The 57284-nt window shown below is 59.9% G+C and carries 55 protein-coding genes, 1 tRNA gene and 2 pseudogenes (1 of these 58 running past the window's edge); 19 read left to right on the top strand and 39 right to left on the bottom strand.

Going from position 1 to position 57284, the window contains the following annotated elements:
* Together K5845_RS19180 and K5845_RS19175 are read right to left on the bottom strand one after the other, a co-directional pair.
* On the bottom strand, positions 1 to 25 hold the start of the coding sequence (locus tag K5845_RS19180; RefSeq protein WP_046478582.1) for a DUF6639 family protein. The gene continues 677 nt to the left of window position 1, outside the view; the window shows 25 of its 702 coding nt (coding positions 1-25); the start codon lies at positions 23 to 25; its stop codon lies beyond the left edge, outside the window.
* A gap of 299 nt (positions 26 to 324) precedes the next feature.
* Complete coding sequence (locus tag K5845_RS19175; RefSeq protein ID WP_046478581.1) at positions 325 to 1860, bottom strand: leucyl aminopeptidase; 1536 nt, start codon at positions 1858 to 1860, stop codon at positions 325 to 327.
* 431 nt (positions 1861 to 2291) lie between these two features.
* Between K5845_RS19175 and lptF the strand changes: the two genes are divergently transcribed.
* The 6 genes from lptF to rsmA all read left to right on the top strand — a co-directional run bounded on the left by lptF (position 2292) and on the right by rsmA (position 10696).
* Entirely contained in the window at positions 2292 to 3524 is a 1233-nt protein-coding gene (lptF, locus tag K5845_RS19170; RefSeq protein WP_046478580.1) for an LPS export ABC transporter permease LptF, read from the top strand.
* Positions 3525 to 3529: 5 nt separating this feature from the next.
* Positions 3530 to 4627 carry an LPS export ABC transporter permease LptG gene (gene lptG, locus K5845_RS19165; protein ID WP_244464919.1) on the top strand — a complete coding sequence of 366 codons (1098 nt, stop codon included), beginning with the start codon at positions 3530 to 3532 and terminating at the stop codon, positions 4625 to 4627.
* A gap of 3 nt (positions 4628 to 4630) precedes the next feature.
* Positions 4631 to 7174, top strand: a complete 2544-nt coding sequence (locus K5845_RS19160) for an LPS-assembly protein LptD (protein ID WP_090230648.1) — start codon at positions 4631 to 4633, stop codon at positions 7172 to 7174.
* A 364-nt stretch (positions 7175 to 7538) separates the two neighbouring features.
* Positions 7539 to 8681, top strand: a complete 1143-nt coding sequence (locus K5845_RS19155) for a SurA N-terminal domain-containing protein (protein WP_160298716.1) — start codon at positions 7539 to 7541, stop codon at positions 8679 to 8681.
* A complete protein-coding gene (gene pdxA / locus K5845_RS19150; RefSeq protein WP_353736558.1) occupies positions 8682 to 9779 on the top strand; it encodes a 4-hydroxythreonine-4-phosphate dehydrogenase PdxA in 1098 nt (365 codons plus the stop codon). It abuts the gene before it with no gap.
* A gap of 38 nt (positions 9780 to 9817) precedes the next feature.
* Complete coding sequence (gene rsmA / locus K5845_RS19145) at positions 9818 to 10696, top strand: 16S rRNA (adenine(1518)-N(6)/adenine(1519)-N(6))-dimethyltransferase RsmA (protein WP_090230652.1); 879 nt, start codon at positions 9818 to 9820, stop codon at positions 10694 to 10696.
* Between the two features lie 34 nt (positions 10697 to 10730).
* Here the strand turns inward: rsmA and gmk are convergent, their stop codons facing one another.
* From gmk to fabD, 7 genes are all read right to left on the bottom strand, one after another.
* Positions 10731 to 11405, bottom strand: coding sequence for a guanylate kinase (gene gmk, locus K5845_RS19140; protein WP_046478575.1), 675 nt, complete (start codon positions 11403 to 11405; stop codon positions 10731 to 10733).
* Positions 11398 to 12285 carry a YicC/YloC family endoribonuclease gene (locus K5845_RS19135; RefSeq protein ID WP_046478574.1) on the bottom strand — a complete coding sequence of 296 codons (888 nt, stop codon included), beginning with the start codon at positions 12283 to 12285 and terminating at the stop codon, positions 11398 to 11400. Before K5845_RS19135 ends, gmk begins: the two co-directional genes overlap by 8 nt.
* 178 nt (positions 12286 to 12463) lie before the next feature.
* Positions 12464 to 13777: an endolytic transglycosylase MltG gene (mltG, locus tag K5845_RS19130; protein WP_287959703.1), complete on the bottom strand. Its 1314-nt coding sequence runs from the start codon at positions 13775 to 13777 to the stop codon at positions 12464 to 12466.
* 267 nt (positions 13778 to 14044) lie between these two features.
* Positions 14045 to 15307, bottom strand: a complete 1263-nt coding sequence (gene fabF / locus K5845_RS19125; protein WP_090230658.1) for a beta-ketoacyl-ACP synthase II — start codon at positions 15305 to 15307, stop codon at positions 14045 to 14047.
* Between the two features lie 236 nt (positions 15308 to 15543).
* Entirely contained in the window at positions 15544 to 15786 is a 243-nt protein-coding gene (locus K5845_RS19120) for an acyl carrier protein (protein ID WP_046478571.1), read from the bottom strand.
* A gap of 333 nt (positions 15787 to 16119) precedes the next feature.
* The gene (fabG, locus tag K5845_RS19115; RefSeq protein WP_090230661.1) at positions 16120 to 16863 is read right to left on the bottom strand and encodes a 3-oxoacyl-[acyl-carrier-protein] reductase; all 744 of its coding nucleotides are present in this window, start codon (positions 16861 to 16863) and stop codon (positions 16120 to 16122) included.
* Positions 16864 to 16920: 57 nt separating this feature from the next.
* Entirely contained in the window at positions 16921 to 17868 is a 948-nt protein-coding gene (fabD, locus tag K5845_RS19110) for an ACP S-malonyltransferase (RefSeq protein ID WP_090230663.1), read from the bottom strand.
* Positions 17869 to 18287: 419 nt separating this feature from the next.
* On the opposite strand from fabD, the gene rpsF reads away from it, so the two are divergent.
* The 12 genes and pseudogenes from rpsF (at position 18288) to K5845_RS19050 (ending at position 29174) form a co-directional block, all read left to right on the top strand.
* Entirely contained in the window at positions 18288 to 18782 is a 495-nt protein-coding gene (rpsF, locus tag K5845_RS19105) for a 30S ribosomal protein S6 (RefSeq protein ID WP_046478568.1), read from the top strand.
* 3 nt (positions 18783 to 18785) lie between these two features.
* Complete coding sequence (gene rpsR / locus K5845_RS19100; protein ID WP_046478567.1) at positions 18786 to 19025, top strand: 30S ribosomal protein S18; 240 nt, start codon at positions 18786 to 18788, stop codon at positions 19023 to 19025.
* Between the two features lie 128 nt (positions 19026 to 19153).
* A complete protein-coding gene (locus K5845_RS19095; RefSeq protein WP_287959702.1) occupies positions 19154 to 20179 on the top strand; it encodes a DUF2232 domain-containing protein in 1026 nt (341 codons plus the stop codon).
* 63 nt (positions 20180 to 20242) lie between these two features.
* Entirely contained in the window at positions 20243 to 20830 is a 588-nt protein-coding gene (gene rplI, locus K5845_RS19090; RefSeq protein WP_046478566.1) for a 50S ribosomal protein L9, read from the top strand.
* A 349-nt stretch (positions 20831 to 21179) separates the two neighbouring features.
* Positions 21180 to 21602 (top strand): VOC family protein, encoded by a 423-nt coding sequence (locus K5845_RS19085; RefSeq protein WP_287959701.1) that lies wholly within the window; start codon positions 21180 to 21182, stop codon positions 21600 to 21602.
* Between the two features lie 140 nt (positions 21603 to 21742).
* Positions 21743 to 21838: pseudogene (locus K5845_RS19080) on the top strand (IS5/IS1182 family transposase); the annotation flags it as partial.
* Between the two features lie 102 nt (positions 21839 to 21940).
* Complete coding sequence (locus K5845_RS19075) at positions 21941 to 23461, top strand: replicative DNA helicase (RefSeq protein ID WP_076605327.1); 1521 nt, start codon at positions 21941 to 21943, stop codon at positions 23459 to 23461.
* Positions 23458 to 24636: an alanine racemase gene (gene alr, locus K5845_RS19070; protein WP_287959700.1), complete on the top strand. Its 1179-nt coding sequence runs from the start codon at positions 23458 to 23460 to the stop codon at positions 24634 to 24636. The genes K5845_RS19075 and alr overlap by 4 nt, the downstream gene beginning before the upstream one ends.
* Positions 24637 to 24642: 6 nt before the next feature.
* The gene (gene radA / locus K5845_RS19065; protein WP_046478564.1) at positions 24643 to 26019 is read left to right on the top strand and encodes a DNA repair protein RadA; all 1377 of its coding nucleotides are present in this window, start codon (positions 24643 to 24645) and stop codon (positions 26017 to 26019) included.
* 61 nt (positions 26020 to 26080) lie between these two features.
* Positions 26081 to 26680: a CvpA family protein gene (locus K5845_RS19060; RefSeq protein ID WP_287959699.1), complete on the top strand. Its 600-nt coding sequence runs from the start codon at positions 26081 to 26083 to the stop codon at positions 26678 to 26680.
* 166 nt (positions 26681 to 26846) lie between these two features.
* Positions 26847 to 28343 (top strand): amidophosphoribosyltransferase, encoded by a 1497-nt coding sequence (gene purF / locus K5845_RS19055; protein ID WP_046478562.1) that lies wholly within the window; start codon positions 26847 to 26849, stop codon positions 28341 to 28343.
* A gap of 60 nt (positions 28344 to 28403) precedes the next feature.
* Complete coding sequence (locus K5845_RS19050) at positions 28404 to 29174, top strand: SDR family NAD(P)-dependent oxidoreductase (RefSeq protein ID WP_287959698.1); 771 nt, start codon at positions 28404 to 28406, stop codon at positions 29172 to 29174.
* Here the strand turns inward: K5845_RS19050 and K5845_RS19045 are convergent.
* The 7 genes from K5845_RS19045 to K5845_RS21250 all read right to left on the bottom strand — a co-directional run bounded on the left by K5845_RS19045 (position 29166) and on the right by K5845_RS21250 (position 36337).
* Entirely contained in the window at positions 29166 to 29966 is an 801-nt protein-coding gene (locus tag K5845_RS19045) for an MBL fold metallo-hydrolase (protein WP_046478560.1), read from the bottom strand. The genes K5845_RS19050 and K5845_RS19045 overlap by 9 nt on opposite strands.
* Complete coding sequence (locus K5845_RS19040; RefSeq protein WP_090230752.1) at positions 29963 to 30784, bottom strand: TatD family hydrolase; 822 nt, start codon at positions 30782 to 30784, stop codon at positions 29963 to 29965. Before K5845_RS19040 ends, K5845_RS19045 begins: the two co-directional genes overlap by 4 nt.
* A 16-nt stretch (positions 30785 to 30800) precedes the next feature.
* A complete protein-coding gene (metG, locus tag K5845_RS19035) occupies positions 30801 to 32420 on the bottom strand; it encodes a methionine--tRNA ligase (RefSeq protein ID WP_287959697.1) in 1620 nt (539 codons plus the stop codon).
* A gap of 83 nt (positions 32421 to 32503) precedes the next feature.
* The gene (locus tag K5845_RS19030; RefSeq protein WP_046478559.1) at positions 32504 to 33616 is read right to left on the bottom strand and encodes a DNA polymerase III subunit delta'; all 1113 of its coding nucleotides are present in this window, start codon (positions 33614 to 33616) and stop codon (positions 32504 to 32506) included.
* Positions 33617 to 33620: 4 nt separating this feature from the next.
* A complete protein-coding gene (tmk, locus tag K5845_RS19025) occupies positions 33621 to 34250 on the bottom strand; it encodes a dTMP kinase (RefSeq protein WP_046478558.1) in 630 nt (209 codons plus the stop codon).
* A gap of 40 nt (positions 34251 to 34290) precedes the next feature.
* Positions 34291 to 35553 carry a D-alanyl-D-alanine carboxypeptidase family protein gene (locus K5845_RS19020; RefSeq protein ID WP_082101155.1) on the bottom strand — a complete coding sequence of 421 codons (1263 nt, stop codon included), beginning with the start codon at positions 35551 to 35553 and terminating at the stop codon, positions 34291 to 34293.
* A gap of 121 nt (positions 35554 to 35674) precedes the next feature.
* Entirely contained in the window at positions 35675 to 36337 is a 663-nt protein-coding gene (locus tag K5845_RS21250) for a septal ring lytic transglycosylase RlpA family protein (protein ID WP_052743963.1), read from the bottom strand.
* 397 nt (positions 36338 to 36734) lie between these two features.
* Between K5845_RS21250 and K5845_RS19010 the strand changes: the two genes are divergently transcribed.
* Positions 36735 to 36824, top strand: a tRNA-Ser gene (locus K5845_RS19010).
* Here K5845_RS19010 and K5845_RS19005 read toward each other — a convergent pair.
* The 23 genes and pseudogenes from K5845_RS19005 to K5845_RS18895 all read right to left on the bottom strand — a co-directional run.
* The gene (locus K5845_RS19005) at positions 36786 to 38441 is read right to left on the bottom strand and encodes a recombinase family protein (RefSeq protein ID WP_287959696.1); all 1656 of its coding nucleotides are present in this window, start codon (positions 38439 to 38441) and stop codon (positions 36786 to 36788) included. The two genes, K5845_RS19010 and K5845_RS19005, sit on opposite strands and share 39 nt — an antisense overlap.
* On the bottom strand, positions 38438 to 38827 hold the full coding sequence (locus K5845_RS19000) for an HVO_A0114 family putative DNA-binding protein (protein ID WP_242221581.1): 390 nt from the start codon (positions 38825 to 38827) through the stop codon (positions 38438 to 38440). Before K5845_RS19000 ends, K5845_RS19005 begins: the two co-directional genes overlap by 4 nt.
* On the bottom strand, positions 38815 to 39177 hold the full coding sequence (locus K5845_RS18995) for a toxin-antitoxin system TumE family protein (protein ID WP_242221579.1): 363 nt from the start codon (positions 39175 to 39177) through the stop codon (positions 38815 to 38817). Before K5845_RS18995 ends, K5845_RS19000 begins: the two co-directional genes overlap by 13 nt.
* Complete coding sequence (locus tag K5845_RS18990; RefSeq protein WP_029074222.1) at positions 39174 to 39494, bottom strand: hypothetical protein; 321 nt, start codon at positions 39492 to 39494, stop codon at positions 39174 to 39176. The genes K5845_RS18995 and K5845_RS18990 overlap by 4 nt, the downstream gene beginning before the upstream one ends.
* Before the next feature lie 135 nt (positions 39495 to 39629).
* The gene (locus K5845_RS18985; RefSeq protein WP_029074221.1) at positions 39630 to 39851 is read right to left on the bottom strand and encodes a DUF2274 domain-containing protein; all 222 of its coding nucleotides are present in this window, start codon (positions 39849 to 39851) and stop codon (positions 39630 to 39632) included.
* A gap of 2 nt (positions 39852 to 39853) precedes the next feature.
* On the bottom strand, positions 39854 to 40990 hold the full coding sequence (locus K5845_RS18980) for a TraB/TrbI/VirB10 family type IV secretion system protein (RefSeq protein WP_029074220.1): 1137 nt from the start codon (positions 40988 to 40990) through the stop codon (positions 39854 to 39856).
* On the bottom strand, positions 40987 to 41988 hold the full coding sequence (trbG, locus tag K5845_RS18975; protein ID WP_029074219.1) for a P-type conjugative transfer protein TrbG: 1002 nt from the start codon (positions 41986 to 41988) through the stop codon (positions 40987 to 40989). Before trbG ends, K5845_RS18980 begins: the two co-directional genes overlap by 4 nt.
* The gene (gene trbF, locus K5845_RS18970) at positions 41985 to 42674 is read right to left on the bottom strand and encodes a conjugal transfer protein TrbF (RefSeq protein ID WP_029074218.1); all 690 of its coding nucleotides are present in this window, start codon (positions 42672 to 42674) and stop codon (positions 41985 to 41987) included. Before trbF ends, trbG begins: the two co-directional genes overlap by 4 nt.
* A complete protein-coding gene (gene trbL / locus K5845_RS18965) occupies positions 42671 to 44032 on the bottom strand; it encodes a P-type conjugative transfer protein TrbL (RefSeq protein ID WP_029074217.1) in 1362 nt (453 codons plus the stop codon). The genes trbF and trbL overlap by 4 nt, the downstream gene beginning before the upstream one ends.
* Positions 44033 to 44034: 2 nt before the next feature.
* Positions 44035 to 44301 (bottom strand): putative entry exclusion protein TrbK-alt, encoded by a 267-nt coding sequence (gene trbK-alt, locus K5845_RS18960; protein ID WP_029074216.1) that lies wholly within the window; start codon positions 44299 to 44301, stop codon positions 44035 to 44037.
* Between the two features lie 14 nt (positions 44302 to 44315).
* The gene (trbJ, locus tag K5845_RS18955; RefSeq protein ID WP_029074215.1) at positions 44316 to 45092 is read right to left on the bottom strand and encodes a P-type conjugative transfer protein TrbJ; all 777 of its coding nucleotides are present in this window, start codon (positions 45090 to 45092) and stop codon (positions 44316 to 44318) included.
* Positions 45089 to 47581, bottom strand: coding sequence for a conjugal transfer protein TrbE (gene trbE, locus K5845_RS18950; protein ID WP_029074214.1), 2493 nt, complete (start codon positions 47579 to 47581; stop codon positions 45089 to 45091). Before trbE ends, trbJ begins: the two co-directional genes overlap by 4 nt.
* Positions 47582 to 47594: 13 nt before the next feature.
* Positions 47595 to 47876, bottom strand: a complete 282-nt coding sequence (locus K5845_RS18945; protein ID WP_029074213.1) for a VirB3 family type IV secretion system protein — start codon at positions 47874 to 47876, stop codon at positions 47595 to 47597.
* Positions 47876 to 48208: a TrbC/VirB2 family type IV secretion system protein gene (locus K5845_RS18940; protein ID WP_029074212.1), complete on the bottom strand. Its 333-nt coding sequence runs from the start codon at positions 48206 to 48208 to the stop codon at positions 47876 to 47878. The genes K5845_RS18945 and K5845_RS18940 overlap by 1 nt, the downstream gene beginning before the upstream one ends.
* Positions 48205 to 49200 carry a P-type conjugative transfer ATPase TrbB gene (gene trbB, locus K5845_RS18935; RefSeq protein ID WP_029074211.1) on the bottom strand — a complete coding sequence of 332 codons (996 nt, stop codon included), beginning with the start codon at positions 49198 to 49200 and terminating at the stop codon, positions 48205 to 48207. The genes K5845_RS18940 and trbB overlap by 4 nt, the downstream gene beginning before the upstream one ends.
* Positions 49201 to 49346: 146 nt before the next feature.
* Positions 49347 to 49826: a hypothetical protein gene (locus tag K5845_RS18930; RefSeq protein ID WP_029074210.1), complete on the bottom strand. Its 480-nt coding sequence runs from the start codon at positions 49824 to 49826 to the stop codon at positions 49347 to 49349.
* Positions 49827 to 49836: 10 nt separating this feature from the next.
* Complete coding sequence (locus K5845_RS18925; protein ID WP_029074209.1) at positions 49837 to 51825, bottom strand: conjugal transfer protein TraG; 1989 nt, start codon at positions 51823 to 51825, stop codon at positions 49837 to 49839.
* A gap of 131 nt (positions 51826 to 51956) precedes the next feature.
* Positions 51957 to 52940, bottom strand: a complete 984-nt coding sequence (locus K5845_RS18920; protein WP_051231116.1) for a LysR family transcriptional regulator — start codon at positions 52938 to 52940, stop codon at positions 51957 to 51959.
* A 27-nt stretch (positions 52941 to 52967) separates the two neighbouring features.
* Positions 52968 to 54182 carry a chloramphenicol/florfenicol efflux MFS transporter FloR gene (gene floR / locus K5845_RS18915; RefSeq protein ID WP_029074208.1) on the bottom strand — a complete coding sequence of 405 codons (1215 nt, stop codon included), beginning with the start codon at positions 54180 to 54182 and terminating at the stop codon, positions 52968 to 52970.
* 315 nt (positions 54183 to 54497) lie between these two features.
* A complete protein-coding gene (locus K5845_RS18910; RefSeq protein WP_029074207.1) occupies positions 54498 to 55460 on the bottom strand; it encodes a LysR family transcriptional regulator in 963 nt (320 codons plus the stop codon).
* 12 nt (positions 55461 to 55472) lie between these two features.
* Positions 55473 to 56546: a 23S rRNA (adenine(2503)-C(2))-methyltransferase RlmN gene (gene rlmN, locus K5845_RS18905; RefSeq protein WP_051231115.1), complete on the bottom strand. Its 1074-nt coding sequence runs from the start codon at positions 56544 to 56546 to the stop codon at positions 55473 to 55475.
* 93 nt (positions 56547 to 56639) lie between these two features.
* On the bottom strand, positions 56640 to 57035 hold the full coding sequence (locus K5845_RS18900) for a hypothetical protein (RefSeq protein WP_230998746.1): 396 nt from the start codon (positions 57033 to 57035) through the stop codon (positions 56640 to 56642).
* 24 nt (positions 57036 to 57059) lie between these two features.
* Positions 57060 to 57155, bottom strand: a pseudogene (locus tag K5845_RS18895) (TetR family transcriptional regulator); the annotation flags it as partial.
* Positions 57156 to 57284: the final 129 nt, after the last annotated feature.

Below are 57284 nucleotides of genomic sequence, written 5' to 3'. Positions count from 1 at the left end.
GGACATAACGCCGATTTCGTGCCACGTGCGAGCCTCCCGTATCAGCTCGTCTTCGTGACACTTAGCCGCCAGCGGGCCACTTCCCTATGATCTCGCTCAAGATAAAGCGCAGAAAGGTTAATCAACGTTCCGGACAATCTCCGGCCATCGAGGAGAGAAATCCCCTTACGCACGAAAAACCGCTATTGTCGGGCAACCTCGAAGCTCATTCGCATAATATATATTATGGAAAATAGTAAAATATGAACGCAGCTTAACAGTGCGTTAAAAAGTTGCTGGCGGACGGTGAAACCCCTCCCGCCAGCGAACGATCAGATTGAGGCCTTAGCCCTCATGCTCATTGGCGACAAACCGATCGAGCAGACGCACACCCCAACCGGATGCCCAGCTCTGGTTGATCGCATTGCGCGAAGAATCCATCGCCGTGCCCGCGAGGTCGATGTGCGCCCAAGGCGTGTCCTTGTCTTTGACAAAGCGCTGAATGAACTGTGCTGCGGTGCATGCGCCCGCCCAGCGACCGCCCAGGTTCTTCACATCCGCGTTTTTAGAGTCGATGAGCTTGTCGTAAGCCTTATCCAAGGGCATCCGCCAGATCTTCTCACCCGTCTCCTTGGACGCTTTGAGCAGGTTGTCCGCCAACGCATCATTGTTGGAATAGAGCCCCGCATATTCCTTACCCAGCGCGATCATGATGGCGCCAGTCAGCGTTGCAAGATCAATCAAGAGCTTTGGCTTGAAGCGCTCCTGCGCATACCAGAGGACATCAGCCAGCACGAGCCGGCCTTCGGCGTCCGTGTTCAACACCTCGATGGTCTGACCGGACATCGAGCGCACGATGTCGCCCGGACGCTGAGCGGTGCCCGACGGCATATTCTCCACGCAGCCGATAATACCGACGGCGTTCACCTTGGCTTTGCGCGCACCCAAGGCGTACATCAGGCCAACGACGCAAGCCGCACCGCCCATGTCGCCCTTCATGTCTTCCATGCCCTGAGCGGGTTTGATGGAGATACCGCCCGTATCGAAGACAACGCCCTTTCCGATGAACGCCACGGGTGGAGCATCCTTCTTGCCGCCCTGCCAACGCATCACGACAACCCGAGCCGGCCGCTCGCTGCCCTGAGCGACGCCGAGCAACGCGCCCATTTTCAGCTTTTTGAGATCGTCAACGTCGAGCACTTCGACTTTAACGCCCACATCCTCAAGAGCCTGCGCGCGATCGGCAAACTCAACCGGGCCAAGCTCATTGGCTGGTTCATTGACGAGATCCCGCGCGAGATGCACACCCTCCGCAATTCCCTTTAGGCGAGCAAATGCCTTCTCCGCCTTCTTGGGCTCAGCACAATGAATGACGAGTTTTTCCAACCCGTTGGCCTGAGCGTCCTCGCCCTCGTCTTCCTTCGTTGCTTTGGACTGATATTTGCGGAAGTTGTAGTGGCGCAACTGAGCACCGAATGCGAGGTTCGCAGCCAAATCGACGGCGCTGGGCTCATCGGCGTCGAGTTGTGCAACGATGCTTGCTGACTTGGCTTTACGCGACAGGATCTGCCCAGCTGCAGTTCCCCCCAGTAGCACCCAGTCATCTTCACGGGCATCGGCCGGATCACCAACACCGAGCAAAATGACCCGCGTCTCTTTAAGTCCGTGAGGCGCAAGCACTTCCACCGTCGTTTTGGCTTTTCCTGAGAAAGCTGCCGCCTTAGCCGCTTTTTCCAGACCGCCAGATGCGTCTTCGTTTGCCTCACGTCCGACCTCTGAGAAAACAAGATCACGGGCGACCAGGAAGCAGGTGACGTTCTCGCGGTCGGCTTTCAAGGGCGCAAACGTAATCTCGAACGCGGGTGCCTTTTTGGCGGGCATTAGCTGGCTCCATTCAGGGTTTGACGAATTTGCAGCTTCAGAAGAAGACGCTGGGGCTTGCGGTCCAGATACATGGTCACTTACGCGAGATCCGTATTGGGCCGGTGAGGCGTGCGCCACGCCAAGCGTCGATTGGGCTCCGAAGGGATTAGAATAGCCGCAGATTAGTCACCCGCACGGCTCGATCAAGCCGCTAGCCGCCCGCCAAGTGATATTAACCTAGATTCTCAGCAATTTCGGCCGCTTTCCGGCTGAAATAAGCCCGGCGAGGACACTTATGAGCACACATTCAACAGCGCACGGACCACCAGCCGAATTTCCGCCACCGTGCTATGAGAGCGAACCAGCTTCCCGTTGATAGCATAGAGTCTCTCATAAGCAGGATCACGGAACTGCTCTACCCTGACGCCACAGCTAAAGCCAAAACATAGATGTCAATCATCTCCAAATACGTATTTCGGCAAGCTGCGGGCGCGTTACTGCTGATTCTGCTGTCGTTGGGCGGCATCGTCTGGATCGCATTGGCGCTCAAGCAGTTGAACGTCGTCACCTCGCAAGGCCAGGACGGCTGGTTATTGCTGAAAATGACGACGCTGGCCTTGCCCAACCTGCTGGCAATCATCGCACCGTTCGCGATGCTGATCGCTGTCATGCACACACTGAACCGGCTGAACGGCGACAGTGAGTTGATCGTGCTGACGGCCTCCGGCGCTACTGTGTGGACAACTGCGAGGCCCCTCATCGCTCTCGCGTTGCTAGTTACGATGGCGGTCGGGTTCGTCAATCACATCGGCATGCCGTGGAGCCTCCGGCTGCTGCGTGAATACATCATCCAGGTCCGCACCGATCTGCTAACACAAGTTATTCAACCTGGACGCTTTTCTACCGCCGAAAAAGGCCTGACGTTCCATATCCGCGAACGCACCCCGAACGGCGATTTGCGTGGCCTGATCATCAACGATACGCGCGACAAGAAGCTATCTCAGGCATATCTCGCCGAAGTCGGTCAGATCGTGAAACAGGAGTCGGGTGCGTTCCTCGTCATGACGGACGGCCACATTCTGCGACGGGCTGAAGATAGCGACGCAGCTCAGATCATCGAATTTCAAAAATACGCCATCAATCTCGCTGCGCTCGACGAGAACGAGCCTTCTCACGTCGATTATAAGCCGCGCGAGCGCTATCTGGACGAGCTTCTCAATCCAGCGCCCGACGATAAAACCTACCACGCCCAACCAGGCCTCTTCCGCGCAGAGTTGCACGAGCGCTTCGCGAACCCGCTATATCCCATCGCCTTCGTACTCATAGCCTTGGCTGCCGTAGGTCAGGCGAAATCAACACGACAGAACCGCACTGAGGGCGTAATCCTAGGTTTTGTTGCTGCCACCGGCGTCCGTATGGGCGGCCTCGCAGTCAACAATCTCGTAGCGCTAAATCCCGTCTTCATCCCGCTGCTCTACGCGCTTCCAATCCTCGCTTGTATTGCCGCGCTCGCTCTTGTCGTGCACAACGCCCGCCCACGCGCTGGACCTTCTCGCCTGGAGAGCCTACGAGACGTGGTGACCACCGCTATTGGCACTGTCATCACGAGCTTGCTGGGCCGCCTCCGCTTGGCACGACCGCAGCCGGCAGGCCCAGGCCCCGCAACATCTAGGAGCCGTTGATCATCGTGGGGATCGGAACCGCCACACTCAACTGGTACGTCGGACGCTGGTTCCTGACGACCATCCTCGGCACCTTTTTGTTGTGTAGCGCACTCATCTTCATGATCGACTTTGTCGAGTTGCTTCGCCAAGCGGGAAAATACGGCAGCGTTCCCGCTTGGCTGTTGGCATGGATGGCGCTTCTCCGATTGCCGGCGTACACCGAGTTCCTATTACCGTTTGCAATCATGACGGGATCCATCGCCGCCCTCCTGCAACTGAGCCGCAAAAGCGAACTCGCTGTGATGCGCGCCGGCGGCATGTCGGTCTGGCAATTCCTGCTGCCTGGTTTCATCGTGGCTGTCACGTTGGGCGTCTTTGCAACGACCCTCTACAATCCGTTGGCAGCCGCAGCGCGCGAAAAGGCGGAAGCGATTTTCGCGGACGCTTTTGGAAGAGACGTCAATCTCTTAAGAGCCAAATCGGGTGAATCATGGCTTCGTCAGAACGGCATTGACGGACAATCCGTGATCAATGCCGTCCGGGCCTCAAATCAGGGGCTTACGCTGACCGGCGTCATCGTGTTCGTCTACGACAATGATGGCGGCTTCGTCGAACGCATCGATGCAGCCCGCGCTGATCTCAAAGAAGGGTACTGGGAGCTTCGCGATGCGTGGGTCTCCGGCGTCGGGAGAGAGCCGCAAAAATACGATTTCTACATGGTGTCCACATACCTTACACCGGATCGCGTTCAGGACGCTCTCGGAACGGCTATTTCCGTCTCCTTCTGGGAGCTCCCTGGCCTCATCGAAGTCGCTGAAAAAGCAAAACTTTCAGCCACAACCCTGCGCATTCAGTACGAACTCCTCCTGTCAAGGCCACTCTTGTGCTTTGCGATGGTGCTTTTGGCGGCGACTGTGTCGTTGCGGTCATTCCGATCAGGCGGCATCCAGACTATGGTCGTCACCGGAATGGTAGGGGGATTGGGTTTCTTCTTGCTTGCTGAAGTTTCACGACAAATCGGCGCCGCGGGGTTAGTGCCGCCTTGGGCGGCAGTTTGGTTGCCGGTTGTTTTGGTGATCTTGGTTTCGTTGACGGTGCTCTTGCACCAGGAGGACGGCTGAGTGATGCGTCGAGCGCGGAAACCGCAAAGCGTTTGCGGCAGGGGGCGCGCAGAGAAGGCAGACCGGCGGCTTTTCCGCGGTCCTGCTCGCTCGGCGATTCCCTCGGCATTCGTTGCGCCCATCCGTAACCGACTATCGGCATGTGCTGTGGCTCTAGCGGCCGCGACGGCGTTCGCTTGCCTGTCGTTCAGCCACGAAGCCGCCGCTCAGAGCGATGGCTTCAAGAAACACGCGGCACCGGCACCGACGTTCGGTAATTCATCCAGCCTCATGCCATCGACCAAAATTGATCGCTCCCAGCCTTTGTATCTCCAGGGCGACCAGTTGGTTTATGACAATTCGGGCAACACGGTCATCGCCCGCGGCAACGTCGAGATCTACTATAACAACTACATCTTAACGGCCGACGAAGTTGCCTACGATCAGAGCGCAAACACGCTAACAGCGGTTGGCAATGTTGTGCTCAAAGAACCTAATGGCAACATAATCCGTGCCGACCGCTACACGCTAACCGATGATTTCCGCGATGGCTTTGTGCAGTCGCTCAGCGTCGTCGCAAAAGACGACACGCGCATCGCTGCTGCACGCGCGACACGCCGCGAAGGCAACATCACAGAATTCAACGAAGCCAAATTCACGCCGTGTCGGACAGACGGAGGCTCGCCGCCGCTTTGGTGTATCTCCGCCCAAACGATCATTCATGATCAGCAAGCGGCAACCATCACATACCAGGATGCTCAGTTTGAGATCTTTGGCCAACCGATCTTCTATCTGCCCTACTTCCAGCACGCCGATCCTTCGGTAAAGCGCCGCTCAGGCTTCCTGATGCCAACTTACGGAACTTCTTCCGACCTGGGCTTCATGACCTCGGTTCCGTACTATTTCGCCCTGGCGCCGAACTATGATTTCACATTCCATCCTCGGTACATGACCAAGCAGGGTGTGCTCTGGCAGGGTGATTTCCGCCATCGGTTGGCGAACGGTCAGTACAATATCAAGTTCGCAGCGATCGATCAGAACTGCGGCGATCTTCCCGACTCGATCCGCGCCGACCGGGGCAGGTGCGAAGATCTCGATGGATTCCGCGGCAGTCTCGAAACAAAAGGCCTGTTCTCGCTATCAAGCTGGTGGCGCGGCGGCTGGGATATCACTCTGGAAAGCGACGACTCCTTCCGGCGCTTCTATCAACTCGACAGCATCCTGCTGACCGATCGCGTGAACCGCGTGTTCATGGAAGGTCAATCAGACCGCAACTATTTCGGTGTGAACTTGTACCACTTCGGTGGCTTGACCTTTGAGGACACGCCTCAGTCGGAAAGCCGCGTTCACCCGATCATCGACCACAACTATGTCTTCGCCGACCCGATCCTTGGCGGTGAACTCAAAGTCGATAGCAACTTCCTCAGCTTCTCGCGCGGCGACTATCATGTCGACGGCACAAGCTCGCAGGACATGACGCGTGCCATTTCGGAAGTGACATGGCGTCGTAAGCTAATCGACAACCTCGGCATCACCTACACGCCATTCGCCAACCTGCGCGGCGATCTCTACCAGATCAACAACTACATTGATCCGATAACTGGTGAGGCGGTAGCTGATGAATCAATCGCGCGCGGCGTTGCCGCTGCGGGCGCCACCGTGTCGTACCCCTGGATCGCCAGCGGTTTCAACGCAACCCACACCGTCGAGCCGATCGGTCAGATCATCGCGCGCACAGCCAGCGTGCCGCAGCGCGAGTTGCCTGATGAAGATGCCAAGAGCTTGGTGTTCGACGACACCACCCTATTCCTCTTCGACAAGTTCTCCGGCTATGACCGTGTCGAAACCGGTACGCGCGCCAACGTCGGCGTCCAGTATACGTTCCAGGCTAATACTGGGGGATATGCTCGGCTTCTCGCAGGTCAAAGCTTTCAACTCGCAGGCGACAACCCCTTCGCCAACCCTGGATACGTCGATCCAAACGCACCGCCTAGCGAGCGCAACCCCGTGTTCAATCCGAATAGCGGCCTTGAGACCCGCGAGTCGGATTATGTGGTCGGGCTATACTTGGCACCAACGGATGCGTTCCGTTTGATCTCTCAAAGCCGCTTTGACGACAATAACTTAGCGTTACGTCGTCAGGACGCTGCGCTTCTTGCCAGGTTTGGGCCGTTCTTTGGCGACGCCACCTACACATATGCGCCGGACACAGCCAACCTGAGTAACTATCCTCTTAGCGGCGGCTACAGCGACGACGACCAGCAAGACATTTCTGGCTCGCTGGGTGTGCAACTTACGGAAAATTGGAGCGTTCGCGGACGCATTCGCTATGACATTGATGATGACTTCGTGCTGAGCGACGCAATTCAGCTGCGCTATGCCGACGAGTGCTTCGTACTGACCGCAACCTACGCCGAAAACTTCTACAACGATCCTCTGCGCGACATCGACACCGATCGCACACTATTCCTGCGCTTCGAACTCAAGCATCTTGGCGACTTCCAGTACAAGACCGACGCGCTCGACTACGTCATGGGCGATCAGCAGCCGCCGCATTCGCCGCAATAACGGGATGCATCTCGTATGCGTCGGCAGCACCTTAGCTTGCATAGGCTCACATGAGCTTGGGGTTTGCGTCCCGGGCTATGATGGCGGGGAAACTCAGGCACAGCTCCACAGCGGACTGATGGCAACCCTTGGCCGTTCAAGCGCATAATGCTATTTGCTGCAGATCTTTCGCCATGCCCTCGCCGAGGTTGATGGTTAGTCTTCAACAATCTGCGGGATGACAGCCAACGGACAGAATAGGGCTGCGCCCTTACTTCGAGAGCTTAAAACAAGGCCAATTGCGATGCCCCGATCCCGTCTCTTCTGCCCGCGCTTAGTCCGCTCGGCTCTTTGCAGCGTGATCGCCCTCGGAAGCTGGGCTGCCTTGACCTCCACAGTCAGCGCCGATCCCGCCGCTTTGGCGCGCGCATCTGGCGCCATGGCCAAGGCTCACGGAGCTGCGCTGGTACACGTCACCGCTAGTCGCACACAAGGCATCGCCGTTCTGGTCAACGACGAACCTATTACGAATTACGAAATCGAATTGCGCCAAAAGCTTCTGGCCATGAATGTCGGCGGCCTACAAGAACGCGCGCAAGCAAATTTCAAAAAACTTGTCAAAGCTGAGAGCACGAACACGAAGCTCAAGGCTATCCTGGACACCACGATCAAAGCAAATCAGGGCAAGTCTCGCGAAGAGATCCTGGCCATCTTCGAACAGAAGAAAAAGGACTTTGCCAAAGGTCTACAAGAACAGGCCGTCTCTAGCGCGCGTGCAAGCGTTCTGCCTGGGCTACGCAAAAAAGCCCTCGAAGAATTGATCGAGGAACGTCTAAAGCTCCAAGAAGCCAAACGGCTCAATGTTCTGGCTGAAGACGACGAGGTCAATAAAATCATCGCCGGCTTGGCTGAACGCAATAAAATGAATGAAAAGCAATTCGAAGCCCATATGAAGAAAATGGGTACCGATGTTTATACGATGCGCACGAGATTCCAGGCCATGATGTCCTGGCAAAACGTCGTGCGCCGCCAGTTTGGACATCAGATCGCAATTACGGACCGCGACCTGGACCGCGCCGTTTCCCAGGTTCAGGCTGAAGACCAGACCGAACTGAACCTTCAACGCATTGTGCTCATCGTGCCGGACAAGGTCGATCAAGCCGTCGTGGCACGGCGTCTGCGCGAAGCCAGCGCGCTACGCCAGAATTTCAAAGGCTGCTCCATGACGGGCACGCTCGCAAAATCCGAAGGCGCGACACGTTTCGATAATATTGGCCCACGGGCCGCTTCAACCATCGCTGAACCGACGCGGACGCTGCTACTCAACGCGAGTGATGGGGAAATGCTCCCCGCCACAGTTGGGTCGGAAGGGATCGAGCTTTGGGTGCTATGCGGCCGCAAGGTAGTGGAAGCAAAGGAAACCCAGCGCGACGAAGCTGTAAAAGAATTGCGGCAGCAGGAATTCAACGTGCTCGCTGAGCGTCACCTGAAGGACCTGCGTCAGGACGCGCACATCGAGTATCGCTAGGTGATCAACGCACCGTCGCAAACAAATCATAGTGGACCCGCATCACCGGCTCCTCCCGTACTCACGATGGGAGATCCTGCCGGGATAGGCCCGGAGATCACATTGCTCGCTTATGAGCAACGATCCAAGCGCGCTTTACCTCCATTCGCGATCTATGCGGATCCCGCCATGCTTGAGGCCCGTGCGAGAGACATCGGGCTCATCACAAAATGCATAACGGTTGCAGATCCTCGTGCGGCAACGGACAGCTTTGAACGCGGCTTGCCAGTCATTCCAATAAGTCTCGCAAAACCAGCTGCGCCCGGCGACCCTGATCCTGAAAACGCTCAAGCCGTCATCACATCTATCGAGGCAGCGACCGCCGCTGTCTTTGCCGGTTCCGCGGCCGCGGTCGTAACCAATCCGATCGCAAAATCCGTGCTGTATGCCTCAGGTTTCAGCTATCCGGGCCACACTGAATTTCTCGCTTATCTCGCCGACTGCGCGAAACCCGGAAGCAAAACACATCCTGTCATGATGCTAGCTTGTGATGAGTTGCGCGTCGTACCAGTTACCATTCATATTCCGCTGTCGAACGTCCCTCAGGCATTGACCCAGGAACTCATTGTCGAAACGGTCAGGATCACAGCGGAAGCCCTGGAGCGCTACTTTGAGATAGATTCACCCCGCATCCGTCTTGCCGGTCTCAATCCACACGCCGGAGAATCTGGAAGCATCGGCACAGAAGAACAATCGACAATTAAGCCTGCCATCCACACCCTACGCGCACTGGGCATCAACGCGACTGGTCCAGCCCCCGCCGACACAATGTTTCACGAAGCAGCTCGGAAGACCTATGATGTTGCCGTCGCGATGTATCACGACCAAGCCTTGATCCCCATCAAAACGTTGGCCTTCGATCGCGGCGTCAACGTAACGCTTGGCCTACCCTTCATCCGCACATCTCCCGACCACGGAACCGCATTCGATATCGCCGGCCAAAGCCGCGCTTCACCCGAAAGCCTGATAGCAGCAATCCACATGGCGACCACAATGAAGTCCGCTGAAAACGCGTTCTTGGCTCAGCGTTCGCTTGAAGCCGCGGGACCTCACCGGTGAGCGAAAAATCCGCAAGAGCATCGTCCCCACGCACATCAATGAACGCAGCGGCCCAAAGCGATAACCTGCCACCGCTGCGCGATGTCATCGAAAAACACGGCCTCATCGCAAAGAAAAGTCTGGGTCAGAACTTCATTCTGGACCTGAACTTGACGCGGAGAATTGCCCGCGCCGCTGCCCCGCTTGAAAATTGTACCGTCGTGGAGGTCGGCCCCGGTCCGGGCGGATTGACCCGCGGCCTCCTGATGGAAGGAGCCCACCGCGTCGTCGCCGTTGAGCGTGACCATCGCTGCCTCGCAGCCCTTGCCGAAATCGCCGACAGATATCCCGGCCGTCTTGCCGTGCATGAGGGGGATGCGCTCAAAGTCAACTGGCAAAAACTTCTTGAAGACACTAATACTGACGAGACAATCATCGTTGCCAATCTTCCCTACGGAGTAGCAACTGCGCTTCTAACGAACTGGCTCGAAGCAGAACCTTGGCCACCTTGGTACAAGCGCATGGCCTTGATGTTTCAGAAAGAGGTCGCGGAGCGCATCGTTGCAGAACCGGGCACCAAGGCCTATGGCCGCCTTGCCGTCATTGCGCAATGGCGTACGCGCCCCCGTATCGTACTCAACCTCAAGCCGGAAGCCTTCACCCCGCCTCCCAAGGTGTCATCATCAGTCGTCTTCTTCGAACCTCGGCAGAACCCCACTCCCTCCTGCTCCCCACAAACGCTGGCCCGCGTCACAGCCGCAGCCTTCGGACAACGCCGTAAGATGTTACGTCAAAGCCTGAAGACACTGACACCCATGCCGGAGTTGCTCCTGCACAAGACCGGAATATCGCCCGAACTACGCGCTGAAGCATTGACCGTCGCACAATTTGCCGAGCTCGCGGCGGCCTTTGATGCCGGCGCGGGCCCCCCGCGCTGACACGCCTCGCACGCGCCGTCTAAACCGCATCTATTCACACGGCTTTGCCAAGATCCTTGTGCAGCTTCGCTACAAAATCAGGAAGCCCCTTCAAGCGCTGCCGGCGTGCACGCTCGGCTAATAGAATCGCACGCAGTTCTGCGAGGCTTTCCTCAACGTCGAAATTAACGATCACATAGTCGTATTCATCCCAGTGACTGATCTCATCAGCCGCCTGAGCCATGCGCTGGGCCACAACGCTAGCACTATCCTGATTGCGTCGCTCCAAACGCTCCGCAAGCGCAGCTGCCGTCGGTGGCAGGACAAACACGCGCACAACATCCTCGGCGATTTTTTCCGCGAGCTGGCGCGCACCCTGCCAATCAATGTCAAAGAGAACATCGTGCCCCGTTCGCAGCATGGCCTCGACGCTATCACGAGGCGTGCCGTAGAGATTGCCGAACACCTGAGCCCATTCGAGCAGCCGGCCGCCCTCGCGCATCTCCGTGAACGTGCTCTCGCTGACAAACCAATAGTCTTGTCCGTCAACCTCGCCAGGCCGAGGAGGCCGCGTCGTCACTGAAATCGACATCGAAAGCTGCGAGCCTTCGACGTCCAGCAGCCGTCGCGAAAGCGTTGTCTTGCCGGCGCCTGAGGGTGAGGACAACACCAACAGCAGGCCACGCCGTCCAAGTGATGCGTCACCGGTTTGCGCAGGTCCCTCACTCAATGTTTTGCACCTGCTCGCGCATCTGATCGACGAGCACTTTCAAGGCAAGCCCTGCTTGAGTGATGCCTTCGTCGTTTGATTTCGAACACAACGTGTTGGCTTCCCGATTGAATTCCTGAGCCAGGAAATCCAGCTTACGACCAATGACACCGCCACTTCGCAAAAGATCTCGCGCAGCCGCCACATGCGAGCGCAAGCGCTTCAGCTCCTCTTCTACATCCGACCGCGTCGCCAGAATAACCGCTTCCTGATGCAATCGCACTGGATCTAATGCTTGCCCCGTCTCGACAAGACGCGCGACCAGTTCCGTAAGTCGCTGCTTGACCACGTCCACCTTTCGCGACGGTGAACGCTCAACTTGATCGACAAGCGCTTCGATCTCATCGAGCTGCTGAGAAATAACTTGAGCAAGACGAGCCCCCTCGTCTCCGCGAGCTTGCGCCACTTGCGTCAAAGCCTCACCCAGCGTCGCAAACACTGCCGCTGTGCGGGCCGCAACCTCTTCTTCATCAACTGCGACCTCGCCGACCTCAAGAACACCTTTTATGCTCATAAGGTTAGCCACATCAGGCATGTCACCGCCGACCAATTCCTGCATGCGCCGGGAGGCCCTGATAACCTGCGCCGCGACTTCTTCATTGAGCCTCACCTCAATGTCACTAGTCGGTCGCTGCATCGTCAGTGTTGCCGACACGTTGCCCCTGGTGAGAAGTTTAGAGATCGCTTCCCTAACCTTAGGCTCAAGCACTTCCAGCCCCGGCGCCAGACGAATACGCAAATCGAGCCCACGGCCGTTAACACTGCGTACTTCCCAGAACCAGGAAGAGTTGCCGTTACTGCCATCGGCCCGGGCGAACCCGGTCATACTGTTCAGGGTCATGAGAAATTAGAGCCTGGTTATTGAGGATTGACGATCAAGACAGGCACCGCCCTAAAAAACGGCTAAACCCGGCGGGAACTTATCCGCTTCCAACCGCTGCAACAAGCTCACGCCCCGCCGTACAAAAACTTTTACATGACAAATAATACGTATGCGCACCAATTCGGGACGCTGCGCCTCACCGCGGCTTGCGCACCGGAATAGGAACCGCGCCTGCAACCGGCAACGTCACAGCGGCGGTGCCGGGTTCAGCCGCAGCAGCTTGCGCGGCAACATTCGCATCGGCCTGATCCGATGCCTCAGCAGAATCCGAGCTATTAGCACCCTTCTCAGCGGCAGCGGCCTTCGCCTTCGCGCGGGCCTCACGCTCAATCTTCCGCCAGTCTGCGACAGCCTCGTTATGCTCTTGCAGAGTCTCGGAGAACGTATGCCCGCCAGTGCCATCAGCGACAAAATAAAGGTCTTTTGAATTTGATGGATTCAGCGCCGCTTTAATTGCATCGCGCCCTGGATTGCATATCGGCGTCGGTGGCAATCCAGAAATATGATACGTGTTGTAGGCTGTTTTTTCTTTGATATCAGAGCGATAAATCGGTCGCCCCAAGCTACCCTGACCACCGACAATACCATAGATAATTGTCGGATCTGACTGGAGCCGCATCCGTTTCCGCAAGCGATTGACAAACACTGCGGCCACACGATCGCGCTCATCTGGCTCGCCAGTCTCCTTTTCGATAATCGACGCGAGAATGACAGCCTCTTCAGGTGAAGAAATCGGCAGATCAGCCTGCCTTGTTTCCCATGCTTCCATGAGAACCCGACGTTGCTCCGCGCGCATGCGATCAACCAACGCTTGGCGATCCATTCCGCGCGAATAAGCATACGTATCCGGCAGCAGCGATCCTTCAGCAGGAATAGCGGTGATCTCACCGGTTAGGTTCGTATCTGCCCTGATCCGCTCAACGATCTGCTGACTGGTCAGCCCCTCTGGGATCGTAAGCTTGTATTCAATCGCCCGTCCTTCCGAAAGTTCGGAAAGAACAGCGCGCATGCTTGCCGCCTTCTCAATCTCAAACTCGCCGGCCTTCAGATCTAACCGCTCGCCATTCAGCACGTTGCGTACGAGGTGGTTGATAATAAAGGTCCAACGGTTGGCGATGATCCCTTCGCGCTCCAGGCGGGTGGCAATCTCGATACGTCCCTCACCTCTCGGAATCACGATCGTACGCGACACCTCGAGCGGACCAGGGCTTTCAAACTGATGATTAAGCAGAAACATGGCGCCGACCAAAACCACCATCACGACAAGGAGGGTGGTCAAGACACCACTGATCACACGCACAAATCCGCTCAATGAACTGCGGCCGCGGCGATGTTTACGTCCACGTGGACGCTCGGGAGCTCGTGAAGGTTCCAGCATTTCAGCAGGACTGCGAGGTCTGATTGATCGGCCGCTAGAGGGCAATTCCGGTTCCAGGCGACGCATGCTCATCAAACGCTACCCTCCTTCTAAAGGACCCGGAAAATCTCTACGAGCGGTATCCTGGTCAGGCTGGTCGGCCCCGAACATACGCCAACGAAATATCACTCTTTACGCATCACAGGAGCGAAACCTGCCAATCTGCGAAAAGATTGTTGCGAGGAACCTAGCGTCAAATATGGCAAAACGTCGAACAAACGCACCAAGACGCAAACAGTGTCCAGGACCTGTTACATCCTTGCCGACAACGACGACACGCTGACCTGCGCGAAGACGCAGTTACGCGACTCGGCGCAGGATCAGAGAAGCATTGGTACCGCCAAACCCGAAGGAGTTGGACAAAACTGTATTGATTTCGATCTTCTTGGCCTCATGCGCCGCGAGATCAATCGCAGTCTCAACCGATGGATTATCAAGGTTCAGCGTAGGCGGCGCGACGTTGTCACGAATGGCAAGCGTCGAGAAGATCGCCTCGACAGCACCCGCAGCCCCGAGCAAATGCCCGATGGCAGACTTTGTCGACGACATCGTTAGCTTAGCGGCCGTATTGCCAAATAACCGCTCCACCGCACCAAGTTCGATCTCATCGCCCATAGGTGTCGATGTACCATGCGCGTTCACATAGTCGATATCCGACGCAGCCAGCCCTGACTTCTTCAAAGCCGCCTTCATGCACCGATACGCGCCATCTCCGTCTTCAGCCGGTGCCGTGATGTGATAGGCATCCCCCGACATGCCGTAACCAATGACTTCGGCGTAGATGTGTGCTCCGCGCGCCTGCGCATGTTCTAGCGTTTCGAGCACAACGATACCGGCACCTTCACCCATCACGAACCCGTCGCGATCCTTATCATAGGGCCGCGAAGCTTTTTGAGGCGTATCGTTATACTGGGTCGAAAGCGCCCTGCAGGCCGCGAACCCGGCCATCGCAATGCGACAGATCGGGCTTTCCGTGCCTCCAGCAACCATGACCTCAGCATCGCCCAGCGCGATCAGGCGGGCCGCGTCACCGATTGCGTGCGCACCCGTCGAGCAAGCCGTGACGACTGCGTGATTGGGACCCTTCAATTGATGTCTGATCGACACATAGCCGGATGCCAGGTTGATCAAACGACCGGGAATGAAGAATGGGCTAACGCGCCGCGGCCCCTTTTCCTTGAGCAGGATCGACGTATCCGCGATCCCGGATAGCCCGCCGATACCTGAACCAATAAGAACGCCGGATTGCTCCTGCTTTTCTTTGGTATCCGCCTTATATCCAGAATCGGCCAACGCCTGATCGGCAGCCGCCATAGCATAGACGATAAAATCGTCTACCTTGCGCTGCTCTTTTGGCTCCATCCAATCGTCTGGATTAAACAGACCATCTTCCGTGGAACCTCTGGGAACGAAGCAAGCAATCTGCGAGGAAATGTCCGAAACCTCGAATTCCTCGATACGGCGTGCGCCGTTCTTCCCCTGAAGCAAACGCGACCAGGACGCCTCCACACCACAGCCGAGCGGCGTGACTAAACCGAGTCCTGTAATGACAACGCGGCGCATATTCGAATAACCCGATTGTCGTAAAATCTGCCGCTAAAACCGGCAGACAAATAGACCGATGCCGGTGCCCACGCAAATACCTATGAATGAATATACCCACCCGCTTAAAGCGAATAGAGCGTGGCACAGGCGCCTTGTGGACGGCCTTGTAAGCTTAACGGGCGGGGAACCTCGCACACGAGCGGCGCACCCCACCCCGCTATAAAATCCGACCGAAAAAACCCAATCGCGCCGTCTCAGGCTGCGCTTGCGTTCTTTTCCAGGAATTTAACGGCATCGCCGACCGTCAGAATGTGCTCTGCGGCATCATCAGGGATCTCGCAGCCGAATTCTTCCTCGAAGGCCATGACCAGTTCGACGGTATCCAGACTGTCAGCGCCCAAGTCGTCGATAAAGCTGGCGTTCTCGGTCACCTTGTCGGCCTCCACGCCCAGATGCTCCACGACGATCTTCTTTACGCGCTCTGCGACATCGCTCATCTTAAATCCTCTTGTCCTATTAGCTCATCATTAGGCTTTGTAGCCCGGAATTCGTACTTTGGGCTGGGACATTGCTATCCTCGGTACGACCGCCCTGCAGAGCGCAACCCGTTCACACGCGGTCGTCTGGATCTTCAGACCTTCCAAAAATCCCTCGCGACCAACACGGTCTCAGCCCATCTGTCAAACCGCCAAGCGACGGCTCGGTATCACACTTCCCCTGTATTGGCCAGCGACACAAAGTCGACGACGGCAGGCCATTTCTAATTGCGAATTCGATGATCGCAACCCTTAAAAATCGCGACAAAATTCGCTGCAGTGCACGGTAGCGGTTTAGGGCATCGCCATGCCTCCATTGACATGCAACGTCTGTCCCGTCACGTAACCGCCCGCGTTGCTCGCGAGATAGAGCGCTGCCGCGGCTATATCACTTGGCTCACCGAATCGCTGCGCAGGGATCATCTTGGCGATTTCTTCAGTCTGTTTTTCGTTCAGCACATCTGTCATCGCCGTCTTGATAAACCCTGGCGCAATACAGTTAGCCGTAATACCGCGCGATGCAACCTCGCGAGCCATTGACTTCGTCATACCAATGACGCCGGCCTTTGAAGCCGCATAGTTTCCCTGTCCCGGGTTACCGAACACACCCGATACGGACGAGATATTGATGATCCGCCCATACCCGGTTTTGTTGCGCATCATATGACGTGCCCCGGCACGCATCAGCATGAATGTCGACGTCAGATTGACCGCGATGACGTCATCCCACTGCTCATCTTTCATGACCATGAAGAGATTGTCTCGCGTCAACCCTGCGTTGTTGACAAGAATATCGAGCCGCCCCATCGCTGCGATCGCATCGTCAACCAATTTGGCAACACTCTCGCGATCCGCGAGATCGCAAGGAAGAACATGAACGCGATCACCGAGTTCCGCCGCTAAAGCCTCAAGTTTATCTTTCTGTCGCCCGGATATCCCCACCACGGCTCCAGCTTCGTGAAACGCGCGGGCTATAGCCCCGCCGATTCCACCTGTTGCTCCCGTCACAAGGGCAGTCTTGCCGGTAAGATCAAACATCACGTCCTAATCGTCCTTTTTCGAAGTCTCGCAGCGCGTACACGAAGCGACCAATCCTTACAATCCAAGGGCAGTCCGCGCCGCCTCAATATCGGCAGGAGCACTGACGCTCATAGCCTTAATCGACTTGTCGATACGTCCACAGAGCCCCGCCAGCACTTTGCCGGCACCGATCTCGTAGACTTCGGTGATTCCATTTTCTGCCATGTAGGTAACAGTCTCGCGCCACCGAACCGTGCCGGTGACCTGTTCGACAAGTAGATTGCGGATATCTGCAGGCTCATTGACTGGGCCGGCAAGCACATTGGCAATCAAAGGCACCATCGGAGGCTTGATGTCGACTTGCGCCAGCGCTTCGGCCATCGCATCTGCTGCGGGTTGCATCATTTCACAATGGAACGGAGCCGAAACCGGCAACGGCACTGCACGACGCACGCCGTGCTTCTTACCGATCTCCGCAACCCTGTCGATCGCACTTTTGTGGCCCGACAGAACGACTTGCATAGGCTCATTGTCGTTTGCCACTTGGCAAACATCACCTTGCGCAGCCTCCGCCGCAACGGTCTGCGCAACATCGAGCCCAACACCGAGAAGAGCGGCCATGGCGCCCTGGCCAACGGGAACAGCCGCCTGCATAGCGAGCCCCCTAAGACGCAACAAACGCGCCGTATCCGCCAAACTGAAGGAGCCAGCAGCGGCTAAGGCACTGTATTCACCGAGAGAATGCCCTGCTACATAGCGAACCTTATCACGCAGATTCAGGCCGAAGTCCTTCTCCAACACCCGCATGACAGCCATAGACACAGCCATAAGGGCAGGCTGGGCGTTTTGAGTAAGCGTCAGTGTTTCCTTCGGGCCCTCAAAGATGACCTGAGAGAGCTTCTCGCCAAGTGCCTCGTCCACCTCAGCAAAAACTTCCGCCGCCGATTTAAAGTTTTCGGCAAGTTCTCGTCCCATTCCAACGTCTTGGCTGCCCTGGCCGGGAAATACGAATGCAACCGTCACAATAACGAGCTTCCTTCGGGCTGGGGCCATCACGGCCCTGTGAAATGTTTAATATCCGGCCGCGCTTAAGGCATGCGCAGTCGTGATCTGTCAAGCTGCAGCCGCCCGCGGGTTCCTTCAAACCTGCCTCTAACGCCGACACCCCCGCCCGCCTCATAAAGACGAAAGGTCCGCTGGGCTGCAAAGCAAATTAGTTGATGTTTCTCCAAACCCATGTATAAACCGCCCCTCTACCAGCTCCGGCTGGAGGCTGAATGGGAACGCCGAGTATTTGGCGTGAGGTATTTGCCTGTTTCCCAGTGTCTCCGCTCTCGTGGGTTTCTCTGGTGGGCCTTTCACGCTCGCAAACGAGCGGCCAGGGCCTGCAAGGGGCTTTGCGCCGGGACTGACAACATAGAAACAGAAGGGCCAGAAGCGGTATGCCGCTATACGAGCATATTTTTCTTGCGCGCCAGGACGTATCAAACGCCCAGGTCGAGCAACTCACAAAAGAATTCTCCGACATCATCACTGAAGGCGGTGGAAAGATCGCCAAGTCGGAGTATTGGGGCCTCAAAGCCCTCGCCTACAAGATCAAAAAGAGCCGCAAAGCGCATTACACGCTGCTCAACATCGAAGCTCCCCATGACGTGGTCGCTGAGATGGAGCGCCGCATGGGGCTATCGACCGACATCATCCGCTTCATGACCATCCGCGTCGAAGAGCATGAAACCGAGCCATCCGTGATGATGCGCAAGTCTGACCGCGACGATTCACGCGGTGGCCGCGGTGGCTTCCGCGGCCCACGTGGCGAAGGCGGCGGCTTCCGTGGCGGTGATCGGGGTGATCGCCCACCGCGCGGCGATCGTCCAGGCGGCCCGCGCGGCCCGCGCCCCCCTCGCGATGAACAAGCAAACTCTGGCTCGGAGGAATAAGAAATGGCTGCAGCAGGACCTCGCCGCCCGTTCCACCGTCGCCGCAAGACGTGCCCGTTTTCCGGCGAAAGCGCTCCAAAGATTGACTATAAGGACGTCCGTCTCCTCGGCCGTTACGTCTCTGAGCGCGGCAAAATCGTTCCGAGCCGCATTACCGCTGTCTCGGCAAAGAAACAGCGCGAACTGGCCAGAGCCATCAAACGCGCTCGCTTTCTGGGCCTTCTGCCCTACGTGATCAAGTAAGTCGGCTTATCAGCCGATAAACACCTGCAGGCGCTAAGCCTGCGAATTTAAAGCTACGGGTTGGGGCGGCGGTCATCCAAGATGTACAGCCGCCTCTAACCGCGTTTTAACCGCGGGACAGCTAAGCTGTGCAACTGATTCTCCTCTCTGGCATTGGCGCCGGACTGATTTCGGCAGTGACGTTCGCGTCCGCAACGACCGGCTCGCCGCTGATCCAGTTCGTGCTTTTCCTTCTTACTCCGCTGCCGGTTTATCTTGCTGGCCTGAGCGTGAGCTGGGTTGCGGCATCGGTCGCGGGATTAGTCGGGGGCATAGCTCTCGCAGTCTTTACGACTCCGGTAATCGGCATTGTCTTTGCCGCATCGCAGTTGGCCCCCGCTGGGATACTCAGCTACCTCTCCCAGCTTGCCCGCTCTGCAGGCCCCTCAGTCCCAGAACCAGCACCGAACCAGCCGCAAGCTCTCGAATGGTATCCTGTCGGTCGGCTCATCGTCTGGACAGCCTTGATCGCGATTGTGCTGTCGGTGGGCATGTTGATGCTCTTGGGCCAGGACGTGGACAGCCTAAAACGCGCACTCAGAGAGTTCATTCAGCGTGTCGTTGAACAGGGCATGCCCGATCAAGGCACGGTTAAGAGCGCCATATCGGATGCCGAGCTCGATACCATCACCGATATCAGCCTCAAATTGCTGCCCGCAATTACCGTGATGTCGATCATGGGAACGCTATTGTTCAATCTCTGGCTCGCGGGGCGCATCACGCTCGCCACCGGCCGCTTACGCCGCCCCTGGCCAGACTTGGCGACGATCACATATCCTTCTGGAATACCTCTCCTCCTGGCCATATCGGTCATTGGAGCCGCCTACGCGCCTGGAATGCTGGGCCTTTTTTCCTCCGCAGCAGCCGGCGCGATTTACTTCGCCTATATCCTCCTTGGATTGGCGATCCTCCACTACATCACGCGCGGAAATGCGTGGCGTCCACTGATCCTATGGTCGGTGTATTTCGCCTTCCTCGTGCTCAACACGGGATTCTCATTGATCCTTGTCGTGATGGCACTGCTCGAACCTTTCTCACCGATACGGCGAGACTTTTTGAGGCCGCCCTCCCCCCCGAAAAAACCACCGGGCCCGAACGGCGGACCTCCAACCTGACGCATAAAAAACCTGCAAGCACATCAAGCGATTGCCTACCCGGCAGATTCGAAGGAGTAGAAAATGGAAGTCATTCTTTTACAGCGCATTGGACATCTCGGTCAGATGGGCGACGTCGTATCGGTTCGTGATGGATACGCCCGCAACTACCTGCTGCCGCAGAAGATGGCGCTACGCGCCAACAAGGAAAACCTGGCACAGTTCGAAGCCCAGCGCGTTCAGCTCGAAGCAAACAACCTTGAGCAAAAGAAAGAAGCTGAAGCCATCGGCGAAAAGCTCGCCGGCCAGTCTTTCATCGCGATCCGCCAAGCCGGCGACACCGGCCAGCTTTATGGCTCGGTCTCTCCGCGCGACATCTCAGACGTCATCACTGAAGGTGGTTTCACCATCGCGCGCCGTCAGGTCGTTCTCGAACGTCCCATCAAGGAACTCGGCCTTCATGACGTGACGATTTCCTTGCACCCGGAAGTTTCTGTGCAGGTGATGATCAACGTTGCCAGAACACAGGACGAAGCTGAGCGCCAGGCTCAGGGTGAAGACGTCACCGTCATCAAGGACGAAGCAATTGAACTTGAGACGTTCGACCCTGACGCCGAAGAGCACGGTGGAAGCTATGACGCAGAAGAATCTTCCGAAGAAGCCCGCGAATAGCCCTTGGCGCGCTCCAAGACTGTGCAGAAAAGAACGAGCTCCGACTTAGTCGGAGCTCGTTTTGATTCAGAGTAATGATCTAAGGTCAGGACCTATTAAACAGACTTCCACTATATCGTTAGGTTCCCCCAACAAGGACGTTCACTGAAATCATAGCGCCAACCGCGTTGCGTACGAGTGTGTGTTGACGCGGGAGCGGTCCTGTCCTTATCGTTATCACGTCTAAAACAGGTTAGGTTCGGGAAGGTTGGCCCGGCCCCCGCTTGGCGGGTCCTTCTGTCATCAAGGTGACGGCCCAAGACTATCAAGGCGTACGCATGGTGCGGACGCCGATAGAATGGGCATGGACATGAAACCACGTATTTCCGTTCTCACGCTTGGCGTCTCCAATCTCGAAAACTCGCTTTCCTTTTATCGTGATGGGCTTGGTCTGCCGACTGAGGGCGTCATTGGGCGCAAATTCGAGCATGGCGCGGTCGCATTCTTCAATCTCTCGGGTGGTCTGAAACTCGCCATCTGGGCACAAGATGACCTTGCATATGACACCGGATTGCCCAAGCATCCGATTTGCACCACCGCTGGCAGCATCGGGCACAATGTTCTGTGCCGCGAGGATGTTGATGACATCATGCGCAAGGCCCAGCGTGCAGGGGCAGAGATTATCAAAGCACCACAGGATACCTTCTATGGCGGTTACGCAGGCTACTTTACTGATCCTGATGGACACCTGTGGGAAGTAGTCTGGAATCCGCAGATGCTGCCGTCGGACTGATGCCACCGAAACATGCGCCCTGACTTTTTTGTCAGAAGGTCAAGGGCTGCATTGGCTTCACAGCGCGGCGAGGTCGAAGGCATCCTGCGAACCATGATGTCAAGTTGTACCAAAACGGCATAGCGTCAAAAAACCTGGTCGCCCGGCTAAAGGACTGGCGTCGTGTCGCAACGCGTTATGACCGATGCGGCGAATTGTTTTTGTCGGCGGTCTACATCGCCGCAACGGTCACCTAGCTTCAGCAGCTCTGTGCATATCTTGGATAAGCCGCTGTTGACGCCAACCGCTCCTACGATTCGCGAAGGACGCCACGGGGACGAGTCGAATACTCAAGGGGCATGACACAGACAGCCCTCCTCCCGACTGACAAACTCCGCGCCGCTGCCGGTTCCGAGGAACCTGTGCACTTTCGCCAAGCGCCCCACAACATTGAAGCTGAGCAAGCCCTGCTCGGTGCGATTCTCATCAATAAGGAAGCGCTAGACCGTGTCTCGGGCTTTCTGGAACCTGCGCATTTCTACGATCCCCTCCATGCGCAGATCTTTGAGACAATGTCGAAGCTGATCCATGCGGGGAAAGAAGCCACCCCGATTACGCTCAAGACGTTCTTTGAAAACCTTGAGCCGATCGACGTTGATTTGACGGTTCCCCAATACCTCGTACGGTTAGCAGCCAATGCCACCACCGTAATCAATGCGCACGACTACGCACGCACCGTTTATGATCTCGCCATCCGCCGACAGCTGATTCTCATCGGCGAGGATATGGTCAATGTCGCTTTCGATAGCTCCGTCGATCAGACACCGACTAAGCAGATCGAAGAGGCCGAGGGCCGCCTCTACGAATTGGCCGAACCATCAAAATACGGCCAGGGTTTTCTGAATTTTTCGACCGCGCTCACCCAAGCCGTCGATATGGCCAACTCTGCGCGAATGCGCGGCGATCGGCTGTCCGGCTTGCCCTCTGGCCTTATCGATCTCGACGCCATGATGGGCGGCCTCCAGCCCTCCGATCTCATCGTGCTCGCCGGCCGGCCGTCTATGGGCAAAACAGCGCTCGCCACCAATATCGCGACGAACGTCGCGAGCGCAAAGCGCTTACATCGCCTGCAAACCAATCCCAATGCGCCCGTAGAGGACGCCGTAGTGGGTTTTTTCTCGCTGGAAATGTCGGCGGAACAGCTGGCCTCTCGTATTCTGTCCGAACAGGCTGAAATCCCTTCCAACAAGATTCGCCGCGGGCAGATCGACGAGGAAGAGATGAAGCGGCTGATCCAGGCGTCGCAAGCGCTATCGCAAGCCCCGCTGTTCATCGACCAGACCGGCGGCATCTCAATTGCGCAGTTGTCCTCACGAGCGAGAAAACTGAAGCGTCAACACGGCCTCGATCTGTTGATCGTCGACTATATCCAGCTGCTCTCTGGCTCCGCCGCCAAAGCTGCCGCAGGCCGTGTGCAGGAGGTCACGGAAATTACAACCGGCCTTAAAGCGCTCGCAAAAGAGTTGGAAGTACCAATCATCGCCCTGTCGCAGCTCTCGCGTCAGGTCGAAACCCGCGAAGACAAACGCCCGCAACTTTCCGACCTTCGCGAATCGGGCTCGATCGAACAGGACGCCGACGTGGTGTTATTTGTCTTCCGAGAAGAATACTATGTCCAACGGAGTGAACCGTCCGTCAGCGATGTCGAAGCTCATCTCAAGTGGCAAACCGAGTTAGAGGCTGTACAAGGAATTGGCGAAGTGATCATCGGCAAGCAACGACATGGTCCCACGGGCACGGTACGGCTGCAGTTCACCGGTGAATTCACGCGCTTTGACAATCTCGATCGCCATCACCCATTGGCAGGAAAGACGGATTGACGCGACTCTGGCCCGATCTAATGCCCTCAAACAGTAATGCGTTTTTCGCCGCAGCGCCTCCCGAGGCCCCCGGCATCCTTGCAATCGATCTGGACCAACTCGCTGCCAACTGGCAGGCCCTGCGTGATTACGTAGCGCCAGCGCAGTGCGCGGCTGTTGTCAAAGCAGATGCATACGGATTGGGAGCAGATCGCGTAATCCCAGCCCTCGCCGCCGCCGGCTGCCGCGTGTTTTTTGTCGCGACTTTGGCCGAAGCGCGTCAGGCACGGACGCTCGCCCCCCAAGGGAACATCCTCGTTCTCGATGGCATCACACCGGGCGCATCCGAAGCTTATACGCAGATCAACGCCTGGCCGGTCCTCTCAAGTCTGGCTGAAATCAAGGAGTGGGGCCAAGAGGGCGTCCAGCGCGGATCCCCTGCGCCCTGTGCGTTGCATATAGATACCGGGCTCAATCGGCTTGGGATGAGCGAGCCTGAGATTCGAGCGCTCGCCGGAGACACGCATCTGCTTGGCCGACTCGATATCCGCCTCGTGATGAGTCACTTGGCCTGTGCTGATGAGCCCGACCATCCCAAAAACGCGAAGCAGCACGACGTCATGCGCCAACTTCGTCCGCTGCTGCCCAACGCCGCCACAAGCCTCGCCGCTTCTGACGGCATCATGCTCGGGCCAAACTTCCATTTTGACTTGGTGCGTCCAGGCTACGCCCTGTACGGCGGCCAAGCCTCGAAAGGCAGGCCGGCGCCAGTCAAACCGGTTGTCCAATCCTTCGCGCGTGTTCTTCAGGTCCGCGACCTCGCTCCGGGGGGCACCGTTGGCTACTCAGCGAGCTACAGCGCCGAACAGCCACGCCGCATCGCAGTGATCGCTGCTGGATATGCCGACGGATTTTTCCGTCACCTCAGCGCCGCTGCCGGCGAAACTGGGGGCTTCGTCGCCTTCTCAGGCAAACGCGCGCCTGTGGTGGGCCGTGTTTCGATGGACCTCATAACCACAGACGTCACCGCATTTAACGATCCGTCAGTCGTCCGCGGCGACTGGGCAGAAATCCTGGGCCCGACCATCACCCTTGAAGAGATGGGGGCCGCAGCAGGCACAATCGGCTACGAGACCCTCACGCGTCTCGGCCGCCGGTTCCATCGGGTCTACCTCGAGCGTGACGGAGACATCTAAGCAGCCATGGCACGTGCCGCCAAAACCGTCTTCGTTTGCCAGAACTGCGGCGCGACCGCCCCGCGCTGGGCGGGCAAATGCGCGTCATGCGAGGAATGGAATACGCTTGTTGAGGAAACTGATACCGGGCCCCCACCCGGCAGCGGTTTGACCAAAGCAAGCAAAGGCCGGGCGATCACCCTAGAGTCGCTCAAGGGCTCTTCCAAGCGGACCCCGCGAATCCCCACTGGCTTAGAGGAACTCGACCGCGTAACCGGTGGAGGCTTGGTTCCCGGCTCGGCATTGCTCATTGGCGGCGAGCCCGGCATCGGAAAATCGACGCTTCTGTTACAGCTCGCCTCAGCCATCGCGCAACGTGGTGGACGCAGCCTGTATTTCTCTGGCGAAGAAGCTATCGATCAGGTCAGGCTCCGCGCAGAACGCCTCGGACTCGCCGAAGCCCCGGTCGGACTAGCGGCGGAAACTCACCTTTCGACGATCCTGGCGACGTTGGATGCAGAACCTTCCGCGCAACTGATCGTCATCGATTCGATTCAGACGCTCTGGTCGGACACGCTCGAAGCAGCGCCCGGGACCGTCAGCCAAGTCCGCGCGGCAACCCAATCCCTTATTCGTCACGCCAAGCGCCACGGCGCCACACTACTCCTCGTCGGTCACGTCACAAAGGAAGGCCAAATCGCAGGCCCCAAAGTGATCGAACACATGGTCGATACCGTGTTGTACTTCGAAGGTGAGAGCGGCCACCCGTTCCGCATTCTGCGTGCGGTCAAGAATCGCTTCGGCCCGACCGACGAAATTGGCGTCTTTGAAATGGCTGGCGAAGGCCTCCGTCAGGTCAAGAACCCGTCGGAATTGTTCCTCGGTGACCGTGACGCCAGCGCGCCCGGCACAGCAGTCTTTGCCGGGATAGAAGGCACAAGACCCCTGCTGGTCGAGATACAAGCACTCGTCGCGCCCTCGGCGCTGGGAACCCCGCGCCGCGCCGTTGTCGGCTGGGACAGCAACAGGTTGTCGATGCTGCTCGCCGTTCTGGACGCACGGTGCGGTGTCTCGTTTGCGCAAAACGACGTTTATCTGAACGTCGCCGGAGGCCTTAAAATCACAGAACCCGCCGCCGACCTTGCTGCCGCAGCCGCGCTGCTATCGTCATTTTCCGGCAAACCCCTACCACCGGAAACCGTCTATTTCGGTGAAATATCGCTGTCAGGCGCCGTCCGAGCCGCCGCCAACACCGCAGGACGTCTGAAAGAATCTCAAAAATTGGGATTTTCTAGTGCGGTCATCCCGGCCTTGGGTGAAATCGAAGCGACCGGCATTTCTCTGGACTTGAGCCGGCTCTCGCACCTCAAGATGCTTGCGGAAAGGGTTACGGCGTGCGACTGAGACTAAACAGGGTTAAGCGGCACGTGGGCCGGAGTTCTAGGCCCAGTGGAGAGAAGCAAGAATGATCGGGCCTTTGACGTACCTCGATGCCGGGGTAATCGCGATCGCCTTTATATCGGGGCTGCTCGCCCTTTATCGCGGACTCACGCGCGAACTTCTGGCCATCCTGTCGTGGATCATCGCGGCCGTTACCGTTCTCTACTTCATCCTGAATCACCGCCAATTCGCAACGGAAGTAGCCGAGCAGATGGGCGCTCAGCTCATCATCGCACAAGCCGTTATTGGCGTTCTGCTGTTCCTGATCGTGCTGATCGTGGTCCATCTGGTTACCGCACGCATTTCCGACTCCATTCTCGATAGCCAAGTCGGCATGATTGACCGGATTCTTGGCTTCGTATTCGGCCTCGTACGGGGCTTTATCCTGGTAGTGATCCCGTTCATGCTGGCACTGCACTTCTACCCAAAAGAAGAGCAGCACCCGGACTGGCTCGCCAAGTCAATCACCCGGCCCTACTTGCTCTCAACTGGGGAAGCTCTCCAGTCGATGCTCGTTGCCTATGTTGTACCGGTCATAGATCGCGCAACGAATAAGCAAGACGAAGCGTCGCACCAGCAAGACAGTTCCATCGAAATTCGGGGCGACGAAGCGCAAAAAGGCTAGGTGCGCAGGCCAAGGGGCCTGTTGCAGTGCAAAAAAGAACTGGAAAAGTACACAGTTTTTCATATATCCGTCACAGAAGCGGTGGCGCAGCCATGAGCGGGCTGGTACCTCAAGCCATTGTGACGATCAGTTTGTGCGGCAACGGATGCGATCGCGGGAGGCAGCCATGACGTGCGACGACAACGTCGGAGCAGCGGAAACCCAATGGGATTCCGGATATTCTCGATACGGCGACGACAGACTTCGCGAGGAATGCGGGGTCTTTGGAATTTTGGGACATCCTGATGCCGCCGCCTTGACGGCCCTCGGCCTCCATGCCCTCCAGCATCGCGGACAGGAAGCGGCCGGGATCGTCACCTACGACGGCCATCAATTCCATTCGGAGCGCCGCCTCGGTCTCGTCGGAGACAACTTTAACAAAGGCAGCGTCATCAAACGTTTGATGGGCTCCATGGCCGTAGGCCACAACCGCTACTCCACCACAGGCAACACCCTTATCCGCAACGTACAACCGCTTTTCGCCGATCTTGATACAGGCGGTTTCGCGCTAGCGCACAACGGCAACCTTACAAACGCTCTCACCTTGCGCCGCGATCTCATCTCCTCCGGCGCCATCTGCCAGTCCACCTCAGACAGCGAGGTCATTCTTCACCTCCTCGCCCGCTCGAACAAACGTCGTATCGTCGAACGTTTTGTCGACGCCATCCGCCAGATCGAAGGCGCTTACGCGCTGGTCTGCCTCACCAACGATATGATGATTGGCGCACGTGATCCCATCGGCATCCGGCCACTCATAATCGGCAAGATCGACGGTTGTTATGTTCTTGCCTCCGAGACCTGTGCCCTCGACATCGTCGGCGCTAAGTTCGTGCGCGAAGTCGAGAATGGCGAAGTCGTCGTCATCACCGAGGCCGGTCTGGAAAGCCACCGCCCGTTCCCGCGCCGTCCAGCGCGTCCCTGTATCTTCGAATACATCTACTTCGCACGACCTGACTCAATCGTCGGCGGGCGTTCTGTCTATGACATCCGCAAGCAGATGGGCGTGCAGCTGGCGATCGAATCTCCTGCGGATGCCGATATCATCGTCCCGATCCCGGATTCCGGCGTACCAGCCTCGATTGGGTACGCACAGCAATCAAATCTGCCCTTCGAACTCGGCATAATTCGTAATCACTACGTCGGACGCACCTTCATTGAGCCAGAACAGCGAATTCGCGCACTGGGCGTGAAACTGAAACACTCCGCCAATGCGTCGATTATCAGCGGCAAGAGCATTGTTCTCATCGACGACAGCGTCGTCCGCGGCACTACATCCAAGAAGATCGTGCAGCTGATGTACGAAGCCGGCGCGCGCGAAGTGCACATGCGCATCGCCTGCCCACCCATCACACATTCCGACTATTACGGCATCGACACGCCAAGCACTGAAGAGCTACTTGCAGCGAAATTCGATGTCGAAGGAATGCGCAAGTTCATGGGCGCCCATTCGCTCGCGTTCCTTTCGATCGACGGTATTTATCGCTCAGTCGGTTTCGAAGGCCGCGATCCAAACGCCCCGCAGTTCACGGACCACTGCTTGACGGGCGAATATCCAACGCCTCTGACAGATCAGACTGGCGATCCCGCCGCCCGCCAGCTATCACTTCTCGCCGAAGTGAGCTGAGCCCAAGCAGCCGAACGGCATAAGCCATCGGCTGCCACATCCATTACCACGGAACACTGCGTGACCAGCCAATCGGAAACACCCACGGACGGCGAACAGCCGAACCGCATAGCCCTCGTGACTGGCGCAACACGCGGCATCGGCCGTGCAGTCGCTATCGCCCTCGCGGCCGAAGGCTTGCATGTGATCATCACGGGTCGAGTGACTAGCGCGCTTGAGGAAACCGACGACGCCATACGCGCCGCTGGCGGAACAGCAACACTCATCCCCCTCAATCTGCAGCAAACCGAACGGATTGATGCGCTGGGCCCGACGCTTTATCAGCGCTTCGGACGCCTCGATGTCCTCATTGCCAATGCAGGCTTGCTCGGGCCGCTCTCTCCCTTGCCACATGTCACAATGGATGCCTGGGCGCGCGTGCTTGAACTGAACCTAACTGTGAACTGGCAGCTCATTCGCACGCTCGATCCGCTGTTGCGTCGCTCAGACGCTGGCCGGGCCGTGTTCGTAACGTCAGGCGCAGCTAAGGCGAAGAACGCGTACTGGGGCCCCTACGCCGTCTCCAAAGCCGGCTTGGAAGCTCTAGCGAAAACCTACGCGCGGGAAATGGTCAACACGAACGTACGTGTGAACCTCATCAATCCCGGTCCCATCCGCACCCAAATGCGCGCCAAGGCTTTTCCGGGTGAAGATCCTGCGACGCTCTATACGCCGGAGGACATCGCACCGCTGTTTGTTGAATTGGCGAGCCCAGAGTGCACGACAAATGGTGAAATCTTCGACGGCCCCGGTTGGTTGCGCCAACACGTCGGCACAAAATCTTCAGCCTGAAACCTCGAACACCATCCCATCGAAGGCCGGCTCTACGTTGTCCGGCAACGAGCGCTTGAGCGCGTCGTAATCGAGATCCGTTGTCATATGCGTGAGGATCGTGCGCTTTGGCTTGAGCCGCTCCGCCCATTCCAATGCACGGCGAACGTGAAAATGGCTGGGGTGAGGATCGTACCGCAGCGCATCCACCACCCACACATCAAGATCTTCGAGCATTGGGATGGAAGCATCCGGAATATCGGACACGTCAGGTGAATATCCGAACCTGCCGAAGCGGAAGCCGAGGCTCGGAATATCGCCATGCACCTGCGGAATGCAGAGGGCTTCGATCTTCCCGCCTTTCCCGTCAACAACGACTTTGCCTCCTGCCACGATGTCATGCGGATCGAGGATAGGCTGATAGCCGGAATCGGGCTTGGTCTCGAAGCAGTAGCCAAATCGAGACCTTAAGCTGTCACGAGTGAGCGCATCGAAATAAACGTCCACGCGCTTTTTCATGGAATAGCAGACCATGCGCAGGTCATCGATCCCATGCGTATGGTCGGCATGGTCGTGAGTGTAAAGAACTCCGTCGATCGATGAGACGCGCGCATCGATCAACTGTTCGCGCAGGTCCGGCGGCGTATCGACAAGTACGCTCGTGCGGCCTCGTTTACTGAACCGATCAACGAGGATCGCGCACCGCCTTCTGCGGTTTTTCGGATTGGAAGGCTCACACCGCCCCCAGTTCGGCCCGATGCGCGGCACACCGCCTGACGGGCCGCACCCCATAATCGTAACCCGTATGCTCATTGTGGAGGCGCACCCTTCAACAAAGAAGGATCGAGCTCCTCAGGAGGCTGCGCTTTGGTGTAAAGCCTGAAAAAATTCTCCGTTGTGGCCGCAGCGAGTTCCGTAAGAGTAATACCGCGCGCTTCAGCCACTGCCGCTGCGGTATGCACGACATAAGCCGGCTCATTGGTTTTACCGCGATAAGGAACTGGCGCGAGATACGGAGCGTCCGTCTCAACAAGGATCCGGTCAAGCGGCAACTCTGCAGCTAGCGCCCGCAACGCCTCCGACTTCTTAAAGCTCACCACGCCCGAGAACGAGACGTACAGGCCAAGATCAACGGCCCGCATAGCCAAGTCGCGCCCACCGGTGAAGCAATGCAGAACGGCTGGAAACGCACCCTGTGCATGCTCATCCGCCAGGATTGTTGCTGTATCCTCATCAGCATCACGGGCATGAATCTCGAGCGGCAATCCCGTTTCGCGCGCCGCCCGAATATGCCGCCGAAACCCTTCTGCCTGCCCCTGTGCACTGGAGTGCTGATAGTAATAGTCGAGGCCCGCTTCGCCGATGGCCACGCACTTCGGATGTTGCGCTAAGCGGATGATGTCCTCGACCGGAATATCGAGTTCCTCATCCGCATTGTGCGGATGCGTTCCGACGGAGCAATAGACGTCCTTATACGTCTCGGCGATCACCCGAATGCGATCGAACTGACGAATGCGCGTCGAGATCGACACCATCGTGCCGACGCCCGCCGCTTTCGCGCGTCCGATAACGCCGTCGAGATCTTCTGCAAACTGCGGGAAATCAAGATGGCAATGATGATCTACGAGCATCGCTGCGTTGGTCACGTCAGCCCCGTTCCTTGTTCTTTTTGGACTTTCCATTACCGCCGGACGGCTTCTCCTGCCCCTCCCGCTTCGCCTGTTCCTCAGGACTCACATAGCGCGGGAACACACCTGCTGGCGGTGGCAACGATAATCCGGACGCAAGCCGGCCGCTCTCGCCCAATTGGCTGAAGCTCCGTTGATCTTCACCGAGCCCCAGTTGGTCAAGCAGTTTGGCGCACGATTCCGGCATCGCCGGCTGCGCCAGGATAGCAACCTGCCGCACAACCTCGACCGTGACGTAAAGGATCGTCTCCATGCGCGCGAAATCAGATTTCTTCTTCGCCCATGGCTCTTGGCTGGCAAAATACCGGTTGGCCTCTGCAACGACTGCCCACACGGCGTCGAGGTATTTCTTTAGGCCCTGCAGCTCCATCGCTTCGCGAGCCTTCGCGTACATCCCGTCCGCCACCGAGAGAATAGCGCGATCCTCTTCCGTCAAAGCACCTGGTGTCGGCACCCGGCCCTCGCAGTTTTTCGCGATCATGGACAGCGAACGCTGCGCCAGGTTGCCAAGGTCATTCGCCAGATCAGCGTTGGTCCGGTTGATGATCGCTTCTTCGCTGTAGCTCCCATCCTGCCCAAACGCGACCTCGCGCAGCAGAAAATAGCGAAGCTGATCGAGGCCGAACGTAGAGACGAGATCGTGCGGATCGGCAACGTTGCCAACCGACTTCGACATCTTCTCACCTTTGTTCAGAACCATCCCGTGCGCAAAGACACGGCGTGGAGGCTCTACCCCAGCCGACATGAGAAACGCGGGCCAGTAGACCGCATGAAACCGCAGAATGTCTTTGCCGATGACATGCACGTTCGCCGGCCAGAACTTCCATTTAGGGTCTGCTTCATCAGGAAAACCAACGCCCGTGATGTAGTTGGTCAGCGCATCGACCCAGACATACATGACATGCTCGGGATGCCCGGGCACCGGCACACCCCAATTAAACGTTGTGCGCGAAATCGAGAGGTCTCTGAGCCCACCTTTGACAAAGCTCAAAACCTCATTCCGACGCTCAAGCGGAAGAATGAATTCGGGATTTGCTTCGTAATAAGCGAGGAGCCTATCCTGATAGGCCGACAGCCGGAAGAAGAAGGTTTCCTCCTCCACCCACTCAACCGGAGTGCCCTGCGGCGACAGCTTCGTACCGTCCTCCGTGACAGACAATTCGCCTTCATCGTAGTACGCCTCATCGCGCACCGAGTACCAGCCTGCATAGCGGCCAAGATAGATGTCGCCGTTCGCCTCCAACCGCCGCCACATCTCCTGGCTGGCGCGATGATGACGCTCTTCACGTGTCCGAATGAAATCGTCGTTGGAAATGTTCAACGCTTCGGCCATCGCACGAAACAACGGCGTGTTGCGGTCGGCAAGTTCCGCAGGCGTCATGTTCTGGTTACGCGCCGTCTGCACCATCTTGATGCCGTGCTCGTCCGTCCCAGTCAGAAAATAGACTGGCCGCCCATCGAGCCGCTCAAAACGGGCAATCGCGTCCGTTGCGATAGCCTCGTAGGCATGCCCAATATGCGGAGCGCCATTTGGGTAGGAAATCGCTGTCGTAATGTAAAATGGCGTGGCAGAGCCCATGAATTATCCTCTTGAGATCGAGCTGTATCGACCTGTTGCTGGTGGCCCATTCACCGCCACCCACTGAACGAAGCCCGATTGCCCTAGCGGCGTACCGTCTGCTCGATACGCAATATCGTATCGAGAATCAAAGCCTTCCGGTCCAGATTGAGCGCTAGCGCCTCGGCCCTTTCGCGCGTGATTGTTTCCCACAAGGCCGCCCAAGTGGCAAGTTGCCCGTCCTTAATCAGGCGCTGGGCCAGGGTGAGATCGCGATCGCTCCCCTCGCTTGTGGCCCCGGCACGAATTAGTCGGGCCAAATAGTCCTGAAGTAAGTCAAAGAACAGCCCGAAACGCTGCTCAGCCGCCGGTGTTCCTAAGCTCTCTGCAAGATCATGGACCGACCCCCAGGAAATCGTGGGCAGACCCGCAATCAAACTCTCGACCGAGCGGAACACCTCTAGGCCCTTGTCTCCTTCAAGCCCCAGAACACGGCGCACACTACCTTGACCGATTGCCAGTAACTGCGGCCATTGATCTGCATCTGGTTCACGTTGCTCTGCGCTCGCCAACGCCTGCCGCACGGCCGCCTGTAACGGCTCAGCCCCAAGCGGCTGCAAATCGAGCCGCCGGCACCGAGAGCGGATTGTCGTCGGCAAGCGTCCAGGCTCTGAAGAAATAAGGAGAAAGACCGTGCGTTCTGGAGGCTCTTCCAGAGATTTCAAAATGGCGTTGGCCGCGTTGATGTTCAACTCGTCCGCTTGATCGACAATAACGACGCGCCAACCACCCGCCGAGCGATGCGAGAGAAATCCCCTCAGTCGGCGCACTTCATCGATTGGAATGCTAGCGGTGAACCGCTTCGTCTTAACGTCATAGACGCGCCGGATCACGAGCAAGCCCGGATGAGACAGCGCTGTCACCTGTCGCGCTGCAATGCTTCCTGATCTGACACTCAAACCACCGGGCTCACGTTCTTCCGGCTCAGCCAACGCATAACGTGCGAACCGATAAGCTAACGTCGCCTTCCCGATACCCTGCGGCCCCGTGATTAGCCAACCGTGATGCAACTTGCCTTGGTTTAACGCCACGGCCAGTTCTTGCTGCGCGCCCTCATGGCCAAAAAGCAAAGCGGTCTCGCGCGGATGCGCGTAACCTTCCAGCCGATCCGCCTCCGGCAGATACTCAATATCTTGAACAACAGGGGCCCGCGCCATCGTCTTATCCGGCCGTCGCAATCAAACGTTCGGTAACGGCCTTCCACACGGCCTCAGCCACCTCGGCTTCCGGTTCGGCACCGTTCAGAACGACGCAACGGTCCTTCTCGGCCATTGCAAGGTCAAGAAACCCTTGTCGGACCTGTTCATGCTGCGCGAGACTCGCTGCATCAAAGCGCGTAAGGCCGCCGCGGGCCTGCGCACGTTCCATACCCACCTTCGCCCCAACATCAAGGACCAATGTGAGATCGGGAAACCACGGCGTCACTGTCTGCTGCTCGATGGCACGGATAAAAGCCTTATCGATGCCGCCGATATCGCCCTGATACACCCGGCTTGAATCGATATAGCGATCACAGACCACCCACGTGCCAGCTCCCAGCGCTGGCGCAATGGTCACAGCGATATGCTCCGCACGCGCCGCAGCGAAGAGCAAGAGTTCCGTCACCGCCGCTGCCGGTCGGTCGCTAAGCACAAGATCCCGAATCTTTTCTGCGAGCGGGGCGCCACCGGGCTCACGTGTTACAATTGTGCTGATATTAGCCGCACCGAGGCGTTCGGCCAGTTGACGCGCTTGCGTCGACTTGCCCGATCCTTCACCGCCCTCGAAGGTGATGAGCTTACCCGTTGTCATCGCCCCATCCGGGGCGCCTTCATACGCCCGCACCCGCTGTTCACGTTCCTCCGATCAACTCGGAAGCTTGATCGGCGACCCAGCGGAACGCCATCACGGCCAGCGAGTCAAGTCCACGCCATGCAATCGAGGCCTCATCGACATCCTCCGCCGCATACAAAGGCACTTCATTGACGGTATTTGAAGCACTTGTGACCCGAAGAACCGCAACGCGATCCCCCTGTTTGATAGGGGGCTTGAGAGGGCCGGTATAGACAATTTCCGCCCTCAACCGAGACGATTCTTCCGACTTCGGAATGAGAATCCCAATTGGTCCGTTGCCGGTGAGTGGCACGTAGTATTTCTCGCCACCCCAAACTCGAGCCGACCCAACAATCTCGCCAGAATCGAACAGCTTGTACTTCGAGAAATTTTGAAAGCCCCATCCTAAGAGCTTTTGCGCTTCGGACCGCCGCGCCGTACTGCTTGCTAATCCATGGACAACCACGATAAGGCGCCTGCCATCTTGAACCGCCGAACCCGCCAGACCGTATCCCGACTCTTTTAAATGCCCCGTCTTGAGGCCGTCTGCACCAATATCGAGAGACAAGAGCGGATTGCGGTTGAAGAACTTGTAAGGCTGCCGACGCCCTTCAGGCTGGTAGGGAAAACGCCGCTCGCCGAACCAACCATAGTATTCGGGATAGGTCTTGATAAGAAACTGAGACAACAACGCGATCTCTCGGGCCGTCATCAACTGATCAGGATGAGGCAAGCCCGTCGGATTGCCGAACGTTGACTTCTTAAGGCCAATTTTCCGCGCTTCTTCCGTCATCAATTTTGCAAAGGCAGCTTCTGATCCGGACATGCCTTCCGCAATGACGATAGCGGCGTCATTGCCCGACTGGATGATCAGGCCCTTGAGCAGATCCTCAATGGTCACTTGAGAGTTCAGCGGCGCGAACATCGCGGACGTGCCAGACGGCGCCCCTCCCGTACGCCAAGCATGTTCGCTCACAGGAAATGTATCCGTGAGCGACAACCGCCCTTCCCTCAAGGCACGGAAAACCACCGCCGCGGTGACAAGCTTCGCCATACTAGCCGGCGGAGCCAGAACATCAGCATTGTGCTGGAAAAGAACTGCACCGCTGTCGGCGTCGATAAGAATTGCTTGCTTAGCAACTGTCCGAAATTCACTGGCCGAAGAGCCAGTTGGCGCAACAGCAAGCAAACTAACGAAAAAAACAAATCCCAAAAAAACAAAGCGCGTCAAAATTTCTCCCCGCGAGGCGTCGACCGTGATTTTACAAGCAGATTTTGTCATCAGCCACTCCCCGCCGGCTGATCCAAATCGCTCGCGACTATCGGAATAATGGGCGACGGGGTCAACGCCGGCACCCCCGATAAACCCACGGCCTGGCGGCTCTACACGAAGATATGACTTTTTATGGCGCGCGTATCGTCATCAGCGAAGCCTGTTCTTGTTCATCGCTGCCATCGAGCGGTGCGGGACCGAGGTACTTGACATGGACCTTCGCAGTCCCCTTGTCGGCAAATCCGAGTTCCCGCGCGACCCGTGCCGAGACATCGATTATGCGGCCTTTCTTGAATGGACCACGGTCGTTGACACGCACCACCACCGAACGGCCATTCGCCAAGTACGTTACGCGCACCAAAGACGGCAACGGCAGTGTTCTGTGCGCAGCCGTCAGAGCATTCAGATCGTAGATTTCGCCGTTCGCGGTCTTCTGCGCATGAAACTTATCGCCATACCAGGAGGCGATCCCTGTTTCTTCGTAGTCCGCATCGTGCTTCGGCGTGTACCAAATACCGGCAACTTGATAGCGCTTGCCAATCTTGTGATATCCGCCCCCTTTGCGCAGTTTGTGCCGCCGTTCGGCTCGCGCCTTCGATGTAAGGGTCTGACTGGCTTTCGCCGCGCTTTCAGAAGGCTTGTTGGTCTGGCTCGCATCGCTAAGGCTTGCGGTGACGATGGGACGCTCACGGTTGACTTCCGTCGTCCAGGAAATTGGCGTTTGCGATATCTGAGGTTTTTCGGAACACCCCGTAAGAAAGTTGCACAGACCTGCAATGACCAGCACTTCCATGAGCAAGACCCAACGTCGTCGCGCAGAACAGCTACGAAGACCGCAGCGCGCCAAACTGCCTGGACCCTTCTGGAATACCCCCGACAACCCCACGTCCCTCGTCTCAGCCCTTCAGTAAGGTAACTCTTCACAGCGGCACGGCGCGCCCAAGCGAGCACATTGGCGCCTCGAAATTAGCCAGCCTAAACCGGGCACCGCAAGTACACGAGAGCAACACCGGGCAATCATGGCCAAGACGTGGTCAACCTGACAGGATTGATACGTTCATCCACATGAGAGGCATGCGCACAACACCCTTATTTGCCAAGCCGTTGCAATGGCACTTGATTGCAGGGGCCTTCCCCTGATATCGGGAGAGGGCGCGCTTGCCCCTCGATAAGGGTTTTACGCAGGCATCGGAGGGGTGGCCGAGTGGTTTAAGGCACCGGTCTTGAAAACCGGCGTGGGTTCACGCCCACCGTGGGTTCGAATCCCACCCCCTCCGCCACTTCGGAACAAAACCGGGAACGCCGATTCCCGCCGATTTCCCTCCCTTGGCGGCTACCAGCGTCCTCAACAGGACGTTTTTGCTTCCTTTGATGTAGATCGCGTCGTCTGCGACCTCGACGTGTTGGGCGAAGGCCCGGACGTGTTCCCGCCGATAGCCGCCCTTTCCAAGCCGCAGTCGGGTGCGTGCTTCGCTCGCCAGTTCCCGCACGGCTGCCCCGGTGAGGCGCTGGTGGGTAGAGCTTGCGAGCATGGCTTCGATCCGCGTGGCATCGGCCCGCGCCTGATCCCGAAGCGCCGTGAGGCCCGCGATGCGCTCGCCAAGGGAAGACTCGGCCGGGTCGAGCGAACCGGCTTCAATGGCATCGTAGAGGCGCTTGAGGCGGTTGTCGGCCTCGGCCGCGCGATGGTTCAACTCGGCAATATGCTGGCTGCGCCGCTCGACGCCTTCCTGCCGGCGATCCAGAAGCGAGGCGAGAACGTCTTCGATCCGCTCGGGGTCGAGAAGCCTTTCCTCGATATGCGTCACCACCATGCGGTCGAGCTTATCCATCGGGATCGCGCGGCCCTTGCAGCCTGTGTCGCCCTGCCGTGCCCGAATCGAGCAAGCATAGTAGCGATACCGGCCGTTCTTGCCGGTGCGCAGCGTCATTGCGCCTCCGCAATTGCCGCAATGGCAGATGCCGGTCAGCAGGTTCGGGCCGCTGACGACGCGCGGCGGCGTCACCTTCGGATTGTTGACCTTCAAGCGATTCTGCACGGCCTCGAATATCTCAAGGTCGATCAGCGGCGGCACGGCGACGGTGACGATTTCCTCCTCCGGCTTCACCACGCCCTTATTGGAGCGGCGATTGAAGCGATGCTCGCCGATATAGGTGCGCCGGGTCAGGACACGGTGAAGCTGGCCGATGCCCCAACGCCCGCCGTTGCGGGTAAACATGCGGTGCTTGTTCAGGTGATTGACGATGTTCTTGACGCCCATGGGGCCGGACGTGCCGTCGCCTTCCGATGCAAGGCGGAAAATCAGCCGCACGGTGTCGGCATGGAGCGGGTCGATCTCCAGCTTCTTCTTCATCTTCGCGCCGCGCTGCTCGGCATCGACGACACGGTAGCCGATGGGCGGCAGGGAGCCGTTCCAGAAGCCTTGCCGGGCGTTCTCCTTCAAGGCGCGCATGACGTGCTTGCCGTTCTCCTTCGACTGGTATTCGTCGAACAGCGCCATGATCTGCCGCATCATGACGTGCATGGGGTCGTCGCCCATCTCCTGCGTGATGGACACCAGCTTGACGCCGTTCTTGGCGAGCTTCCTGACGTTGAACTCCAGCTCGAAGTGATCGCGGAAGAACCGGCTGAACGAATGGACCACGACGACATCGAAGGGCGCGGGCTTGGACGTGCCGGCCTCGATCATCCGTTGGAACTCGGGGCGGCGGTCATTGGTGGCCGAAGCGCCGGCTTCCACGAAGGTTTCGACAAGCTGGTAGCCGCGCGAGACACAATAAGCCTCGCCCTGCTTGCGCTGGTCGGGGATCGACACGTCATGCTCGGCCTGCCGCGTGGTGGAAACGCGCAGGTAGAGCGCGGCGCGCAGCGCAACATGGGGACTTTGCATATTCATGACCGGACTCCTTCCGCCGTGCGACGTTCTATCAGCGGCAATTCCAGCTCCACGCGGTCATGCAGCACCTTAGGGACGAGCTTCTGGCCCTCGCCGGGGTCCATACGGATCAGGCCGTAGCTCGCCATCTTCTTGAGGGTTCGGGACAGGTTAGGCTTCGCCCGTCCCGTGATCCGCGACAGTTCCTCCAGCGAACCGGGTGACTGCTCGTCGATGACGCGCAGCAACTCGCGGTTCCCGCTCGAAAGGAGCTGCGCGAAGGATTCCATGGATGTGAACCACACCTTCGGATCGTCGGGTGCGGGCTTTTCCTCGCCTTTGGCGATCCGCATGGTGCGCGCCTTCATCTCGTCGTAGTCGGCAATCCCGACTTTCAATGTGGCCATGTTACGCCTCGTTCCTTCAACACCGCGTCCGCCGCCTGCCAGAAGTCGGCCAGCAGCGTGGCCGCATCCTCGTAGGCGTAGGGCTTCACGGTCTGGAGGCGATGCCGGTGGTCCATCGGCTCGCCCCGCCTTCCTCGGCCGACCGGATGGGCGTTATCGAATCCGACCAACCGTTCGCCCGAAGGCCCGTGAAGCGTGAGCGAATAATCGAGGCCGTGCGGCTTTTCCGGCGAGGCCGGAACGCGGGTGACGACGAACTTCACCCAATGGCCGCCCTCGGGATCGACAACGAGCACCTGTCCGTCGAGGTCCAGAAGCGTGTCGAGGCTCGGGTCACGATCCTCGCTCATGGCTTAGTGTTATCATCGGAGGATAACCGTTGCAAGTCCTGATTGCCAGGATCGTCGATTGGGCCGAACAGTCGGTCGAGCACGTCACCGAAATACCGCTCGAAGATTTGCAGTTCTTCCTCGGTGATCGGCACCTTCTCGGGCCAGTCGTCGAAGACAGGCAACGACACCACATCGACGATGCGAAGCGGCGACCTGCGGCGCTCCCGGCCGTCCGGCGTAGGTTCGTCGGCATAGTCGAAAAGATCGTCGGGAAGTGTCTCGGGGACCGGCTGTCGCGGTCGCCCTTTGCGGGCGCGACGGCGCTCTGCACACATGGAATCCTCCTTGGTTCTGGTGGATTCCGGGGCGCTGTAGGCCCCGGAATTGGGCGAACCATGGAGGGCAGTCGGCGGGCTGTAGCGTGCCGCATTTGCGTCTATGCGCTGGCGGCACCCCTGCCGGGATGGGACTCAGTTGGCGGCTCGCCGTGCCTTGGCGAAGCCGCGATCCGTGGCGATGAACCGCTCCAGCATGGGCACGATGAGCCTGACGGGATCGGCGACGGGCTGGCCGCTCTCGCGGGCCAGCACCTCGGCATAGGCGGTCAGATCGCGGTGAAGCGGCGCGGGTAGCTCCACCGTCACCTTCACGGGCTTGTCGTCGGGAAGCGGGCCGAGTTTCAGCTTGGTCATGGTCAACCTCCTGCCGGCTCAAATACAAGGTCGCGGGTGACGATGATCCTGACCGGGAAGCCGGGCCGGATGGTGAGAGTCGGCGCAACCTGCAACTGGCGCTGCACGATCTGCTGGCCCGCCTGATTGACGGTATCCTGCGCCCCGTCGCGGATAGCTCGAACAAGCCGGTCCTCGTCGCTGGTCGCCAGCTCCGTGCCGACTGCGAGCAGCGTGGACAGCCCTGCGGCCTTCATCAGATCCCACCAATGGTAATCAACCCCGTCTTCCAGCCCGGCATAGCCGCTGGCGTCCGCGCCCGGCAGGCGCTCAAGGACGATGGAACGGCCACCGGGCAGGATCAGGCGATTCCACACCAAGAGCACCCTGCGCTGGCCGAAGGTCACGCCGTCATCGTATTGACCGATGATGCGCGTCCCTTGCGGGATCAGGAGCAGGCTGCCGGTCGGGCTGTCATAGACGTTCTCGGTCACTTGCGCCGTGATCTGGCCCGGCAGGTCCGAGCGGATGCCGGTGATGAGCGCGGCGGGGATCACGGCCCCGGCCTGAAGGATGTAGGGCGATGCCGGCGGCGCGACGCGATCCGGCGCGATGGTCTGCCGGTCCACGGGTCCGTTGAGGAAAGCCGCGTGCCGGTCTTGCGTCGCGGGCTGTCCGCCGAGGCCGAGTCCTGCAAGGCCGGGCATGGACGTTCCTGCCGGCGCTCCCGTGCGTGGGCCGGACTGGAAAAACACGTTGCTCAAGCGCGCGGCTTCTTCCTCGGCGCGGCGGCGTTCTTCTTCGGGATCGACGGCGGGCGTCGTCATGACGGGCGGCGCGACCGGCTGTCCCCTGTTCTGCGCGTCGAGGATCGGACGGCCGAGGTCGCCGGGCAGCGCCGGGCCGAGCACCGGCCCCGTATAGTCGCGCGGCAAGCCGGACAGGCCGTCCGCCGTTGGGCGGTTCTCGGTCGAATAGAGTTCTTCGCCTCCCGGCCCTGCATCGCGGATCTGGAGCGCGTAGATCAGTGCGCCGCCGATGCCGAGCAAGGCGACCGCGCCGACGCCTGCCAGCATCTTGCGAGACAGGCGGGTGACGCGCGGCGGTTCGGCGCGCAGGCGCATGGGCGCGATGGTGTCGCTGATGGTGTTGTCGGTCATGACGGGGAGCCTCCGGTCGCGCTGGCGGGCTGTGCGGCAGCGGCCTGCGTCGGGTTGATGCGAACGATCCTGACGACCTGCTGGCGGTTGCCGTTGCCAAGGCGCAGCTCGGCCGCGCCGAACAGGCGGTCCACGATCAGGACGTTCTGGTGGACTCGGCTGTTGACGATCTGCGGTTCGCCATTCGTGCCGAGCACGAAAATCGGCGGCATTTCGCCCTGCACGATCCCGGCCGGGAAGACGACATAGACGCGCCGGCCATCGTCGAACACGGAAGCCGGCCGCCATGGCGGGTTGTCGCCCTGCACGTGCAATGCATAGCGGTAGTTCCGCGCAGCCTCGGCCGGGATGATCGGTGCGGCTGGAACGGTGTGACGCTGGCCGGCAGGCGGTGCGGGATAGGCCCATGCGACGGCCGGCATGTAGAGTGATTCCCGCGCGCGCAACTCGATCATGTAGGTGCGCCGGTCGGTGGTGACGACAAGGTTGGTGGAAATGTCAGGTCGCGTCGGTTTCACGAGGATATGGACGCGGCGGTTCGCACCGCTGCCGCTCTCGGTGTCGCCTATGATCCAGCGGGCGGTGTCGCCGGCCGCAATCGGCCCCGCGCCTGTCAGGCTCTCGCCCGGCTCCAGCGCAATGGTCGTGATCTGCCCGACTGCGGCATAGACCTGATAGAGCGCGCCTTCCGACCACGGATAAATCTGGATTGCATTGTAGTAGCCTTCCCGGCGCGGCTCGACGCGGGCGGCTGCATTGGCGTTCTCGACGCGGCCGGCCGGCGTCCCTGCGGCGGTTCCTCCACGCGCGACGGTCCATGCAGGGGGCACACGCAAAGGCCGGGGCGTGTTATCGGTTGCCGCCGCCTGCACGGTTGGCAGCGGGGGTACGCTGGCGTCATAGCTGAATTGCGGCGTCCGGTTGGTGGCGCAGCCTGCGAGCATGGTGGCAGAAAGCAGCACGGCCGCGATTGTGGGGGTGCGGGTGATCGTCCTCATTGGCTCATCTCCCGCGACCACGAAATTGCGTTGACGTAGATGCCGAGCGGATTGGCGCGCAGCCGTTCGGCATCGCGCGGCGGCTGGATGGCGATGGTCAGGATCGCGGTCCATCGTTCCGTGCTGGAAAGCTGGCCGTTCTCGAAATGGCGTTCGGTCCACGCGACGCGGAAGCTGTTGGGGGACGCCCGGATGACGCTAGACACCTCGACGGCGACCTGTTGACGGCCGACCTTGGCGAAAGGATCATTGGCGCGGGCGTAGTCGTTGAGCGCCGCCGCCCCGCGATCCGTGGTCCATTCGTAGGCGCGAAGCCAGTTCTGGCGGACAATGATCGCGTCGGCCGGGATCGCGCGGACCTGCTCGATGAATCGGCCGAGATGGAAAGCGATCTGCGGGTCGGTCGGGCGATAATCGGCGGCGGCCGGCGCGACGGTCTGCGCCTGTCCAAGATTGTCCACCTGCACCACCCACGGCACCACGGTCCCGCGCGCGGATTGCCAGACCAGCGCCGAGGCGAAGCCGGCCGACAGGATCAGGGAACCGAAGGCCATATAACGCCAGTTCCTCGCCTGCACGCGGGCCGAGCCGATACGCTCGTCCCATGCCTGCGCGGCCTTCTGATAGGGCGTCTCGGGTTCCGGCGATTTGCCGTAGTGGGTTGCTGGTCGTTTGAAGATGCTCATGAGCGGTCACTTTCGGAAAGGTTGATGGAGGAACCGGAGCCGTGGCTGTCGCCGGAGCGCACCGCATGGGCGGCCATGGTCGTGCCGTGGTTCATGGCCTGCGAGCGCCGCATCCGTTGCGCCCATGCGGGCGGGCTGCCGGCCGGGCCGGATGCTGCTGCGGTGGGATCGGCGCTCGCGCCGCCGACCGTGCCTGCGGTGGATGAGCCGCCGGTCACACCGAAGGCGGCGCGTGCGCCACCGGAAAAGCTGGACTTGACGCTCTCGGTGGCTTTCGAGACGGCGCGCTTCAAGGGAGAGACGGCGGCCGAGCCTGCGGCGCGGGCAACACCACCAAGGCCGGAAGCAACACCGACCGCGCCGGACTGGCCGAGCGCGCCGACGCTATAGGCTGCGGTTGCCGCGCCCGCGGCGGTCGCACCGCCGCGGACGGCCGCGGCCCCACCGGAGAGGGCGGCAGCACCGCCCTTGGCCGCAAGCATAGCCCCGCCGCCAGCGGCGACACCTGCACCTGCGACCGCAAGGCCGGTTCCCACGGCCGCGCCCGCGCCGAGCTGCGGGCCGCCAGAGACGATGCCGTTGGCGATGCCGGGGCCGAAGATGCCGAGGCCGAGCAGCGACAGGGCTGCCAGCACAATCGCCATGGCGTCGTCGATGGTCGGGGTTGCCCCGCCGAAACCGGCCGTGAATTGCGAAAATAAGGTGCTGCCGATGCCGATGATGACGGCGAGCACCAAGACCTTGATGCCGGACGACACCACATTGCCCAAGACCTTCTCGGCCATGAAGGCGGTCTTGCCGAACAGGCCGAAGGGGATCAGGACGAAGCCGGCGAGCGTGGTCAGCTTGAACTCGATCAGCGTCACGAAAAGCTGGATGGCGAGGATGAAGAAGGCCAGCACCACCAGCGCCCATGCAAACAGCAGGCACGCGATCTGGATGAAGTTCTCGAAGAAGCTGATCCAGCCCATCAGGTCGGAAATGGAATCGAGAAGCGGACGGCCGGCGTCGAGGCCGGTCTGCGCCACGCGGCCCGGCCGCATCAGATCGGTGACGGAAAAGCCGGTGCCCGAGGCCATGAGGCCGAGGCCGGCGAAACTCTCGAAGACGATGCGGGCGAGGTTGTTCCAATTGCCGATGATGTAGGCGAAGACGCCGATGAACAGCGTCTTTTTGACCAGCCGCGCGATAATGTCGTCATCCGCGCCCCATGCCCAAAAGAGCGCGGCGAGCGTCACGTCGATGACGATCAGCGTTGTGGCGATGAAGGCGACCTCGCCGCCGAGCAGCCCAAAACCACTGTCGATGTAGGAGGTGAAGACTCCGAGGAAATTGTCGATGACGCCCGTGTTGCCCATGGTCAGCGCGCCTCGCTGCGGTCACGGCCGAGGAAGCGGTCGCGGGATTCAGCCCAAGCGGCGAGGCAGTCGGCATCGCTTGCGGCGGCCTCGCCGAGCTGCTGGCAACGGCGCAGGCTGGCGCGCAGGGGATCGGGCGGCGGCTGGAGGGCCGAGGCCGGGAGCGGCGCGGAAGGTTCATCCTTCCGCGCCATGTCGATTGCGGTCACTGTCAAGGCAATCGCAACGAACACCACGGCCCCGAGCCGGGCCAGCATCTTGCCGTCCATGGCGAGCCTCCCGGTCAGTTGTTGCCGTTGTTGAACATCTGCGCGTTGCCCGGCAGGTAGCCGGTGCCGGGTGTCAGGAACCGCTCGCGCTGGATGCGGCCCTGTTCAGCAGCGGTCGCGCGCTCGGCCTCGGTCAGCGCGTCGGCCCGGCCATTGGCCGAGATGACCGCGATCAGGTCGGAAAGCTGCTGCGACTGGAGGGCGAGAAGCTGGTTGCCGGCCTGCGTGGCTTGCAGCGCGCCGGTCGCGCCTTGGCTCTGGCCGACCAGCGCGGCCATTTCGGCGCGGTTGCTGTCGATATTGCCGACCGCTCCCGCCTGCACGCGCATGGCGTCCTGCAAGCTGCCGACCGTGTTCTCCCACCGGCTGCGCGCATCGGCGACAAGCTGGGCGTCGGTCGCCGAAAGCGAGACATTGCCATATTGCTTCTGGAACGCTTGGTCGATCTGGCCGACCTCGAAGGCGATGTTCTGTGCCTGCCCGAGAAGCTGCTGCGTGCGCTGGACGCTCTGCTGGAGCTGCTGGAGCGAGGAATATGGCAGGCTCGCCAGATTGCGGGCCTGATTGATGAGCATCTGCGCCTCGTTCTGGAGGCTCTGAATCTGGTTGTTGATCTGCTCCAGCGTGCGCGCGGCGGTAAGCAGGTTTTGCGCATAGTTGGTCGGGTCATAGACGATCCGGCCGAAGCCGAATTGTGCATGGGCCGGGCTTGCCAGCATGGGCGAAAGCGCGACGGGCATGGCGAGCGCCAGCGCGAGGGCCGAGGCCCCAACGATCTTGGGATAGGTCATGGAAGAATCTCCTGTGTGGGGTGGCTATCGAGCGGGGCCGGCGCGGCGGATTCCGGCCGGTCGGCAAGATTGGTGAGGTTCGGGATCAGGTCGGCCGCCCAATCGACGCCGCGCTCGCGCAGCCATGCGGCGAGGAAGCCGTCGCGGCCGCGTTCGGCGACGATCTGCGCAATGAGGGTCTGGTCGGATTTGGCGGATGCGGCGCAGAGGGCGAGGCCGACTTCGGACAGGCCAAGCTCGAACAGGCGATTGCCGCGCCGTGACTGGCAGTAATAATCCCGCTTGGGCGTGGCCCGTGCGAGGATTTCGATCTGCCTGTCATTGAGGCCGAAGCGGCGATAGATGGCCGTGATCTGCGGCTCGATGGCGCGCTCGTTCGGCAGCAAGAGTCGCGTCGGGCAGCTCTCGATAATCGCGGGCGCGATGTTGCTGCCGTCAATGTCGGACAGGCTTTGTGTGGCGAAGATGACGCTGGCGTTCTTCTTGCGCAGCGTTTTCAGCCACTCACGGAGCTGGCCGGCGAAACCCTCGTCGTCCAGCGCAAGCCAGCCTTCATCTATGATGAGCAGCGTGGGGCGGCCATCGAGCCGGTCGCCGATACGATGGAACAGATAAGCAAGCACGGCAGGGGCCGCGCCGGTCCCGACAAGGCCCTCGATCTCGAAGGCTTGCACGTCCGCCGATCCCAAATGCTCTGTCTCGGCGTCGAGCAGCCGGCCATAGGCACCGCCGACGCAGAACGGACGGAGCGCCTGTTTCAGATCGTTGGATTGCAACAGCACCGCAAGGCCGGTGATGGTCCGTTCCTCGACCGGCGCGGAAGCGAGCGAAGTCAGCGCCGTCCAAAGGTGTTCCTTGACCTCGGGCGTGATCGCCAGCCCCTCGCGCATGAGGATGGCCGCAATCCAGTCCGCCGCCCATGCGCGTTCATAGGTGTCGTGGATGCGGGCAAGTGGCTGGAGCGAAACGGACGCCTCATCTCCTTCCGTGAGGCCACCGCCCAAATCGTGCCAATCCCCGCCCATGGCGAGCGCGGCGGCGCGGATGCTGCCGCCGAAGTCGAAGGCGAAAACCTGCGATCCCGCATAGCGCCGGAACTGCAAGGCCATGAGCGCCAGCAGCACGGATTTGCCCGCGCCGGTCGGGCCAACGACAAGGGTGTGTCCTACGTCGCCGACATGGAGACTTAGCCGGAACGGGGTTGAGCCTTCAGTCTTTCCAAAGAGCAAAGGGGGTGCACCGAAATGCTCGTCCCGTTCCGGCCCCGCCCACACCGCTGAAAGCGGGATCATGTGGGCGAGATTCAAAGTGCTGATGGGCGGCTGGCGGACATTGGCGTAGGCGTGTCCGGGCAGACTGCCGAGCCATGCGTCAACCGCGTTGACGCTCTCGGGCATGACGGTGAAGTCACGGCCCTGAACGATCTTCTCGACCAGGCGCAGCTTCTCTTGCGCCACGCGCGGGTCGGCATCCCATACGGTGACGGTCGCCGTGACGTAGGCCATGCCCGCCACGTCTGCCCCAAGCTCCTGCAACGCCATGTCGGCGTCGAGCGCCTTGTTCGCCGCGTCGGTGTCCACAAGGGCGGACGCCTCGTTGGTCATCACCTCTTTCAAGATCGCCGCGATGCTCTTGCGCTTAGCGAACCATTGGCGACGGATGCGGGTCAGCAACCGGGTCGCATCGGTCTTGTCGAGCAGGATCGCGCGCGTGCCCCACCTGTAGGGGAACGGCAGCCGGTTCATCTCGTCGAGCAGGCCCGGCATCGTTGCGGTCGGGAATCCCACGATGGTCAGGACGCGCAGATGTGTGTCGCCAAGGCGCGGCTCCAGCCCGCCAGTCAACGGCTGGTCGGCGAGCAGCGCGTCGAGGTGCATCGGCACCTCGGGCACGCGCACGCGATGGCGGTTGGTTGAGATGGTGGAATGGAGGTAGGTCAGCGTTGCGCCGTCATCCATCCAACGGCACTCGGGCATGAAGCCGTCGAGCAGCGCCAGCACGCGGTCGGTGCGGTCGATGAAGCCGCGCATCAGCTCCCACGGGTCCACGCCGGTTTTCTCGCGGCCCTCATAGAGCCATGCCTCAGTGCGGGCGGCTTCCTCGGCCGGGGGCAGCCAGAGGAAGGTGAGGAAGTAGCCGGACACGAAATGCGCGTCCGCTTCCTCGAAACCAGCCTTCCGTTCCGCATCGACCAGCGCCGACGCGGCATCGGGAAAGCGACTATCGGGATAGGTCGCCGCCTCGCTGCGCTGTGCCTCGACGAAGATGCTCCAGCCGGAGCCGAGACGGCGCACGGCGTTGTTGATGCGGCCGGCGACGGCGACCAGCTCGGCCGCGACGGCGGAATCCAGATCGGGGCCGCGAAACTTCGCGGTCCTCTGAAAACTCCCATCCTTGTTCAAGACGACGCCGGAGCCGACCAGTGCCGCCCATGGCAGATAGTCGGCGAGTCGGGTGGCGGTGCTGCGGTATTCGGCAAGGTTCATCATCGACGCGCCTCCCTCACACCGCCAGATGGCCGGGGATGCGCAGATGCCGCCGCCCGACCTCGACAAAGAGGGGATCGCGCTTTGCCGCCCACACGGCCGCGAAATGACCGATGGCCCAGATGGCGATGCCGACCAGCCAGAGGCGCAGGCCGAGGCCCACGGCCCCGGCCAGCGTGCCGTTCAGAATCGCGATGGAGCGCGGTGCGCCGCCGAGCAAAATATGCTCGGTCAGCGCCCGATGGACCGGGACCGTGAACCCCGGCACCGCGTCGAGCTGTTCGAGGCCGCCCGCCATCAGATGAGCGCCCCGCCGCCGAACGAGAAGAACGACAGGAAGAAGCTCGACGCCGCGAAGGCGATGGACAGGCCGAACACGATCTGGATCAGCTTGCGAAAGCCGCCGCCCGTATCGCCGAAGGCCAAAGTCAGGCCGGTCACGATGATGATGATGACGGCGATGATCTTGGCGACCGGCCCTTCGATGGACTGGAGGATGCTTTGGAGCGGTGCTTCCCACGGCATCGACGAACCGGACGCATGGGCGGCCGGGGCGAGCATGAAGCTGATGACAAGGGTGGATGCGGCGGTCGCGGCGAAGCGATAGCCGCGCGAAATCGTGCGGATCATGAAGATTCTCCTGTGCTGGTGGGGATTGCCAAAGGGATGGGATGCGTGATGCGGTAGTCGCCGTCCGGTCCCAGCCCTTCGACGCGGGCGAGTTCGGCCAGCCGGCGCGCGGAACCGCGCCCGGAAAGGACGGCAACGAGGTCGATTGTCTCGGCGATCAGGGCGCGCGGGACGGTGACGACAGCCTCTTGGATGAGCTGTTCAAGGCGGCGCAGCGCGCCGATGCCGGTGCCTGCATGAATGGTGCCGATCCCGCCCGGATGGCCCGTGCCCCATGCTTTGAGCAGGTCGAGGGCTTCCGATCCGCGCACCTCGCCGATAGGGATGCGGTCGGGGCGCAGGCGCAGCGAGGACCGGACCAGATCGGAAAGCGTCGCCACGCCGTCTTTCGTCCGCATGGCGACAAGGTTGGGCGCGGCGCATTGCAGCTCGCGCGTGTCCTCGATGATGACGACGCGATCCGCCGTCTTCGCCACCTCGGCGAGCAGCGCATTGGTCAGCGTGGTTTTGCCGGTGCTGGTGCCGCCCGCTACCAAGATATTGGCGCGGGATGCGACGGCTTCGCGCAGCGTTTCCGCCTGATCGGTGGACATGATGCCCGCCGCCACATAGTCGTCGAGCGTGAACACCGCGACGGCGGGCTTGCGGATGGCGAAGGTCGGGGCAGCGACCACGGGCGGCAATAGCCCTTCAAACCGCTCCCCGCTCTCGGGCAGTTCGGCCGAGACGCGGGGGCTGCGGGCATGAACCTCCGCGCCGACATGATGCGCGACTAGCCGAACGATGCGTTCGCCATCGGCGGCGGACAGTCGCTCGCCCGTGTCGGAAAGCCCTTCGGATAGCCGGTCCACCCAAAGGCGACCATCCGGGTTCAGCATCACCTCGACGACGGCCGGGTCTTCGAGCAGCCGGGCAATGGCGGGGCCGAGCGCGGTGCGCAACATGCGCGCGCCGCGCGCGATGGATTCCGGTTTTTGGTGGTTGGTGGTCATGTCGGCCCCGTTTCTTCATGGGGCGCGACAGGCAATCCCCAGATCGGGGTCGATTAAGAGAGACCGAAATGCGGCCGGTTCAACAAGTATCTATGAGGCGGCGGTGATCGGCGGCGAACGGCGGTAAATAGGATGGGTCCGAATACTCATTCTTGATCGCCGTTGCTCTCGGACTCGTCCGGCAACTGATCGTCGGGAAGTGAGTCGAGGTCACGCGACAGCTCCTTGAGGAACCTGTCGCCCGTCGCCAGACGCCGGCCGAGATTTTGCATGAAGCCCTCGAACCGCTCCGCGCCTTTCGCTCGGGCAGCGGATTGTGCGGCTCCCGTAAGCGGCGGTGTGATGGTCATCCAGAAATGGATGAACTGCGCGACCGTCTCGCCGAGGACGGCGAGATCCAGGTCGAGCGTGTCGATCTGGCGGCCGAGCTTGTCCATGCGGCGCGACATGGCGGCTTCAAGCTGGTCGTCGGCATCGCCGGACAGGTAAGATATGACCGCCGCCTCCACGATGGCGGATTTTGAGACATTACGGCGCAGCGCCACCGAGCGGCGCAGCGCCATCGCTTCGATCTGCGGAATGAGCGCGGGGTCGAAATAGAGATTCAGGCGGGTTCTGGTTGCCATGGTCGTGTCCTCAAAGGTCGATTCCGTCATCGGGGTTCAATGCGACCTGCCGCGCGACCATCCTCATACGTTGGCGCATGGCGCGGGCCTTGGCCGCGTCAACGTCCGGCTCGTCGTCCACAAACTCGAACTCCTGTTCGGGTGATGGCGGCGGGGCGACGATTTCCTCATGCTCAGGCAGCTCCGGCTCGCGGCGGATGCCAGCATTGGCCGGATCGCCCTCGGCCCCGTGTGCGGCGTCGGTCGCGGAATGGCTTTCCGCCGCGACCACACGGCCGGACCAATCATCGGCGGATGGACTGGGCGCCAGCGGAGCGGCGACCAGATCGGGCGGGGTCAGGATGCGTTCCTGCAACCGCGCGTCCTCGAAATAGCGGGCCTTGGTCGCGCGGATCGGCGGTGTGCCCGCGACCATCACGATTTCATCGGTGGGCGGAAGCTGCATGATTTCGCCCGGCGTGAGTAGCGGGCGGGCCGTCTCCTGCCGTGAAACCATGAGATGCCCAAGCCACGGGGCCAATCTGTGCCCGGCGTAGTTGGTGGAGTCGCGCAGTTCGGTCGCGGTGCCGAGTGCGTCGCTCACCCGCTTGGCCGTCCTTTCGTCGTTCGTGGCGAAGCTGACGCGCACATGGCAGTTGTCGAGGATCGCGTTGTTCGGGCCATAGGCGCGCTCGATCTGGTTGAGGCTCTGCGCGATCAGGAAGCCTTTGATTCCATACCCCGCCATGAAGGCGAGCGCCGATTCAAAGAAGTCGAGCCGGCCGAGCGCCGGAAACTCGTCCAGCATCAACAGCAGCCGATGGCGCTTGCCGGAGGTGGTCAGTTCCTCGGTCAACCGCCTGCCGATCTGGTTGAGGATCAGGCGAATGAGCGGCTTGGTGCGGTTTATGTCGGATGGCGGCACGACCAGATAGAGCGTGACGGGCTGGCGGCTGCCGACCAGGTCGGCAATGCGCCAGTCGCACCGCGCCGTCACCCGCGCCACCACGGGATCGCGGTAGAGGCCGAGAAACGACATGGCGGTGGAGAGCACGCCCGACCGCTCGTTCTCGGATTTGTTCAACAGTTCGCGGGCGGACGACGCGATGACGGGATGAGCGCCTGCTTCGCCGAGATGCGGCGTGTCCATCATCGCGCGCAAGGTTGCCTCGACCGGGCGGCGGGGATCGGACAGGAAGTTGGCGACGCCCGCCAAGGTCTTGTCCTTCTCCGCATAGAGAACATGCAGGATCGCGCCGACCAGCAAGCTATGGCTGGTCTTTTCCCAATGGTTGCGCTTGTCGAGACTGCCTTCGGGATCGACCAGAATATCCGCGATATTCTGCACGTCGCGGACTTCCCATTCCCCTTGCCGGACCTCCAGCAGCGGGTTGTAGGCCGACGATCTGGCGTTGGTCGGATCGAACAGCAGCACGCGGCCATGCTTCGCGCGGAAGCCCGCTGTCAGCGTCCAGTTCTCGCCTTTTATGTCGTGAACGATGGCGGATGCCGGCCATGTCAGCAGCGTCGGCACCACCAGCCCGACGCCTTTGCCGCTACGCGTCGGGGCAAAGCATAGGACATGCTCGGGACCGTCATGGCGCAGATAGTCCCGGTCGTATCGGCCGAGCAAGACGCCATCGGGGCCGAGCAATCCGGCCGCACGGATTTCCCGGTCCTCAGCCCATCGCGCCGATCCGTAGGTGGCGACGTTGCGCGCCTCCCGCGCCCGGATGATCGACATGAAGATGGCGGCGGCGATGGCGAGGAAGCCGCCCGATACCGCGATGATGCCGCCCTCGACGAAGATCGCGGGCGCGTAGGCGTCGAACGAAAACCACCACCAGAAGAAGGCGGGCGGATAATAGACCGGCAGGCCCGCCAGCTCGAACCATGGTGCTCCAAGCTGCGGCTGGAAGCCGAGGCGGAACGCCGTCCATTGCGTCGCTGCCCACACCATCACCAGAACGATGGTGAAGACGGCACCAATCTGCCCCCAAAGGATTCGGCCTCCGCGCATACAGGCTCCAGTCGGCAAAAAAAGACGGAGCCGATCAGAGAGTAGGCAAAATCGGGACGGGCAACAGGAAAGAGGATGCCGGAGGGCTGCCGGATACTATCGGCGGCAAATAGGACGGGTCGCCTTTGCCGTTATCGTGCCGGTCGAGTGCCATCGAGGAAACGATTGGGCGAATCGCCGTCACGCTTCATTTTGCCTGCGAGGTTGAGTAGATTTTTCAGTGCGGAGCTGCGATTGAACGGCGACCAGACGGCTGTAAAGGCAACCGGCTCCGGTTCATCGAGGAAGGGCAGGAAGACGATGCCGGTCGTCGGCAATAATGACGTGGCCTCGCCGACGATAGTGATGCCGAAGCCTTGTCCGACCATAGATAGCAGCGTGCCGCGCCCCACATCAAAGCGCAGGATCGACGGTGCGGGCCAACGCCCGGCAAGGCGCAGCACGATATGGTCATGGACCTGCGGGCCGGTGCCACCATAGCGAACAATGAAAGTCTCGCCGACCAGATCGGACCAAGTGATTGCGGACTGCCCGGCGAGGCGATGCCCATCCGATAGCACCACCACCAGCGGTTCGGTCCAGATCGGTCGGGTATGGCAGTCGGGCATCTCGGGCTTGCCCGCGACGAACGCCACGTCGAGCTGGTCAGCACGAAGCTGCATCACCGCATCGCGGGCCGTGCCTTCGGTTATCTCGACCTCAATGCCGGTATGGGCTTCCCGATAATGACGGATCAGCTCCGTGAGAAAGCTGCGTGGGATCAAGGCATGGATGCCGATGCGAAGCCGGCCACATTCTCCTTGAGCTGTCATGCCGGCGGTCTTCACCGCGTGATCGAGTTGATCGACACCCGCCGTGACACGCTCCATGAAGTGCCTGCCTGCGTCTGTTAGCCGAACGCCCCGCGCATGGCGCTCAAACAGCAGGATACCAAGGTTATCCTCCAGCGCTTTCACACGCGCGCTGACGCTCGACTGGCTGACGCCGAGTGCCTTGGCCGCATGCCGAAAATTCAGATGCTCGGCGACGGCGATGAACTGAACAAGGGAAATGAGCGGTATCCTGCCAGACAGGATACCGCCATTCACGAGGTTTCGATGGTTAGTGCGCCGCATCGGAGCGGGCCTGCCACCAGTCGTCGGTTAGACGACTGGCGACTTCTCGGTGGCAGTCCCACGGAGCCGAAGGAGCGCCAGCCCCAACGACACCAGCACTGCCATCGCCGTGGCGTAACAGATCACCGGCCACGCTGTGTCACCGTTTAACAGCGTCACCGCCAATGTCCCGACAATGCTGACTATCAGGCTTTGAACGCAGAAGTAGAACGCGACCGCTGATCCTGCGATGTCGTCGAACTCTGCCAAAGCGCCGTTCGCGGTAACGGACACAGTGAAGACAATGGCGACCGCCATGACCCACATCGGCACGATGAAGGTGAGGAATGACGGCGAACCGAAGAGTTCGCCGATCCCCAACAGGACCGCCCCGAAAACGAGCAACGCCATTCCACGCGCTACGCATCCCGCGATGCCCCATCTGGTGACAAAGGACTTCGCGAAACGAGTTGTCACGATCATTACAAGCGCGACAGTGGCGAAGGCAAAGCTGAATCCGATCTCGGAATATTCCGCTTGGCCTATGAGCACACGGGGAGCCGTCGAGAAGAAGACGAAGAAGGTGCCCATACCGGCGCTAAAGCCGATGGTGTAAACCCAAAAAGCCGGACTCGCGAAGATCGGCAAAACAGATCGGCGCGTCTTCGCTTGATCCAGAGGGCGGGTTTCGTGCCACCTGAAACCCGCATTTAGGAGTGCGAGCATCGCCAGTATAGCCAAAGCAATGAATATCGCCTGCCATCCCAAGAACTCGCCGATCAACGCTCCGGCGATAGGGCCGAGCGCAGGTACGAACGCCAGCATCGAACTGAAAAGGCCGTAGATGACGACACCCTCAGGACGACTGGCATAAACGTCGCGAACCGTCGCGAACGTCGCCACCAGCATGGCCGACGCGCCGACTGCTTGAAGCAGACGGAAAGCGACAAAGGCTGGTGCAGTTGAAGACCAAGCTGCTCCCAGAGACGCAATGACGAAAGCCGTTGCGCCCGCAAGTAGAATTGGCCGTCGCCCGATGCGGTCTGAGAGCGGACCAAAAATCACCTGGCCCACACCGAGCATCACAATATAGAGGCTCAACGTGAGTTGGATCATGGCGGGCGTCGTGTTCAGGATGCCGGGCATCGCTGGAACGACGGGGAGATAAATATCCATCGCCAGTGAAGCGAGGATGTCGAAGGGAGCCATCAGCAGTAGGGCTGCCGGCAGCGTATAGGCCCATGCAGGGCGTGTGATGGTCATGATAAGTCAACCGCTCGATTAAGAAATCTCGGGCGGCGTCTGCACATCAGCAATCACATGGGATTGGTCTCACAGAGCGCCGCAACAACAATTTTGCTGTTGCGGCTTACTTGTCTGCTGACTTTGGATTTCCCATGCTGACCACTCCACGATCACAAATTTGACTAGCTATCACTTATACGATCAGCTGTTGCCTCGCAATGCCGTATCGCTGGCTCGTAGCCACCCAATCCCCCGCTGTTGACGTTCCCGTCATTCTTGGCCGTATGAAACCCCTATGCCTTGCTTTGGCGGTTGGCTGGAACGGGCAGAGGTTCAGTCGACGCGGATCAGCCGACCCATTTCTTTTGCGAGAGAGAGCAGATCACGGAGCGCGGCGCTTCGATTGAACGGCGACCAGACGGCGGTAAAGGCAACCGGCTCTGGCTCATCGGCGAAAGGCAGGAAGGTGATGCCGGCAGTCGGCAGCAGTGCCGTCGCTGCCCCGACGATGGTAATGCCGAATCCCTGTCCGACCATGGATAGTAGCGTGCCACGTCCTACGTCGAAGCGCAGTATCGAAGGCGCGGGCCAGCGCCCGGCAAGGCGCAGCACGATATGGTCATGAACCTGCGGGCCAGTGCCACCATAGCGGACAAGGAAGGTTTCGCCGACCAGATCGGCCCAAGTGATTGCCGGCTGCCCGGCAAGACGATGCCTATCCGGTAGCACCGCTACCAGCGATTCAGTCCAGACCGGCCGTGTATGGCAGTCGGGCAGCTCTGGTGTGCCAGCGACGAACGCCACGTCCAGCCGGTCGGCACGAAGCTGCATGACCGCATCGCGGGCCGTGCCTTCGGTGATTTCGACCTCGATGCCGGGATGGTTTTCCCGATACTGCCCGATCAGATCGGCGAGGAAGCTGCGCGGAATCAAGGCATGGACGCCGATGCGCAGGCGGCCCCATTCCCCCGTCGCCGCCATGCCTGCGGTCTTCACCGCATGGTCGAGTTGATCGACGCCGGCTGCGATCCGCTCGACGAAGTGGCGTCCGGCTTCGGTCAACCGAACGCCACGCGCACGACGCTCGAACAGGAGGATGCCAAGGTCTTCTTCCAGCGCCTTCACGCGGGCGCTGACGCTGGATTGTGCAACCCCGAGTGCGTTCGCTGCGTGGCGGAAGTTGAGATATTCAGCGACCGCAAGCGTCTGGATCAGCGACAAGAGAGGTATGCGCGACCCGAGCAGCGTTTCACTTGATCGGAAGGCATCGTTCGCATGTCTTTTCGAACGCCGCATCCTAAGCTCCCGCTAGGCGGCCTTTTTTGTGGCTCCGCGTTTTTCGACCGGGATTCCGCGCAGATCGCGCAACCAGAGCTGACCGCATGCCGCCGAAATATCCCGCCCCTGTGTATCCCGCACCACGACCGGCACACCGGCGCGATCCAGCACTTCACGGAAAAGTCCGAGGCTGCGGTCGCCGGTTCGATCAAGCGCGATGCCATCGACAGGATTCCAGCGCATAAGGTTCACACGCGCCCTTCGCTTGTTCATGAGACCGGCAAGCCGTTTCGCATCAGCAAGCGTGTCGTTGATGCCGGGGAGGACCAGATAGACAAAGGTGACGATCCGGTTGTGCCGTTCCGCCCATGACGAAGCGCGCGCGATGACTTCCTTGATGTCGTGCTTACGCGATCCGGGGATGAGACGGTCGCGAACTTCCTGCGTCGTCGCATGCAGCGATATAGTCAGATTGATCGCCAGATGCTCTTCTCGCAATTGCGCTAGAGCCTTCGGTATGCCGATGGTCGAAAGCGTGATTCCCGTGGTGGGAAAATTCATCCCTCGCCGGTCGCGCAGGATACGAATCGCCTTCATCACCTGCTCGTAGTTGTTCAAAGGCTCGCCGATGCCCATGAACACGATCCGGTTGACCTTCGGCCCGAGTTGAACGACCTGTTCGACAATCTCGCCCGCCGAAAGGTTGCGCTTGAGGCCGGCTTGGCCGGAAGCGCAGAACTGGCAGGCGAAGGCACATCCAACCTGTGACGAAATACAGGCGGTGTGTCCGTCGTGACGACGGATCAGAACGCTTTCAACGGCATAACCGTCATGAAGGCCGAAAAGCACCTTCTGCGACCGACCGCCGCGCTCATGCGTGATTTTGCGAAGGCTCCGCAACTGGACGCCCCGAGCCTCTGACCAGTTCCGCAAGGCGCGCGGCAGGTCCATGTGTGGGCAGAACAGGTCGCGATAAGCGATTTGCGGCCCGCTGCTCGCGTTCAACGCATCGAACTCGTCGGCCATGAGGTTCAGCGCCAAGGTTGGCGCAGGCAGTGCTTTTTGTCGTTCGCCCCCCAACGGGCTGGGTTCTTGTATAGGCATGATAGTCGTTCCGGGTTTCCGTGCCCGGCGATACCGTGGCGCACGCCTTATAAATAACCGACACGACTGTTATAAACAACCCTCCAGATGGTGTTACCCGAACACATGGTCGGGATAGAGGACGGACAGAAGCATGTGGGTGCGCTTGGTCATGAAAGCCGCTAGCTCGCCTTCCGGCTCAACGAGCCATTGCATGCAAGACCCCTGAATGACCGTCTGAATCAAGCCGGCGGTATGCTCGGGTGGGCGCGGCCCGGCGGGCAGTCGTGCCTCGATAGCTTTCAGGACCAGTCTGTTCCGCTCCGCCGCAAGGGCGCGAAGCGACGGCTCCTGAACGTCTCCCCACAATAGAAGAAGGTAGCCTTCCGTTCCGGCACCGTCACCCATACCGGCGATGAGGTCCTTGAGCATCGCCCACAGCGGATCGAGGCCCTTTTCGGGACTCGCACCCGCGAAATAGTCGCGCACCTCCTGCGTGTTGCGCTCCATGACCTTTAGATGCAGCGTCGCCTTGTCTTTGAACCGCTGGATCAGTGCAGCCCGCGAGATGCCGACCGCTTCCGCAACATCGGAGAGGGTGAAGGCCGATGGACCTTTCTGAAGAAGGATGCCTAGGCTCAGGACCCATTGAATTGCGGCGTGCGATCTGATTCAGGCTCCTGAGGAGTCTGGATTATGAGCGATCTTTATTGGCTGACGGACGAGCAGATGGCTCGGCTGGAGCCCTATTTCCCTAAG

It is taken from the genome of Filomicrobium sp., from assembly GCF_025698805.1.
Classification (GTDB): domain Bacteria; phylum Pseudomonadota; class Alphaproteobacteria; order Rhizobiales; family Hyphomicrobiaceae; genus Filomicrobium; species Filomicrobium insigne.
This window is presented reverse-complemented; position numbering and strand designations above follow the sequence as displayed.

What these genes read in the sequence shown, in the direction of transcription:
- K5845_RS19175 (WP_046478581.1), bottom strand. Translation starts at nt 1,860, where the DNA reads ATGCCCGCCAAAAAGGCACCCGCGTTCGAGATTACGTTTGCGCCCTTG.
- lptF (WP_046478580.1), top strand. Translation starts at nt 2,292, where the DNA reads ATGTCAATCATCTCCAAATACGTATTTCGGCAAGCTGCGGGCGCGTTA.
- K5845_RS19160 (WP_090230648.1), top strand. Translation starts at nt 4,631, where the DNA reads ATGCGTCGAGCGCGGAAACCGCAAAGCGTTTGCGGCAGGGGGCGCGCA.
- rsmA (WP_090230652.1), top strand. Translation starts at nt 9,818, where the DNA reads ATGAACGCAGCGGCCCAAAGCGATAACCTGCCACCGCTGCGCGATGTC.
- K5845_RS19135 (WP_046478574.1), bottom strand. Translation starts at nt 12,285, where the DNA reads ATGACCCTGAACAGTATGACCGGGTTCGCCCGGGCCGATGGCAGTAAC.
- mltG (WP_287959703.1), bottom strand. Translation starts at nt 13,777, where the DNA reads ATGAGCATGCGTCGCCTGGAACCGGAATTGCCCTCTAGCGGCCGATCA.
- fabF (WP_090230658.1), bottom strand. Translation starts at nt 15,307, where the DNA reads ATGCGCCGCGTTGTCATTACAGGACTCGGTTTAGTCACGCCGCTCGGC.
- K5845_RS19120 (WP_046478571.1), bottom strand. Translation starts at nt 15,786, where the DNA reads ATGAGCGATGTCGCAGAGCGCGTAAAGAAGATCGTCGTGGAGCATCTG.
- fabG (WP_090230661.1), bottom strand. Translation starts at nt 16,863, where the DNA reads ATGTTTGATCTTACCGGCAAGACTGCCCTTGTGACGGGAGCAACAGGT.
- rpsF (WP_046478568.1), top strand. Translation starts at nt 18,288, where the DNA reads ATGCCGCTATACGAGCATATTTTTCTTGCGCGCCAGGACGTATCAAAC.
- rpsR (WP_046478567.1), top strand. Translation starts at nt 18,786, where the DNA reads ATGGCTGCAGCAGGACCTCGCCGCCCGTTCCACCGTCGCCGCAAGACG.
- rplI (WP_046478566.1), top strand. Translation starts at nt 20,243, where the DNA reads ATGGAAGTCATTCTTTTACAGCGCATTGGACATCTCGGTCAGATGGGC.
- K5845_RS19085 (WP_287959701.1), top strand. Translation starts at nt 21,180, where the DNA reads ATGAAACCACGTATTTCCGTTCTCACGCTTGGCGTCTCCAATCTCGAA.
- K5845_RS19075 (WP_076605327.1), top strand. Translation starts at nt 21,941, where the DNA reads ATGACACAGACAGCCCTCCTCCCGACTGACAAACTCCGCGCCGCTGCC.
- radA (WP_046478564.1), top strand. Translation starts at nt 24,643, where the DNA reads ATGGCACGTGCCGCCAAAACCGTCTTCGTTTGCCAGAACTGCGGCGCG.
- K5845_RS19060 (WP_287959699.1), top strand. Translation starts at nt 26,081, where the DNA reads ATGATCGGGCCTTTGACGTACCTCGATGCCGGGGTAATCGCGATCGCC.
- purF (WP_046478562.1), top strand. Translation starts at nt 26,847, where the DNA reads ATGACGTGCGACGACAACGTCGGAGCAGCGGAAACCCAATGGGATTCC.
- K5845_RS19045 (WP_046478560.1), bottom strand. Translation starts at nt 29,966, where the DNA reads ATGAGCATACGGGTTACGATTATGGGGTGCGGCCCGTCAGGCGGTGTG.
- K5845_RS19040 (WP_090230752.1), bottom strand. Translation starts at nt 30,784, where the DNA reads ATGCTCGTAGATCATCATTGCCATCTTGATTTCCCGCAGTTTGCAGAA.
- metG (WP_287959697.1), bottom strand. Translation starts at nt 32,420, where the DNA reads ATGGGCTCTGCCACGCCATTTTACATTACGACAGCGATTTCCTACCCA.
- K5845_RS19030 (WP_046478559.1), bottom strand. Translation starts at nt 33,616, where the DNA reads ATGGCGCGGGCCCCTGTTGTTCAAGATATTGAGTATCTGCCGGAGGCG.
- tmk (WP_046478558.1), bottom strand. Translation starts at nt 34,250, where the DNA reads ATGACAACGGGTAAGCTCATCACCTTCGAGGGCGGTGAAGGATCGGGC.
- K5845_RS19020 (WP_082101155.1), bottom strand. Translation starts at nt 35,553, where the DNA reads ATGACAAAATCTGCTTGTAAAATCACGGTCGACGCCTCGCGGGGAGAA.
- K5845_RS21250 (WP_052743963.1), bottom strand. Translation starts at nt 36,337, where the DNA reads ATGGAAGTGCTGGTCATTGCAGGTCTGTGCAACTTTCTTACGGGGTGT.
- K5845_RS19005 (WP_287959696.1), bottom strand. Translation starts at nt 38,441, where the DNA reads ATGAATATGCAAAGTCCCCATGTTGCGCTGCGCGCCGCGCTCTACCTG.
- K5845_RS19000 (WP_242221581.1), bottom strand. Translation starts at nt 38,827, where the DNA reads ATGGCCACATTGAAAGTCGGGATTGCCGACTACGACGAGATGAAGGCG.
- K5845_RS18995 (WP_242221579.1), bottom strand. Translation starts at nt 39,177, where the DNA reads ATGAGCGAGGATCGTGACCCGAGCCTCGACACGCTTCTGGACCTCGAC.
- K5845_RS18990 (WP_029074222.1), bottom strand. Translation starts at nt 39,494, where the DNA reads ATGTGTGCAGAGCGCCGTCGCGCCCGCAAAGGGCGACCGCGACAGCCG.
- K5845_RS18985 (WP_029074221.1), bottom strand. Translation starts at nt 39,851, where the DNA reads ATGACCAAGCTGAAACTCGGCCCGCTTCCCGACGACAAGCCCGTGAAG.
- K5845_RS18980 (WP_029074220.1), bottom strand. Translation starts at nt 40,990, where the DNA reads ATGACCGACAACACCATCAGCGACACCATCGCGCCCATGCGCCTGCGC.
- trbG (WP_029074219.1), bottom strand. Translation starts at nt 41,988, where the DNA reads ATGAGGACGATCACCCGCACCCCCACAATCGCGGCCGTGCTGCTTTCT.
- trbF (WP_029074218.1), bottom strand. Translation starts at nt 42,674, where the DNA reads ATGAGCATCTTCAAACGACCAGCAACCCACTACGGCAAATCGCCGGAA.
- trbL (WP_029074217.1), bottom strand. Translation starts at nt 44,032, where the DNA reads ATGGGCAACACGGGCGTCATCGACAATTTCCTCGGAGTCTTCACCTCC.
- trbK-alt (WP_029074216.1), bottom strand. Translation starts at nt 44,301, where the DNA reads ATGGACGGCAAGATGCTGGCCCGGCTCGGGGCCGTGGTGTTCGTTGCG.
- trbJ (WP_029074215.1), bottom strand. Translation starts at nt 45,092, where the DNA reads ATGACCTATCCCAAGATCGTTGGGGCCTCGGCCCTCGCGCTGGCGCTC.
- trbE (WP_029074214.1), bottom strand. Translation starts at nt 47,581, where the DNA reads ATGATGAACCTTGCCGAATACCGCAGCACCGCCACCCGACTCGCCGAC.
- K5845_RS18945 (WP_029074213.1), bottom strand. Translation starts at nt 47,876, where the DNA reads ATGGCGGGCGGCCTCGAACAGCTCGACGCGGTGCCGGGGTTCACGGTC.
- K5845_RS18940 (WP_029074212.1), bottom strand. Translation starts at nt 48,208, where the DNA reads ATGATCCGCACGATTTCGCGCGGCTATCGCTTCGCCGCGACCGCCGCA.
- trbB (WP_029074211.1), bottom strand. Translation starts at nt 49,200, where the DNA reads ATGACCACCAACCACCAAAAACCGGAATCCATCGCGCGCGGCGCGCGC.
- K5845_RS18930 (WP_029074210.1), bottom strand. Translation starts at nt 49,826, where the DNA reads ATGGCAACCAGAACCCGCCTGAATCTCTATTTCGACCCCGCGCTCATT.
- K5845_RS18925 (WP_029074209.1), bottom strand. Translation starts at nt 51,825, where the DNA reads ATGCGCGGAGGCCGAATCCTTTGGGGGCAGATTGGTGCCGTCTTCACC.
- K5845_RS18920 (WP_051231116.1), bottom strand. Translation starts at nt 52,940, where the DNA reads ATGCGGCGCACTAACCATCGAAACCTCGTGAATGGCGGTATCCTGTCT.
- floR (WP_029074208.1), bottom strand. Translation starts at nt 54,182, where the DNA reads ATGACCATCACACGCCCTGCATGGGCCTATACGCTGCCGGCAGCCCTA.
- K5845_RS18910 (WP_029074207.1), bottom strand. Translation starts at nt 55,460, where the DNA reads ATGCGGCGTTCGAAAAGACATGCGAACGATGCCTTCCGATCAAGTGAA.
- rlmN (WP_051231115.1), bottom strand. Translation starts at nt 56,546, where the DNA reads ATGCCTATACAAGAACCCAGCCCGTTGGGGGGCGAACGACAAAAAGCA.
- K5845_RS18900 (WP_230998746.1), bottom strand. Translation starts at nt 57,035, where the DNA reads ATGGAGCGCAACACGCAGGAGGTGCGCGACTATTTCGCGGGTGCGAGT.